Annotated in this window: 58 protein-coding genes (1 of these 58 only partly in view); 25 read left to right on the plus strand and 33 right to left on the minus strand. The window is 59.1% G+C overall.

Going from position 1 to position 54994, the window contains the following annotated elements:
* Positions 1 to 575 precede the first annotated feature (575 nt).
* The 3 genes from HNR03_RS14620 to HNR03_RS14630 all read right to left on the minus strand — a co-directional run bounded on the left by HNR03_RS14620 (position 576) and on the right by HNR03_RS14630 (position 1957).
* Complete coding sequence (locus tag HNR03_RS14620) at positions 576 to 1007, minus strand: nuclear transport factor 2 family protein (protein ID WP_259154294.1); 432 nt, start codon at positions 1005 to 1007, stop codon at positions 576 to 578.
* 149 nt (positions 1008 to 1156) lie between these two features.
* Entirely contained in the window at positions 1157 to 1408 is a 252-nt protein-coding gene (grxC, locus tag HNR03_RS14625; protein WP_259154295.1) for a glutaredoxin 3, read from the minus strand.
* 30 nt (positions 1409 to 1438) lie between these two features.
* Entirely contained in the window at positions 1439 to 1957 is a 519-nt protein-coding gene (locus HNR03_RS14630; RefSeq protein WP_259154296.1) for a carboxymuconolactone decarboxylase family protein, read from the minus strand.
* Positions 1958 to 2091: 134 nt separating this feature from the next.
* Between HNR03_RS14630 and HNR03_RS14635 the strand changes: the two genes are divergently transcribed.
* From HNR03_RS14635 to HNR03_RS14645, 3 genes are all read left to right on the plus strand, one after another.
* The gene (locus HNR03_RS14635) at positions 2092 to 2922 is read left to right on the plus strand and encodes an AraC family transcriptional regulator (RefSeq protein WP_259154298.1); all 831 of its coding nucleotides are present in this window, start codon (positions 2092 to 2094) and stop codon (positions 2920 to 2922) included.
* A 99-nt stretch (positions 2923 to 3021) separates the two neighbouring features.
* Complete coding sequence (locus HNR03_RS14640) at positions 3022 to 4242, plus strand: helix-turn-helix domain-containing protein (protein WP_259154299.1); 1221 nt, start codon at positions 3022 to 3024, stop codon at positions 4240 to 4242.
* 36 nt (positions 4243 to 4278) lie between these two features.
* Positions 4279 to 4917, plus strand: a complete 639-nt coding sequence (locus HNR03_RS14645) for a PQQ-binding-like beta-propeller repeat protein (RefSeq protein WP_222586053.1) — start codon at positions 4279 to 4281, stop codon at positions 4915 to 4917.
* On the opposite strand, the gene HNR03_RS14650 is transcribed toward HNR03_RS14645, so the two are convergent.
* Positions 4914 to 5183 (minus strand): hypothetical protein, encoded by a 270-nt coding sequence (locus tag HNR03_RS14650; RefSeq protein WP_259154300.1) that lies wholly within the window; start codon positions 5181 to 5183, stop codon positions 4914 to 4916. The genes HNR03_RS14645 and HNR03_RS14650 overlap by 4 nt on opposite strands.
* Before the next feature lie 335 nt (positions 5184 to 5518).
* Between HNR03_RS14650 and HNR03_RS14655 the strand changes: the two genes are divergently transcribed.
* Together HNR03_RS14655 and HNR03_RS14660 are read left to right on the plus strand one after the other, a co-directional pair.
* Positions 5519 to 6604 carry a hypothetical protein gene (locus tag HNR03_RS14655; RefSeq protein ID WP_259154301.1) on the plus strand — a complete coding sequence of 362 codons (1086 nt, stop codon included), beginning with the start codon at positions 5519 to 5521 and terminating at the stop codon, positions 6602 to 6604.
* Positions 6605 to 6606: 2 nt separating this feature from the next.
* Positions 6607 to 6960, plus strand: a complete 354-nt coding sequence (locus HNR03_RS14660) for a DUF1428 domain-containing protein (protein ID WP_259154302.1) — start codon at positions 6607 to 6609, stop codon at positions 6958 to 6960.
* Positions 6961 to 6974: 14 nt separating this feature from the next.
* Here the strand turns inward: HNR03_RS14660 and HNR03_RS14665 are convergent, their stop codons facing one another.
* Positions 6975 to 7169, minus strand: coding sequence for a hypothetical protein (locus HNR03_RS14665; RefSeq protein WP_222586056.1), 195 nt, complete (start codon positions 7167 to 7169; stop codon positions 6975 to 6977).
* Positions 7170 to 7228: 59 nt separating this feature from the next.
* Here HNR03_RS14665 and thpR point away from each other — a divergent pair, with 59 nt between their 5' ends.
* Positions 7229 to 7768, plus strand: coding sequence for an RNA 2',3'-cyclic phosphodiesterase (thpR, locus tag HNR03_RS14670; RefSeq protein ID WP_259154304.1), 540 nt, complete (start codon positions 7229 to 7231; stop codon positions 7766 to 7768).
* A gap of 298 nt (positions 7769 to 8066) precedes the next feature.
* On the opposite strand, the gene HNR03_RS14675 is transcribed toward thpR, so the two are convergent.
* The 5 genes from HNR03_RS14675 to HNR03_RS14695 all read right to left on the minus strand — a co-directional run bounded on the left by HNR03_RS14675 (position 8067) and on the right by HNR03_RS14695 (position 13285).
* A complete protein-coding gene (locus HNR03_RS14675; protein WP_259154306.1) occupies positions 8067 to 9164 on the minus strand; it encodes a polyamine ABC transporter substrate-binding protein in 1098 nt (365 codons plus the stop codon).
* Between the two features lie 56 nt (positions 9165 to 9220).
* The gene (locus tag HNR03_RS14680; RefSeq protein WP_222586058.1) at positions 9221 to 10105 is read right to left on the minus strand and encodes an ABC transporter permease subunit; all 885 of its coding nucleotides are present in this window, start codon (positions 10103 to 10105) and stop codon (positions 9221 to 9223) included.
* Positions 10102 to 10983 carry an ABC transporter permease subunit gene (locus HNR03_RS14685; RefSeq protein WP_167360543.1) on the minus strand — a complete coding sequence of 294 codons (882 nt, stop codon included), beginning with the start codon at positions 10981 to 10983 and terminating at the stop codon, positions 10102 to 10104. The genes HNR03_RS14680 and HNR03_RS14685 overlap by 4 nt, the downstream gene beginning before the upstream one ends.
* A gap of 29 nt (positions 10984 to 11012) precedes the next feature.
* Positions 11013 to 12155 carry a polyamine ABC transporter ATP-binding protein gene (gene potA / locus HNR03_RS14690; protein ID WP_259154308.1) on the minus strand — a complete coding sequence of 381 codons (1143 nt, stop codon included), beginning with the start codon at positions 12153 to 12155 and terminating at the stop codon, positions 11013 to 11015.
* 368 nt (positions 12156 to 12523) lie between these two features.
* Entirely contained in the window at positions 12524 to 13285 is a 762-nt protein-coding gene (locus tag HNR03_RS14695) for a gamma-glutamyl-gamma-aminobutyrate hydrolase family protein (protein WP_259154311.1), read from the minus strand.
* A gap of 280 nt (positions 13286 to 13565) precedes the next feature.
* On the opposite strand from HNR03_RS14695, the gene HNR03_RS14700 reads away from it, so the two are divergent.
* From HNR03_RS14700 to HNR03_RS14725, 6 genes are all read left to right on the plus strand, one after another.
* On the plus strand, positions 13566 to 14942 hold the full coding sequence (locus HNR03_RS14700; RefSeq protein WP_259154312.1) for a glutamine synthetase family protein: 1377 nt from the start codon (positions 13566 to 13568) through the stop codon (positions 14940 to 14942).
* A gap of 194 nt (positions 14943 to 15136) precedes the next feature.
* A complete protein-coding gene (locus tag HNR03_RS14705; protein WP_259154313.1) occupies positions 15137 to 16627 on the plus strand; it encodes an aldehyde dehydrogenase in 1491 nt (496 codons plus the stop codon).
* 57 nt (positions 16628 to 16684) lie between these two features.
* Positions 16685 to 17971 carry an FAD-binding oxidoreductase gene (locus HNR03_RS14710; protein WP_222586063.1) on the plus strand — a complete coding sequence of 429 codons (1287 nt, stop codon included), beginning with the start codon at positions 16685 to 16687 and terminating at the stop codon, positions 17969 to 17971.
* Between the two features lie 531 nt (positions 17972 to 18502).
* Positions 18503 to 19051 (plus strand): cupin domain-containing protein, encoded by a 549-nt coding sequence (locus tag HNR03_RS14715; protein ID WP_007946335.1) that lies wholly within the window; start codon positions 18503 to 18505, stop codon positions 19049 to 19051.
* A gap of 115 nt (positions 19052 to 19166) precedes the next feature.
* Entirely contained in the window at positions 19167 to 19613 is a 447-nt protein-coding gene (locus HNR03_RS14720; RefSeq protein WP_259154316.1) for an NUDIX hydrolase, read from the plus strand.
* Positions 19614 to 19750: 137 nt separating this feature from the next.
* Complete coding sequence (locus HNR03_RS14725) at positions 19751 to 20173, plus strand: hypothetical protein (RefSeq protein WP_259154317.1); 423 nt, start codon at positions 19751 to 19753, stop codon at positions 20171 to 20173.
* 97 nt (positions 20174 to 20270) lie between these two features.
* On the opposite strand, the gene HNR03_RS14730 is transcribed toward HNR03_RS14725, so the two are convergent.
* A complete protein-coding gene (locus HNR03_RS14730; protein WP_259154318.1) occupies positions 20271 to 20633 on the minus strand; it encodes a hypothetical protein in 363 nt (120 codons plus the stop codon).
* A gap of 410 nt (positions 20634 to 21043) precedes the next feature.
* Here HNR03_RS14730 and HNR03_RS14735 point away from each other — a divergent pair, with 410 nt between their 5' ends.
* The 5 genes from HNR03_RS14735 (at position 21044) to HNR03_RS14755 (ending at position 23235) form a co-directional block, all read left to right on the plus strand.
* The gene (locus tag HNR03_RS14735) at positions 21044 to 21316 is read left to right on the plus strand and encodes a hypothetical protein (protein ID WP_259154319.1); all 273 of its coding nucleotides are present in this window, start codon (positions 21044 to 21046) and stop codon (positions 21314 to 21316) included.
* Between the two features lie 115 nt (positions 21317 to 21431).
* The gene (locus HNR03_RS14740; RefSeq protein WP_259154320.1) at positions 21432 to 21893 is read left to right on the plus strand and encodes a hypothetical protein; all 462 of its coding nucleotides are present in this window, start codon (positions 21432 to 21434) and stop codon (positions 21891 to 21893) included.
* A gap of 118 nt (positions 21894 to 22011) precedes the next feature.
* Complete coding sequence (locus HNR03_RS14745; protein WP_016984859.1) at positions 22012 to 22311, plus strand: MafI family immunity protein; 300 nt, start codon at positions 22012 to 22014, stop codon at positions 22309 to 22311.
* Positions 22312 to 22481: 170 nt separating this feature from the next.
* Complete coding sequence (locus tag HNR03_RS14750; protein ID WP_258673501.1) at positions 22482 to 22778, plus strand: hypothetical protein; 297 nt, start codon at positions 22482 to 22484, stop codon at positions 22776 to 22778.
* 139 nt (positions 22779 to 22917) lie between these two features.
* The gene (locus tag HNR03_RS14755) at positions 22918 to 23235 is read left to right on the plus strand and encodes a hypothetical protein (RefSeq protein WP_259154323.1); all 318 of its coding nucleotides are present in this window, start codon (positions 22918 to 22920) and stop codon (positions 23233 to 23235) included.
* Between the two features lie 170 nt (positions 23236 to 23405).
* Here the strand turns inward: HNR03_RS14755 and HNR03_RS14760 are convergent, their stop codons facing one another.
* The 8 genes from HNR03_RS14760 to HNR03_RS14795 form a co-directional block, all read right to left on the minus strand.
* A complete protein-coding gene (locus HNR03_RS14760) occupies positions 23406 to 23699 on the minus strand; it encodes a fructose-bisphosphate aldolase (RefSeq protein ID WP_259154325.1) in 294 nt (97 codons plus the stop codon).
* 686 nt (positions 23700 to 24385) lie between these two features.
* Complete coding sequence (locus HNR03_RS14765) at positions 24386 to 24604, minus strand: PLD nuclease N-terminal domain-containing protein (protein ID WP_259154328.1); 219 nt, start codon at positions 24602 to 24604, stop codon at positions 24386 to 24388.
* A gap of 175 nt (positions 24605 to 24779) precedes the next feature.
* Positions 24780 to 26474 carry a phospholipase D-like domain-containing protein gene (locus HNR03_RS14770; RefSeq protein WP_259154329.1) on the minus strand — a complete coding sequence of 565 codons (1695 nt, stop codon included), beginning with the start codon at positions 26472 to 26474 and terminating at the stop codon, positions 24780 to 24782.
* 171 nt (positions 26475 to 26645) lie between these two features.
* Positions 26646 to 28061, minus strand: a complete 1416-nt coding sequence (locus tag HNR03_RS14775) for a cytosine permease (protein WP_259154331.1) — start codon at positions 28059 to 28061, stop codon at positions 26646 to 26648.
* Positions 28062 to 28382: 321 nt separating this feature from the next.
* Positions 28383 to 29531, minus strand: coding sequence for an acetylornithine deacetylase (gene argE, locus HNR03_RS14780; RefSeq protein WP_259154332.1), 1149 nt, complete (start codon positions 29529 to 29531; stop codon positions 28383 to 28385).
* Complete coding sequence (locus HNR03_RS14785; RefSeq protein WP_259154334.1) at positions 29528 to 30205, minus strand: DUF1028 domain-containing protein; 678 nt, start codon at positions 30203 to 30205, stop codon at positions 29528 to 29530. The genes argE and HNR03_RS14785 overlap by 4 nt, the downstream gene beginning before the upstream one ends.
* A 158-nt stretch (positions 30206 to 30363) precedes the next feature.
* Positions 30364 to 30780 (minus strand): RidA family protein, encoded by a 417-nt coding sequence (locus tag HNR03_RS14790; protein ID WP_017338215.1) that lies wholly within the window; start codon positions 30778 to 30780, stop codon positions 30364 to 30366.
* Between the two features lie 24 nt (positions 30781 to 30804).
* Entirely contained in the window at positions 30805 to 32115 is a 1311-nt protein-coding gene (locus HNR03_RS14795) for an NAD(P)/FAD-dependent oxidoreductase (protein ID WP_259154337.1), read from the minus strand.
* 258 nt (positions 32116 to 32373) lie between these two features.
* On the opposite strand from HNR03_RS14795, the gene HNR03_RS14800 reads away from it, so the two are divergent.
* Entirely contained in the window at positions 32374 to 33357 is a 984-nt protein-coding gene (locus tag HNR03_RS14800) for a GlxA family transcriptional regulator (RefSeq protein WP_259154720.1), read from the plus strand.
* Positions 33358 to 33375: 18 nt separating this feature from the next.
* On the opposite strand, the gene HNR03_RS14805 is transcribed toward HNR03_RS14800, so the two are convergent.
* Together HNR03_RS14805 and HNR03_RS14810 are read right to left on the minus strand one after the other, a co-directional pair.
* Positions 33376 to 33864 (minus strand): copper chaperone PCu(A)C, encoded by a 489-nt coding sequence (locus tag HNR03_RS14805; RefSeq protein ID WP_259154338.1) that lies wholly within the window; start codon positions 33862 to 33864, stop codon positions 33376 to 33378.
* Positions 33864 to 34469 carry an SCO family protein gene (locus HNR03_RS14810; protein ID WP_259154340.1) on the minus strand — a complete coding sequence of 202 codons (606 nt, stop codon included), beginning with the start codon at positions 34467 to 34469 and terminating at the stop codon, positions 33864 to 33866. The genes HNR03_RS14805 and HNR03_RS14810 overlap by 1 nt, the downstream gene beginning before the upstream one ends.
* Before the next feature lie 404 nt (positions 34470 to 34873).
* Here HNR03_RS14810 and HNR03_RS14815 point away from each other — a divergent pair, with 404 nt between their 5' ends.
* Positions 34874 to 35680, plus strand: coding sequence for a hypothetical protein (locus HNR03_RS14815; protein WP_259154342.1), 807 nt, complete (start codon positions 34874 to 34876; stop codon positions 35678 to 35680).
* 39 nt (positions 35681 to 35719) lie between these two features.
* Here HNR03_RS14815 and HNR03_RS14820 read toward each other — a convergent pair whose 3' ends face one another.
* From HNR03_RS14820 to HNR03_RS14840, 5 genes are all read right to left on the minus strand, one after another.
* Entirely contained in the window at positions 35720 to 36463 is a 744-nt protein-coding gene (locus HNR03_RS14820; protein WP_259154344.1) for a hypothetical protein, read from the minus strand.
* Positions 36464 to 36711: 248 nt separating this feature from the next.
* Entirely contained in the window at positions 36712 to 36960 is a 249-nt protein-coding gene (locus HNR03_RS14825) for a hypothetical protein (RefSeq protein ID WP_259154345.1), read from the minus strand.
* A gap of 192 nt (positions 36961 to 37152) precedes the next feature.
* Positions 37153 to 37578 (minus strand): hypothetical protein, encoded by a 426-nt coding sequence (locus tag HNR03_RS14830; RefSeq protein WP_259154346.1) that lies wholly within the window; start codon positions 37576 to 37578, stop codon positions 37153 to 37155.
* A 105-nt stretch (positions 37579 to 37683) separates the two neighbouring features.
* The gene (locus tag HNR03_RS14835) at positions 37684 to 38589 is read right to left on the minus strand and encodes an alpha/beta fold hydrolase (RefSeq protein WP_259154347.1); all 906 of its coding nucleotides are present in this window, start codon (positions 38587 to 38589) and stop codon (positions 37684 to 37686) included.
* Positions 38590 to 38699: 110 nt separating this feature from the next.
* Positions 38700 to 40376, minus strand: coding sequence for an MFS transporter (locus HNR03_RS14840; RefSeq protein ID WP_259154348.1), 1677 nt, complete (start codon positions 40374 to 40376; stop codon positions 38700 to 38702).
* Between the two features lie 305 nt (positions 40377 to 40681).
* Between HNR03_RS14840 and HNR03_RS14845 the strand changes: the two genes are divergently transcribed.
* Entirely contained in the window at positions 40682 to 41350 is a 669-nt protein-coding gene (locus HNR03_RS14845) for an ATPase (RefSeq protein ID WP_259154349.1), read from the plus strand.
* A gap of 15 nt (positions 41351 to 41365) precedes the next feature.
* On the opposite strand, the gene HNR03_RS14850 is transcribed toward HNR03_RS14845, so the two are convergent.
* The 3 genes from HNR03_RS14850 to HNR03_RS14860 all read right to left on the minus strand — a co-directional run bounded on the left by HNR03_RS14850 (position 41366) and on the right by HNR03_RS14860 (position 43547).
* Positions 41366 to 42244, minus strand: coding sequence for a DUF1906 domain-containing protein (locus tag HNR03_RS14850; protein ID WP_259154350.1), 879 nt, complete (start codon positions 42242 to 42244; stop codon positions 41366 to 41368).
* A gap of 284 nt (positions 42245 to 42528) precedes the next feature.
* Complete coding sequence (locus tag HNR03_RS14855) at positions 42529 to 42741, minus strand: hypothetical protein (RefSeq protein ID WP_259154351.1); 213 nt, start codon at positions 42739 to 42741, stop codon at positions 42529 to 42531.
* Complete coding sequence (locus HNR03_RS14860) at positions 42738 to 43547, minus strand: DUF2092 domain-containing protein (protein ID WP_259154353.1); 810 nt, start codon at positions 43545 to 43547, stop codon at positions 42738 to 42740. The genes HNR03_RS14855 and HNR03_RS14860 overlap by 4 nt, the downstream gene beginning before the upstream one ends.
* A gap of 189 nt (positions 43548 to 43736) precedes the next feature.
* On the opposite strand from HNR03_RS14860, the gene HNR03_RS14865 reads away from it, so the two are divergent.
* Positions 43737 to 44525, plus strand: a complete 789-nt coding sequence (locus tag HNR03_RS14865) for a DeoR/GlpR family DNA-binding transcription regulator (protein ID WP_259154721.1) — start codon at positions 43737 to 43739, stop codon at positions 44523 to 44525.
* A 279-nt stretch (positions 44526 to 44804) separates the two neighbouring features.
* On the opposite strand, the gene yghX is transcribed toward HNR03_RS14865, so the two are convergent.
* The gene (gene yghX, locus HNR03_RS14870) at positions 44805 to 45692 is read right to left on the minus strand and encodes a YghX family hydrolase (protein WP_259154355.1); all 888 of its coding nucleotides are present in this window, start codon (positions 45690 to 45692) and stop codon (positions 44805 to 44807) included.
* 140 nt (positions 45693 to 45832) lie between these two features.
* Positions 45833 to 47596 carry an L-lactate permease gene (locus HNR03_RS14875; protein WP_222586092.1) on the minus strand — a complete coding sequence of 588 codons (1764 nt, stop codon included), beginning with the start codon at positions 47594 to 47596 and terminating at the stop codon, positions 45833 to 45835.
* Between the two features lie 207 nt (positions 47597 to 47803).
* Between HNR03_RS14875 and HNR03_RS14880 the strand changes: the two genes are divergently transcribed.
* Positions 47804 to 48040 (plus strand): hypothetical protein, encoded by a 237-nt coding sequence (locus tag HNR03_RS14880; protein WP_259154357.1) that lies wholly within the window; start codon positions 47804 to 47806, stop codon positions 48038 to 48040.
* A 31-nt stretch (positions 48041 to 48071) separates the two neighbouring features.
* Here HNR03_RS14880 and HNR03_RS14885 read toward each other — a convergent pair whose 3' ends face one another.
* On the minus strand, positions 48072 to 48923 hold the full coding sequence (locus tag HNR03_RS14885) for a CAP domain-containing protein (protein ID WP_259154359.1): 852 nt from the start codon (positions 48921 to 48923) through the stop codon (positions 48072 to 48074).
* Between the two features lie 139 nt (positions 48924 to 49062).
* Between HNR03_RS14885 and HNR03_RS14890 the strand changes: the two genes are divergently transcribed.
* Entirely contained in the window at positions 49063 to 49683 is a 621-nt protein-coding gene (locus HNR03_RS14890; protein ID WP_259154360.1) for a cell wall hydrolase, read from the plus strand.
* A 24-nt stretch (positions 49684 to 49707) separates the two neighbouring features.
* Here HNR03_RS14890 and HNR03_RS14895 read toward each other — a convergent pair whose 3' ends face one another.
* Positions 49708 to 53193, minus strand: a complete 3486-nt coding sequence (locus HNR03_RS14895) for a hypothetical protein (protein ID WP_259154361.1) — start codon at positions 53191 to 53193, stop codon at positions 49708 to 49710.
* Positions 53194 to 53424: 231 nt separating this feature from the next.
* Between HNR03_RS14895 and HNR03_RS14900 the strand changes: the two genes are divergently transcribed.
* Together HNR03_RS14900 and HNR03_RS14905 are read left to right on the plus strand one after the other, a co-directional pair.
* Entirely contained in the window at positions 53425 to 54357 is a 933-nt protein-coding gene (locus HNR03_RS14900) for a GlxA family transcriptional regulator (RefSeq protein WP_259154362.1), read from the plus strand.
* 104 nt (positions 54358 to 54461) lie between these two features.
* Positions 54462 to 54994, plus strand: the 5' portion of a protein-coding gene (locus tag HNR03_RS14905; RefSeq protein WP_259154363.1) for a nitrilase-related carbon-nitrogen hydrolase. Its footprint extends 442 nt past the window's final position; the window shows 533 of its 975 coding nt (coding positions 1-533); the start codon lies at positions 54462 to 54464; the stop codon falls past the right edge of the window.

Consider the following 54994-nt stretch of genomic DNA (forward strand, 5'->3'; position numbering starts at 1 on the left):
CATCCCGTGACGCTCCGCGTCACCCTTGCGCAAGACTTGAGCCTGGCGTCGACAGCGGAACGCAGAGCGTCCCCGGCGGCATTCCCACGCGGAGCGTGGGAACGATCAATGGCAAGATCAATGGCATCGCGAGCAGGCTCACTCCCACCTAAAGCAGACTGGCTGCAGATCGTTCCCACGCTCTGCGTGGGAATGCATCCCGTGACGCTCCGCGTCACCCTTGCGCAAGACTTGAGCCTGGCGTCGACAGCGGAACGCAGAGCGTCCCCGGCGGCATTCCCACGCGGAGCATGGGAACGATCAAACGGCAAGATCAACGGCATCGCGAGCAGGCTCACTCCCACCTAAAGCAGACCGGCTACTGATCGTTAGCAGACCGGCTGCAGATCGTTCCCACGCTCTGCGTGGGAATGCATCCCGTGACGCTCCGCGTCACCCTAGCGCAAGACTTGAGTCTGGCGTCGACAGCGGAACGCAGAGCGTCCCCGGCGGCATTCCCACGCGGAGCGTGGGAACGATCAACGGCAGCGCTTTCTTAAGTGAACAGCATTAGTTCTGGGGCGGGATTTGTTTATTTAGATACGGAAGGCTTGGCGGCCGACCAGCAACCAATGGCCGTTCTTTTTCTGCCAGATCTGAAAGTTTTCGATTTCGGTCGGGACCAGTTCGGTGCCCTTGATCGCCTGGGCCGAGAAATGGTGGCGCACCAACGCGACGTCGCCAGAGACGGTGATGGTCTGGTTCTGCATTTCGAGGGTTTTGAAGGCACTTTTGCCGGTTTCGATATCGTCGATGAAGGCTTGCTTGTCCTGGACCTTGCCGCTGGAATGGCCGTAAGTCAGGTTCTCGGCGGTCAGCGCTTTCAGTTGGGGAATGTCTTTGTGCAGCATGGCTTGGGTCAGATGGTCCACGGCGTCGGCAACGTCCTTCTCTCCTGGTGCAGGCGCTGCGGCTACGTAACCGCTGAAGAGGCAGAGAAAGCCGATCAGCACTTTGACTTTTGTCATGGGTGTTTCCTTGTTGTTATTGGATGGGATAACTCGTCGGTCATCGTATAACCTAGCAGAATTTTATTGAAGTAGTGGCAAAACGACTCGGCATGCCGTTCATGGAGATGAACGGCATGCCGAGGCGAAAGGGCGTGTGCATTTGGTTTTCAGGCCAGCATCGACATCAAGCTTCCTTGCCGGTCCAGTTTGGCCAGGTCGTCGAAACCGCCGACATGGGTGTCGCCGATGAAAATCTGCGGCACGCTGCGTCGACCGCTGCGGTCGAGCATCTCCTTGAATTTGCCAGGGTCCGATTGAACGTTGATTTCCTCGGTGGCGATGCCTTTGTTCGCCAGCAGCGCCTTGGCATTGCGGCAATACGGGCAAGTGTCAGTGGTGTAAAGCGTCACAGTGTTCATGGTGTGCACTCCTCAATGTGTAAGTGGCGATCAGGCGTCGATAGCCGGGAAATCGATGTCGGTCAGGGCCAGGTTGTTCAAGTAGTTGGTCAGGGTCTGCGAGGCGACGTGGGCGACCACCTCAATAATCTTGGCGTCGTCGATGCCGGCAGCGCGCGCCGCTTCAATCTGCTCGTTGCTCAAGTGGCCACGGCTCTCGGTGATTTGTCGGGCCAGCGCGGCGAAGGCATTGAGTTGACCCTCCCGGGCGCTGAGGATGTCCTGCGCGGACAGCCCGGCCTTGCCGGCGAACAGCGTGTGCGCCGCCAGGCAGTAGTCGCAACCGTTGACCTGCGAGGTGGCGAGAAACACCGCTTCCTTTTCAGTCGTACTCAGGGACGTTTTGCCCAGCGCCACGGACTGTTGCAGATAGGCCGACAGCACGGCGGGTGCGAGGGCCAGTGTCTTGAAGACATTGGGCAAAAAGCCGATTTTCTTCTGCACACCCTCCAGTAGAGGGCGAGTGGCTTCAGTGGCGTTTTCGAGGTTCAGGGCAGTGATGCGGCTCATGGTGATACTCCGTAGATTCAAGCGCGTTGTGCGCTGGGTACGGGGTCCATGCTAAGGGTCGAGACTGGCTTTTAGGGTGCAAATCGTCGAGGATATGCGACAGATCGTCCAAATAAGTCGCCGGGAGTCGTTCCATGGATCGCTTATCAACCTTGCTTACGCATTTCGGCGTCAGTGCCGGAACCTTCCACAGCGGGCATTTCTGCGGGGCCGCGGCGTTTGACGGCGAACAGGTCACCGGCCACCTGCACCTGCTTCAAGCGGGGGAACTGACGCTCAGGTTGGCTGATGACCGCGAGGTTCGGCTCGACCAGCCGACCTTGATTTTTTTCCCGCGCCCGTACCGTCATCGCTTGTTCGCCCATGACGCCTCGGGCACGCAACTGGTGTGCGCTTCGCTGGCCTTCGACGGCGGGTCGGGCAATGCCTTGGCGGCGGCGCTTCCGGATTACCTGGTGCTGGGCCTCGACAGCGTGCCGACGCTGGCCGGGACGCTGGACTGGCTGTTCAACGAAGCCTTCAGCGGCACCTGCGGTCGCGAAGCGATGATGGACCGGTTGTTCGAACTGCTGGTGATTCAGCTGCTGCGACACATTCTGAGTAACCGCGAGCAAAGCCCCGGGATGATGGCTGGCCTGGCCGATCCGCGTCTGGCACGCCCCATGAGCCTGATGCACGACACGCCCGCCAAGGCCTGGACCGTGGCCGAATTGTCGGCGGCGGCGAACATGTCCCGGTCCAGTTTTGCTGAACATTTTCGTCTGGTGGTGGGGCAGACGCCGGTCGATTATCTGGTCAGCTGGCGCATCAGCCTGGCGCAGAAACGTTTGCGAGAAGGCAAGTCCATCGCGCTGATCGCCGATGAAGTCGGCTATGAAAGCCCTTCGGCGCTGGCCCGGGCCTTTCGGCGTAAAACCGGTGTCAGTCCGCGTGAGTGGGTGCAGGAAGGTAAACGTGCGCGCTGATCCTAGCGTTCGCCAGGTTAATCCGGCGGGCTGTTGGTCGTGAGATAGACTCATCAACGGGCATCGAACCGTGGGAGTGGCACCTGTGGCGCAATTCAAATGGACTCGCTGATCACCGCAGCAGCGCACGCACTCGCGGCGGGTGATCCGCTTGGCGCATTGAACCGCATTGCGTTGCGCGAGGACGCCCCGGCGCTGGCGCTGCGCGGTATTGCCATGGCGCAGCTGGGCGAGTTTGTTCGGGCCAAGGAGCTGGTCCGGCGTGCCGCCCGCGCCTTCGGTCCGAAAGAGCCGATGGCCCGCGCGCGGTGTGTGGTGGCCGAGGCCGAAATCGCCCTGGCTTCACGGGACTTGGGCTGGCCGGTGAAAGCGCTCGAAGCGGCGCGGGTGACGCTGCAAGCCCATGGCGATTGGGGCAACGCCGCCCACGCGCGCTATCTGCAGATTCGCCGCTTGTTGTTGATCGGGCAACTGGAGGAAGTCGAAGCGTTGCTCGCCGAGCTTGATCCGGCGCCATTACCGCCTGCATTGCGCGCCGCCCATGAACTGGTGGTGGCAGGGATCGCGATGCGCCGGCTCGAGACGACGAAGGCCCGATCTGCGCTTGAACGGGCCGAACGCGCCGCGCTCCAGGCTGGCATTCCTGCACTCACCGCCGAGGTCGAAAATGCTGCCCATCTGTTGAACAGCCCGGTGGCGCGACTGATTGCTCGAGGCCAGGAACGACCCTTGTTACTCGACGAAGTTGAAGCACTGCTCGGGTCAACGTCACTGGTGGTCGATGCGTGCCGTTACGTTGTGCGGGGCGCCGGGATGTCGGTGTCCCTCGCCACGCGCCCGGTGTTGTTCACCCTCGCACGGGCATTGGCCCAGGCCTGGCCCGGCGAGGTGGCAAGGGAAACACTCATCACCCAGGCCTTTCGCTTGAAGCTCTCGGACGAGTCGCATCGCGCACGGCTGCGGGTGGAAATCGGCCGGCTGCGCGCGGCGCTCAAGCCGCTGGCGGGTGTCACCGCGACCAAGCGTGGATTCGCGCTGCAGCCTCAGGTTGCCGACGACGTTGCGGTGCTGGCCAGACCGGTCGAGGAACCGCAAGCAGCGCTGCTGGCCTTTCTCGCCGACGGCGAGTCGTGGTCCAGCTCGGCGCTCGCCCTGGCGCTGAACACCAGTCAGCGCACCGTGCAGCGCGCACTCGATACGCTGGCGGCGTCTGGCAAGGTGCAGTCGTTTGGTCGCGGGCGAACCCGGCGCTGGTTGACGCCGCCGATGCCGGGATTCGCGACTACTTTGTTACTCACCCCTTGGGCGCCGGGTGATTAGGATCCACCTCACCACCCCTGTGACGAGGAAGCAAACATGAAACACTCAGCAGCCGAAATCATCCGCGAATACGGCCCGTTTCCGGGCGTCGACCACGTGCATGGCGTGTCTTATGACGGCCACAACGTCTGGTTTGCCTCTGGAGAAAAACTCAACGCCTTCGACCCCGCAAGCGGGCAGGCGCTACGCTCGATTGATGTCGCCGCCCATGCTGGCACGGCATTCGACGGCCAACACCTGTATCAGATCGCCGAGGATCGCATCCACAAGATCGACCCGCAGACCGGCCGCGTGCTCGCGACGATTCCGGCGCCGGGCGGCGGAGGCGACTCGGGCCTGACGTGGGCAGAAGGGACGCTTTGGGTCGGCGAATATCGCGATCGCAAGATTCATCAAATCGACCCCGCTACCGGCAAAGTGCTGCGCACGCTCGAATCCAACCGCTTTGTCACCGGCGTGACCTGGGTTGAAGGCGCGCTGTGGCACGGCACATGGGAAGAGGAGGAAAGTGAATTGCGGCGTATCGATCCGAAAACCGGCGAGGTGCTGGAAAGCGTGATGATGCCGCCAGGCGTCGGCGTGTCGGGACTGGAGTCCGATGGCGCGGAGCAGTTTTTCTGTGGCGGCGGCAAGAGCGGCAAGGTGAGGGCCGTGCGCCGGCCCGTCGCCTCTTAGAAGGTGAACTGACGCGAAGACCGAGGCGCATTCCGGGCCAGTTCGATCTCCAGCAGGTGATCAGCCAGCACGTCGCTCAGAAACCGGAACTGATCGTTCAGGCCGATCACTTCGTTGTTGAAGTGGTTGGCGGCTGCCGGTATCAGCAGGGCCTCGAAGCCCTCGTCGAACACCAGTGACAGCGTTTTGCGAGAGACGGATGTTTGCGAATAGTAGTTGTTGCCGAATACCGGGAAACTCACGGAGAGATTGACGGAATGGATCATGAGGTGCGCTCCTCGGCCAGGACAATGTATGAAAAAACAGTCAGCGTAACGGCCGTCAGGGCCAGGCAGGTCAGCAGATGGATCAACATGGTTTCCCCTCCGATGTGGGGTTTCGCCTTTGGATGGGTTGATCCTGCGCCAAGCGGTTTTTTAGCGGAAGGCAATCATCGCGATGGTGAATATCGATGAAGATGATGGTGTCTTTCAGGGCCTCTTCGCGGCCTGGAAGACAACAATCAATCCAAAGCGAACAAACCCCCACACCTATACTCAAAATAAATAGGCATTTGAGCGCCGGACATACCGTTCGGGGATCACTTTAGGAAACCGCGATCTTGAACCTGCGTTCGCTGATCGTCGCCGCGATGGTGGTGTTGGCGGGATGCGCCACGTCTACGCATGCCCCGGTGGTGGCGCCGATTGTGGTGGTGTCCGAGAGCACCTGGCGCCAGGTGGATCGCGAAATTGTCGCTGCCTCCCAGTCCGCCACCGAGCAGACCAAAATCTACTCGCGCGGAGCCATGGAATACTGGCGTACCCGGGTGTACGAAATGACCGAAGAGCGATTCATTCCCTGGTTCAGCAGCTATTGGACCCAGGAATGGCTGTCATTGAAGGTCAGCTGGTACACCCTCAGCGCCAAGGGTGAGCAGGATGCCTCGGCCAAGCGCCTGGCGGACTATCTGCTTGAACAATATCAGGAGCGTGTGTTGGCGCCGGTCGCCGTGGAGATCGATCCCGACGCGATTCTGGCCCAAGCCACGGCGTTCTACGTCGACATCCTTCAGGAAGAGCTGCAGAAGATTTCCAAGCGCCACGGCGTGCCGATGGAACAGCTTAACGCCCGGATCCAGAAAATTCCCGCCATCGCCCTGGGGCCGCCGCCGGCCCGGGATGCCTCGCTGTACCAGGTGGTGCACACGCAACCGCTGAATACGTTGCCGGCCTACGCGGCGCTCATCGACAAGATCCACAAGGCAGGCGGCGACAAAGGCGTCGGGTCGACCGACACCGCGATGGCTCCGGTGGCCAAGCGCGCCAGCCAGCGCATGGAGGCCGAAATGGCCCCGCGCGGCGCGGCCAGTGCCGTGGCCGCAGCCGCCGGGAAATTGGCTGGCGCCCTGATTTCGGTAGGGGTAGCCGGCGTTCGGGCGATTATTCAAGCCAACGACCGGCCGGACAGCGAGGCGCTGATTCGCAGCAGCCTGGGCAACACGTTCGACAAGGCCTGGTTGAAGCTGGTGCAGAACCCGAAGACCGGCGTGATGGCCGGCACGTTGTACATGGCGGGGCAAATTGAGGGCAGTCTGGCAGGCAGTGCCGATGTACCGTCGGTCAGCTCGGGCCCTGGGGCTGTCGAATGGAGTGCGCCGGAATCGACTAACCAGCAGATCGACCCTCAACCCCCCGCAGGAGAATGACCATGTCTTACGTCGATGGTTTTGTCGCGGCCGTACCGACCGCCAATCGTGAAAAATTCAAGAAACACGCCGAAACCGCCGCCGCGATTTTCAAGGAAAGCGGTGCGCTCAGCGTCACCGAGTGCTGGGGCGATGACGTGCCCGATGGCAAGGTGACCTCGTTCCCCATGGCGGTGAAACTCAAGGAGGACGAAACCGTGGTGTTTTCCTGGATCATCTGGCCGGACAAGGCCACCCGCAATGCCGGCATGGACAAACTCATGAACGATCCGCGCATGCAGCCCGACACCAATCCGATGCCGTTCGATGGTCAGCGGTTGATCTTTGGTGGTTTTGAAATAATCGTCAAAGCCTGATGCTCACAGCGGGGTCATTCCGGCGTCGGGGTGATCCTGCAACTCTTGCGATTGCGGATTTCATTGTCCGTCGGTCGTTCCCTGACAAACTCGAAACGCGGCTCGCCTTCGCTGTAATGCACCAGCCAGCCCCATTCCAGCTCGGCTTCATCCTGGCCGGGTTTCGGTGGCACGGCCCACCATGGCTCTTTGCTGATGATCTGTCGCATGGCCCCCTCCAAAGATTCGGTTGCTTGAACTATAACTTGCCTGTCAGGAGGTGCCAGCTATGAGCGACGAATCCCATGAGCCGCTGAAACGGCTGTTTTTCGCCTTGGATTGTGCGCCGGCCCAACGCAAGTCCATCGCCCAGTGGCGCAGCGCGCTGCAGCTTCGCAACGGTCGCCCGGTGCCGGCGGAAAACTTTCACCTGACGTTGATGTTCCTGGGCGCTGTCGAGGTGGCGCACATTGCCGAGATCTGCACGGCCGCTTCCAAGGTTCGTGTGCCCGGTGTGCCCTTGAAGGTGGCGCTGGATCGGCTGGATGTCTGGCGCAGGTCTGGGGTGTTGGTGCTGGCGCCGGAACAGGCATCACCCGAGTTGCTGCGGCTGGTTTACGGCCTGGAGCAGGCAATGTTGCCGTTTGGCTTCGAGGATGCGCCAAAGGAGTTTCGACCGCACCTGACGTTGATGCGTGACTATCGGGTGCCGGTGCCTGAATCCGCGACGCCGCCCGAATTTTTTATGCGGTCCGATCATTTCACGCTGTTCGAATCCCATAAGGGCCGGTATCGGGCACTGGCGCAATGGCCGCTCGCGCCGCCATAAAAAAAGGCGCCCGAGGAGGGCGCCCAAATTCACCTGAACCGAGAGGAAGCCAGGTGAGGCCGTTCTTGACAGGAGTGCAGCGGTGGTAAGGCGCTGCGTGAACGGAAAACGTTGTCACTGACCACTGACCACTGACCACTGACCACTGACCGCTTGATCGTTCCCACGCTCCGCGTGGGAATGCCTCCACGGACGCTCCGCGTTCGGCTTTGGAAGGGACGCGGAGCGTCCCGGGCTGCATTCCCACGCGGAGCGTGGGAACGATCAGATGGTCAGCAATCAGTGGATCAGTGGTGAATCACTTGCCGAGTTTCACCCGCGTCCAGCCTCGGGTCATTACTCGTTGAACACCAATCGGCATGTCCGGAATTGCATACAGCGTCGCCATCACTTCTTGCGACGGATACGACCCCGGATCATCGCGAATCGCTTCATCCACCAATGGCGTCGCCGCCGCGTTGGCATTGCTGTAGCCGATGTTGTTGGTGATTTCGGCGATGATGTCCGGGCGCATCAGGAAATTCATGAACAGGTAAGCATTCTCGACGTTCGCCGCATCCCGAGGGATGGCGACCATGTCGTAGAAACTGCCGGCCCCTTCCTTGGGAATGCTGTAGTCGATCTTCACCTTGTCGCCCGCTTCCTGGGCGCGGGCCTTGGCCTGCAGCACGTCGCCGGAGTAACCGACCGCGACGCAGATGTTGCCGTTGGCCAGGTCGGAGATGTATTTCGACGAATGGAAGTACGCCACCGACGGCCGAATCTTCATGAACAGCGCTTCAGCTTCGGCGATCTGGCCTTTGTCCTGAGAGTTCACCGGATAGCCCAGGTAGTGGAGGGCGGCCGGCAGCATCTCGGTCGGCGAGTCGAGGAAACTGATCCCGCAGGCTTTGAGCTTTTGCGCGTTCTCGGGTTTGAACAGCAAGTCCCAGGAGTTGGTCGGCGCGTTCGTGCCGAGCACTTCCTTTACCTTTTCCGGGTTGAAACCAATGCCGATCGAGCCCCACATGTACGGGAAGGCGTGACCGTTATCCGGGTCGCTGGCGGAGGCGTTCTTCAACAGGACCGGGTTGAGGTTTTTCCAGTTCGTCAGCTTCGACTTGTCCAGCGTCTGATAGACACCGGCCTTGATCTGCTTGGCCAGGAAACTGTTGGACGGCACCACGATGTCGTAGCCGGATTTGCCCGCGAGCAGGCGTGCCTCAAGGGTTTCGTTACTGTCGAACACATCGTAGGTCACGCGGATGCCGGTCTCGTCTTCGAATTTCTTGACGGTGTCCGGGGCGATGTAATCCGACCAGTTGTAGACGCGCAGTACCTTGTCATTGGCCTGGGCGCCCGTAGCCATTGCGCCCAATAAGGACAGTGTCAGCAGAGTCCTGCCAAACATTTTCATCGGTACAACTCCATTCTTTTTATTCACATTACGCAAAGCGTTTGAAACGCGACGGCCTAGGCCGTCGCTTCTACCAATTGCTTCTCAGGTTGCTTCCAGGATTCGCTGGCGGTCTGGTCCATCGCTTCCTGGATCGCGCGTTTACGGGTGGCTTCGGCGCGACGGCTGAAGAACCAGACCATGAACGTTACGATCGAGACGGCGAGCAGAATCAGGCTGGCCACGGCGTTGATCTCAGGCTTCACGCCCAGACGTACCGCCGAGAACACTTCCATCGGCAGGGTCGTCGAACCCGGGCCCGACACGAAGCTCGCCAGCACCAGGTCATCCAGCGACAGGGCAAACGACATCATGCCGCCGGCCGCCAGAGACGGCGCGATCATCGGAATGGTGATCAGGAAAAACACCTTGAACGGCTTTGCCCCCAGGTCCATGGCCGCTTCTTCGATGGACAGGTCCAGCTCACGAAGGCGGGCGGAGACCACCACCGCCACATAGGCGGCGCAGAACGTGGTGTGGGCGATCCAGATGGTGACGATGCCACGTTCCTGCGGCCAGCCGATCAACTGCGCCATGGCCACGAACAGCAGCAACAGCGACAGGCCGGTGATCACTTCAGGCATCACCAACGGCGCGGTCACCAGGCCACCGAACAGCGTGCGGCCCTTGAAACGCGTCACGCGGGTCAGCACAAATGCCGCCAACGTGCCCAGCACTACCGCGGCAATCGCGGTGTAGCAGGCGATCTCCAGCGAGCGCACCACCGAGCCCATCAGTTGGGTGTTGTCGGCCAGACCGACATACCACTTGATCGACCAGCCGCCCCACACCGTCACCAGTTTGGAGGCGTTGAAGGAGTAGATCACCAGAATCAACATCGGCAGGTAGATAAACGACAAGCCGAAAATCAGCATGAACTTTGAAAATCCGAAGCGTTTCATCCCCGTGCCTCCATCTCTTTGGCCTGACTGCGGTTGAACAGCAGAATCGGCACAATCAGGATCAACAGCATCACCACCGCCAGCGCAGACGCCACCGGCCAGTCGCGGTTGTTGAAGAACTCTTGCCACAGCACACGGCCGATCATCAGGGTTTCCGGGCCGCCCAGCAGTTCCGGAATCACGAACTCACCGACCACCGGAATGAACACCAGCATGCAGCCAGCGATGATCCCGTTCTTGGCCAGCGGCACGGTGATTTTCCAGAAGTTGTTGAAGTTGCTCGAACCCAGGTCCGAACCCGCTTCCAGCAAGCTCTGATCGTGCTTGACCAGGTTGGCGTACAGCGGCAACACCATGAACGGCAGGTAGGCGTAAACCACACCGATGTAGACGGCCGTGTTGGTGTTGAGGATCTCGATCGGGTGATCGGTCAGCCCGGTCCACATCAAGAACGCGTTGAGCAAACCGTTGTTGCTGAGAATGCCCATCCACGCATAAACGCGGATCAGGATCGCGGTCCAGGTCGGCATCATGATCAACAGCAGCAAGACGTTTTGCGCTTCCTTGCTCGCTTTGGTGATCGCATAGGCCATCGGGAAACCGATCACCAGGCACATCAGCGTGCTGAAAAACGCCACCTTCAACGAACCCAGGTAGGCCGAGATGTACAGCTCGTCGTCGGTCAGCAACGCGTAGTTGCCGATGTTCAACAGCAGCTGGAATTTCTGCTCGGCGTAGGTGTAGATCTCAGAGTAAGGAGGAATGGCCAGGGCCGCTTCCGAGAAGCTGATCTTCATCACCAGGAAGAACGGCAACAGGAAAAACAGGCACAGCCACAGGAATGGAACCCCGATGACGAGCTTTCGACCACTCGGCATCAGCCGCATGAACTGCTGATTGAGTGTTTTCATGAGCGCAGTACCACGCCGCTGTCGTCTTCCCACCACACGTAGACTTTGTCGTCCCAGGTCGGACGGGCGCCACGGCGTTCGGCGTTGGCCATGAACGACTGCACGACCTTGCCGCCAGGCAATTCCACGTAAAACACCGAGTGACCGCCGAGGTAGGCGATGTCATGCACTTTGCCTTGGGACCAGTTGTAGCGAGTGTCCGGCTTGACGGTGCTGACCAGCATTTTTTCCGGGCGGATGGCGTAGGTGATCGACTTGTCCTGCACCGAGGTGCTGACGCCGTGACCGACGTAGATCTTCTGTTCCAGGTCCGGGCTGTGAATGATCGCGTGACCTTCCAGATCTTCCACCACGGTGCCGTCGAAGGCGTTCACGTTGCCGATGAATTCGCAGACCATGCGGCTGACCGGCGCTTCATAAATGTCGACCGGACTGCCGATCTGCGCGATCCAGCCCAGGTGCATGATCGCAATGCGTTGGGCCATGGTCATGGCCTCTTCCTGATCGTGGGTCACCATCACGCAGGTCACGCCGACGCGTTCGATGATTTCGACCAGTTCCAGTTGCATCTGCGAGCGCAGCTTTTTATCCAGCGCGCCCATCGGTTCGTCGAGCAGCAACAGCTTTGGACGCTTGGCCAGGGAGCGGGCGAGGGCGACACGCTGACGCTGACCGCCGGACAACTGATGGGGTTTACGTTTGGCGTATTGGGTCATGTGCACCAGGCGCAGCATCTCTTCGACGCGGGCGTCGATTTCGCTGGCCGGCAAACGGTCCTGCTTGAGGCCGAAGGCAATGTTCTGCGCGACAGTCATGTGCGGGAACAAGGCGTACGACTGGAACATCATGTTGATCGGCCGCTCGTACGGCGGCATGTCAGTGATGTCCACGCCATCGAGGAAAATCCGCCCATCGGTTGGGCGCTCGAAGCCTGCGAGCATGCGCAGCAGGGTCGATTTGCCGGAACCGGACCCGCCGAGTAGAGCGAAGATTTCGCCTTGATGAATCTCAAGCGAGACATCGTCTACGGCGCAGGTTTCGTCGAATTTCTTGGTGACGCGGTCGACTTTCAGCAACACCTTTTTCGATGTCTGGTGACCTTCAAGAGCCTTCCTGTAAGTGCTGGAGGCGTTTGCCATGTGAAACTCCCAACAGGTTTCAGTCGTCGGGCCAACGCGGCCTGACTTAATAGTTGATTGCAAGCCCAATCCCGGTGATGCCAGTGAATCCAGCAGTGATCCCCTGTGGGAGCGAGCTTGCTCGCGATGGCGGTGTGTCAGTCGACATCAATGTTGACTGGGGCGCCCTCATCGCGAGCAAGCTCGCTCCCACAGGGATTTGCGTTTGACTCTCTGGCCCCTACTGAGCGGGCTAATTCGGCGCCGCCGTCCTGGCTGCCTGGTAGTACTTGTTGTTATCGCAGTGTGTTGTTATCGCGAGTGTCGGGCGCGCAAAGACGCGCCCGCCTGACTCACGGGGGCAGTAAATGGATCAATCGTGTTTGGCGTCAGCGTGATTTACGCAACGCGGCCCGTCGCCGGCACGCATCGCCGAACGCCTGGAAAATACTCAAATAAGGAGTATTGGAAAGCACCTGCCATTCCGGGTGCCATTGCACACCGACGGCGAAGGTGGGGCTGTGTTCCACCGAAATCGCTTCGATCAAACCGTCCGGCGCAATCGCTTCGGCACGCAGGCCGGGGGCGAGTCGGTCGATGCCCTGGCTGTGAATCGAATTGACCATGAACTCGGCGGGCAACTCCAGCGCCTCGAACACGCCGCCCGGTTGCACCGTCACCGCATGGGCCGGGGCGTATTGCACCGCCAGCTCCGGACTGTCCGCTTCCCGGTGATCGAGCATCCCGGGCAGTTCATGCACCTTCTGATGCAGGCTGCCGCCGAACGCCACGTTCATTTCCTGGAAGCCGCGGCAGATGCCCAGCACCGGCACGCCAGCCGCAATGGCCGCACGCAATAAAGGAAGGGTCGTGGCGTCCCGCGCCGGATCGTGATCCGTGCCGGGAGCGCTGGCCGGGCCTTGATAGTGGAAAGGTTCCACGTTCGAAGGGGAGCCGGTCAGCAACAGGCCATCAAGGTGCGCCAGCACATCCTCGATTTCAGTCTGTTCGCCCAGGGAAGGAATGATGACGGGCAGCCCCAGAGCCGCGACGCTGACAGCACGCAAGTACTTGTCGCCGCTGACGTGGTAGGGGTGCAGGCCAATCTGTTTGACGCACGCTGTAACGCCGATCAATGGCTTGAATGCCATTTTTATCACCTCGAAGTTTCACACTTGAACGAGCTTTTCCGGAGCTTAGCCTTGTTGATTTTAATTAACAACTCTCATGTAAAAAATTCTAAACGCCGCACGTCTGATCGTCAGGATTTACGCGGTGCGCAAGACTGATGTGGCACTCTCGTGCCCAAAAAAGGCCCGAAAATAAAGGTTGAAAGGTCAAGTGTTCGCTATTGACTTCACTTTGCCGTTCGGGTTGACTGAGCTCGCAACAAGGTAGTGAACATAATAATTAACAGCTAATAGGTGCATCATGTCGGTCCCTCTGCGTGCCGTTCAACTCAACGAAGCAAACGCATTCCTTAAGAAATATCCTGAGGTTTTGTACGTCGACCTTCTGATTGCGGATATGAACGGTGTGGTGCGCGGCAAGCGCATCGAGCGCACCAGTCTTCATAAGGTTTACGAAAAAGGCATCAACCTCCCGGCGTCACTGTTTGCTCTGGACATCAACGGTTCTACGGTGGAAAGCACCGGCCTGGGTCTGGACATCGGCGACTCAGACCGAATCTGCTTCCCCATCCCCGGTACCCTGAGCATCGAGCCATGGCAGAAGCGCCCGACCGCGCAACTGTTAATGACCATGCACGAACTTGAAGGCCAGCCGTTCTTCGCTGACCCGCGTGAAGTGTTGGCCAATATCGTGCGCAAGTTCGATGACTTGGGCCTGACCATCTGCGCCGCGTTCGAACTCGAGTTCTATCTGATCGACCAGGACAACGTGAACGGTCGTCCGCAATCGCCACGTTCGCCGGTATCGGGCAAGCGTCCGGTGTCGACTCAGGTGTATCTGATCGACGACCTCGACGAATACGTCGATTGCCTGCAAGACATCCTTGAAGGCGCGAAAGAGCAGGGCATTCCTGCCGACGCCATCGTCAAGGAAAGCGCCCCGGCGCAGTTCGAAGTGAACCTGCATCACGTCAACGACCCGATCAAGGCCTGCGACTACGCGGTGTTGCTCAAGCGTCTGGTGAAGAACATCGCCTACGACCACGAGATGGACACCACGTTTATGGCCAAGCCTTACCCGGGTCAGGCGGGCAACGGTTTGCACGTGCACATTTCGATTCTCGACAAAGCAGGCAACAACATCTTTGCCAGCGAGGATCCCGAGCAGAACGCCGCGCTGCGACACGCGATCGGCGGTGTGCTCGAGACCCTGCCGGCGCAGATGGCGTTCCTGTGCCCGAACGTCAACTCGTACCGTCGTTTCGGCGCACAGTTCTATGTACCGAACTCGCCGAGCTGGGGCATCGACAACCGTACCGTGGCGGTGCGTGTGCCGACCGGTTCGCCGGATTCGGTGCGCATCGAACACCGTGTCGCTGGCGCTGACGCCAACCCGTACCTGCTGATGGCCTCGGTTCTTGCCGGTATTCACCACGGCCTGACCAACGAGATCGAACCGGGCGCCCCGGTCGAAGGCAACAGCTACGAGCAGAACGAGCAGAGCCTGCCGAACAACCTGCGCGATGCGTTGCGCGAGCTGGACGACAGCGAAGTCATGGCGCGCTACATCGACCCGCTGTACATCGACGTGTTCGTGGCGTGCAAGGAAAGCGAGCTGGCCGAGTTCGAGAACTCCATCTCCGACCTTGAGTACAACTGGTACCTGCACACCGTTTGATGGGCCAGATGGTGTACGCACTATCCGCGTACACCACCAAACCCCTGTGGGAGCGAGCTTGCTCGCGATAGCGGTGGATCAGCCAACATCAATGTTGAATGTCATGGCCCCATCGCGAGCAAGCTCGCTCCCACAGTGACCGCGGTTTACCGGTCTTCCAACGATCACTCATTCCCCTGCGTCGAGTCACAACCATGACAAACACTCGCAGCGATTGGGAGCAACGCTTCCAGTCCCTCAACATCGAAGGCCGCGCATTCATCGACGGTCAATATTGCCCGGCACTCAGCGGCGACAGCTTTGAATGCATGAGCCCGGTCGACGGTCGTTTCCTGGCCAACGTCGCCAGCACCGACGAAGCCGACGCCAATGCCGCCGTCGCCGTTGCACGCCGCACCTTCGAGTCCGGCATTTGGGCCAACCTCGCCCCGGCCGAGCGCAAGCGAATCCTGATTCGTTTCGCCGATTTGATCCTGGCCAACCAGGAAGAACTGGCCCTGCTCGAAACCCTCGACATGGGCAAACCGATCAACGACTCGATGAACATCGACATCCCGGCGACCGCCAACGCGATCCGCTGGAGCGCCGAAGCCATCGACAAGATCTACGACGAAGTCGCCGCTACCCCGCACGACCAACTCGGCCTCATCACCCGCGAACCTGCGGGCGTCGTCGCTGCCATCGTGCCGTGGAACTTCCCGTTGATCATGGCCAGCTGGAAGTTCGCCCCGGCACTGGCTGCGGGTAACTCGTTCATCCTCAAGCCATCGGAAAAGTCGCCCCTGACTGCCATTCGCATTGCGCAACTGGCGCTGGATGCCGGCATCCCGAAAGGCGTGTTCAACGTCCTCCCGGGCTACGGCCACACCGTCGGCAAGGCGCTGGCGTTGCACATGGACGTCGACGTGCTGGCCTTCACCGGTTCCACCGCGATTGCCAAGCAACTGCTGATCTACGCCGGGCAAAGCAACATGAAACGCGTCTGGCTCGAAGCAGGGGGGAAGAGCCCGAACGTGGTGTTTGCCGACGCGCCGGATTTGCGCGCGGCAGCACAAGCGGCGGCCGGTGCCATCGCCTTCAACCAGGGCGAAGTCTGCACCGCCGGTTCGCGCTTGCTGGTCGAGCGTTCGATTCGCGAGCAGTTCATTCCGCTGCTGGTGGAAGCGCTGCAAGCCTGGAAACCGGGGCATGCGCTGGACCCGGACACCACGGTCGGCGCGGTCGTCGATCAGCGTCAACTGGACAACGTCTTGCGCTATATCCAGGTCGGTAAAGACCAGGGCGCGCAACTGATCGCGGGCGGCAGCCGCACCCTCGAAAGCACCGGTGGCCTGTACGTGGAACCGGCGATTTTCGACGGCGTGACCAACGCCATGACCATCGCCCGGGAAGAAATCTTCGGCCCGGTGCTGTCGTTGATCACCTTCGACACTGCTGAAGAAGCGCTGGCGATTGCCAACGACAGCATCTTCGGCCTGGCCGCCGGTGTCTGGACCAGCAACCTGAGCAAGGCCCACACCTTCGCCCGCGGCTTGCGCGCCGGCAGCGTCTGGGTCAACCAGTACGACGGCGGCGACATGACCGCGCCGTTCGGTGGCTACAAGCAGTCGGGTAACGGTCGGGACAAATCGCTGCATGCGTTCGACAAATACACCGAACTCAAAGCGACCTGGATCAAGCTCTAATACCTATAAAAAAAGCGACGGTCGCCGGCACGCTGCCTGCGGCCATCGGAGAAACGTATGAAACACACCACACATGTAAACAGCTACTACGCCGCCACCCGTAACTTCACTGGCGAATTCCCGGTGCTTGAAGAACTGGTGGAATGCGACGTCTGCGTCATCGGCGCCGGCTACACCGGCTTGTCCTCGGCCCTGTTCCTTGCGGAAGCGGGCTACAGCGTGACCGTGCTTGAGGCCGCCAAAGTCGGCTTCGGCGCCAGCGGTCGCAACGGCGGTCAACTGGTCAACTCCTACAGCCGTGACGTCGATGTCATCGAAGAGCGCTACGGCGACAAGACCGCCGAAGTCCTCGGCAGCATGATCTTCGAAGGCGCCGACATCATCCGTCAGCGCATACAGCACTACGACATTCAGTGCGACTACAAGCCGGGCGGCATCTTCGCCGCGATGAACAAGAAGCAACTCAAAGGCCTGGCCGAGCAGAAGAAGAGCTGGGAGCGCTACGGCAACAAGAACCTGAAAATGCTCGACACCGCCGACATCAAGCGTGAAGTCGGTTCCGACGCCTACGTCGGCGGCCTGCTCGACATGCAGGGCGGCCACATCCACCCGCTGAACCTGGCCCTCGGCGAAGCCTCGGCCATCATCGGCCTGGGCGGCAAGATCTACGAACAATCGGCGGCGGTGGAAATCACCTACGGCGAACCGATCACCGTGCGCACCGCCAAAGGCGTGGTTCGCGCCAAATACCTGCTGATCGCCGGCAACGCCTACCTGCCGCAAGGCCTCGACAATCGCGTGACCAGCAAAAGCATGCCGTGCGGTTCGCAAATCGTCGTCACCGAACCGTTGTCGGAAAAGGTTGCGCGCAGCCTGATCAAAAACAACTACTGCGTCGAAGACTGCAACTACCTGCTCGACTACTACCGCCTCACCGCCGACAACCGCCTGCTGTACGGCGGCGGCGTGGTCTACGGCGCGCGGGAACCGGACGACATTGAACAACTGATCCGCCCGAAAATCCTCAAGACCTTCCCGCAACTCAAGGACGTGAAGATCGACTACCGCTGGACCGGCAACTTCCTGCTGACCATGTCACGCATGCCGCAATTCGGCCGCATCGAGAAAAACGCCTACTACATGCAAGGCTACAGCGGCCACGGCGTCACCTGCTCGCACCTGGCCGGCAAACTGATCTCGGAAATGATCCGCGGCGACGCCGAACGCTTCGATGCTTTCGCCTCGCTCCCGCACATGCCAATGCTCGGCGGCCGCACCTTCCAGGCCCCGCTCACCGCCATGGGCGCCGCGTACTACGCGCTGCGCGATCGCTTCGGCATCTGACCCCGGCACAACCCCTGTAGGAGTGAGCCTGCTCGCGATAAGGCCCAATCAGTCGCCATCAACATCGCCTGACCCACCGCCATCGCGAGCAGGCTCACTCCCACAAGTGGGTTCCGGTCGATCACAGTTTTTGCTATCGCCACAAAACCCCCTGTAGGAGTGAGCCTGCTCGCGATGAGGCCCTAATATTCAACATCAATGTTGAATGACACACCGCCATCGCGAGCAAGCTCACTCCCACAATTTGATCCCGGTCGATCACAAATTTTGCGGTCGCCACAGAACCCTGTGGGAGCGGGCTTGCCCGCGATGAGGCCCTACCAGCCACCATCACCCCCAACCAAACCCCATGATTTCAGCCCCAAACAACCTTTTCACCCACCCATTCATCGAACCTGCTGAGCAACACCACCAAACGTGATTTAATACCCGCCTTTCACATTTCCGGGACAGGGAAGCGGTACTTTCGCGGCCAAAAGTCGCCCGCCATCCACCCCCATAACCCTTAAGTATTCTTCGCATAAGGCTGTCATGGACACGGGCTCAAGACTCAAATTAGTACGCGAAAGCTACAAACTCTCCCAGCGCGAGCTGGCCCGGCGTAGCGGCGTCACCAATGCCACCATCTCCCTGATCGAACAGAATCGCGTCAGTCCCTCCGTCAGCTCCCTGAAAAAACTGCTCGAAGGCATTCCCATGTCTTTGGCGGACTTCTTTACCTTCGACCAACCGCCCCGCGAGCACCAATACGTGTTCCGCGCCAATGAACAGCCGGATCTTGGCCGTCATGGCCTGCGGTTGCTGCTGATTGGTGCTTCGGTGCCGAGCCGGCAGATGCGGCTGTTGCGCGAGCAATACGCGCCTGGGGCGAGTTCGGGGGAAGAGCCGATAGTGCATTCGGAAGGGGAGGAGTGTGGGCTGGTTACACGGGGGACGGTTGAGTTGACGGTTGATGGGCAGATTAGTGTGCTCAACGCGGGCGACGGCTACTATTTCCCGACGACATTGCCGCACAAGTTTCGCAATATTGGCCAGGATGAAGCGGAAATCATCAGCGCCAACACCCCAGCAAACTTCTAACCTATAAACGGACGCAACCCTGTAGCTGCTGCCGAAGGCTGCGTCCGCATCCAAGACCCAAGCTGAATGGAAGCAGCTGTTTCAGCGTTTATCCAAAGTAAATGGACTTCACCTCATGACCTCACCCCGCATCCGCCCCCTCGCACTCTGCATCTTCCATCACGATGGCAAGATACTGGTTAACGAAGCGCACGACCCCATTACCGGAAAGCCATTCTTTCGCCCAATCGGTGGCGGAATCGAATTTGGCGAAACCAGCGCCCAAGCCGTCATACGTGAAGTCGATGAAGAACTCGGTTTGTCCGTCATCGATGTTCGCTTGCTCGGTACGCTTGAAAGCCTCTTTACGTACGCCGGCAAGCCAGGGCATGAAATTGTGCAGGTCTACGATGCGAAATTCGTGGATGTCAGCGTCTATGGATGGCCCCACTTGAAGGCTCAAGAAAGCGATGGAGCTGCCTTTATTGCGAAGTGGCTGCCGCTCGACAGTATTACTGGCGACACGCCGCTGGTTCCTGTCGGGTTATACGAGCTACTGAAGAAGGTTGCACTGCTGGACTGAGGTTCGGTTATTAGAGATGAAAAAAGGCTGCCAATAGGACGGCGCTTGTAGCGACGATAGGGCACTGGTGCAGTGCGCCCCGGACAAAACAGGCATCTGGATTCCAGGGTAGCGACCCAAATTATGGAGAGGCAAAGATGACTGGACAGGTTTTGAAGTCGAAGTTGGTGAATTTTCTGGTGGCCGATGCCGAGGTGAATTACGCCAACGTGGACGATTTATATTACGTGGCTGAAGCTGGCAATGTGGACGCGTTGGGCGATGTGCTAGAGGCCTTCAAGGAGGCATACGGAGGACTTTGGGTTGGCGGAAAAATGGTGCTGACCCAAACAATGGTTCGTCTGAGTGCCAATGCCATGAACCGCCTCGTTCAGGACGGGACGCTGGATATTGAACTCCCACTGGCATTAATCCGGAAGGTCACGGTTGAAGGTGGGTTCATGACGAAGATCATTCGTCTTGATACCGGCGCTGGCAGCGTTAAGTTCCGGTGTTTTGGTGCGAAAGATGTCGCTGCGATGATAGAGAATGCAATTCTCTCGCGAGCTAGACAGGCCTAAAAAAACAAAAAACGGCAACTCGGTGCGGGTTTTTCTACAGAGAAAAGGTGGCAGAATTATTTAGATAAATAGATCTGCCACCTTTTTTATGAAAGTACTACCAAGCAAGCGTTTTGTTTTTCGCCGCAAAATTCTGCTTGTACATCATCCAAATCGTGCCGTAGTTGCACATATCAATTTTTTCGCAGTAGTCATGGATTACAGCATTCATGATCTTACGGTCGGTGGCTTTCGTCGCTTCTTTGAAGGCGTCGAGATTCTGTTTCTCCATCATGCGCAGGGTGCTTTCCTGGCACATGTCGATTTTCTCGCAGTAGTCTTTTTTCACCGTTGCGGTGATGGATTCGATCACTTGCTTTTTCTGAGCTTCGGAACCGTCAAAATCCATTGGGTTGAGGATCGTTGCGGCTGAACACACGGCCGAGTTGAAGATGATGAGCACTAAAAGCCACTTTTTCATGGGGCATCCTTTCCGATGTAATCTGTGTAGGCAGATGTTGAGCAGGGATGAACTGAACACCCATGACTCCACAATCCGCTTTTGAGGTAGCAGAGTGCCAGTAACTTAAAGTCAGTGGAAGAGTTTGAGGCCAAAGTCGAGCGTTGATTGATCGCTGGATCAGGACCCACGCGTTCGCAAACACATTTGAATGACTGCTATTGGCTGTGGATTCAACCGATCGACACAACTGCAGGAATCGGCCATTGCCTTCACTCAACAGGCTCGCCCTCGCTTAAGTATTAGCCGAGTGATATACCGCTGTTCGGTCTAATGCATAGCAAAAAACAGGCAGACTCATGACGCGATTCTCAATTTATAGCGGGTTGGTTTTGGTGGGCTACTCCGCGCTCGAGTGCGGAGATCCCCCTATGGGCGTTGCTTTCGGCCAATTCGAACCTGCCGATGGGTACGCAGCCATCCAGAGCGAATGTTCCACGAACCACCACGATCAAACCGTTCTGGATCTTTCTGTTCAGACCGAAGCGGGTCTGGTTATTCCATGTTCGGGTCTGGCCATCCTGGATTACTCAAAAGAGTTTCCGTTGCCTTGCATCGAAGTGAACATTCTCGGTATCCCACATCCGCTCTATGGTGAGCTGTTTCCTCAGCAGGTCACTCTGTATGAGCGTCAATTCAGCTAGTCGGAATGTCCCGCCTGTGCCTGCTTTGGCTCTTTTTCAGCCCTTGTTGATAGGCAGAAATCGGCCAAGAGCAGACGTTCGAACCTAAGGTAATGCGATGAAGAGAAAAACAAGAATGACTGCACCTCTAACCAGTAACGCAGCAACCCAGCCAGGGTCTGGCTGGACGTTTGACCCTGATTGCATGATCCGAATAGTCAATTGTCATTCGATCATCGAAGTACTTCGCCACATCAAACACAGTGGGCCGGAATGGGCGCATCGTAATGTCCATATTTGCTTTCCCGGCCCATCAAATGCCTGGGCTCTGGTGTACCCGCTTCAGAATGCCAGTGCCCCGTACTTTGACTTCATGTATACCCACAAAGAGCCTCCTCAGGAAGCGCTGTCCGCACTGCTAAGGAAGTATCCACAGTGTTCCGTCATCGACTGGTCGCCCGGACGCTTGGCCTGCATCGAAGCTCAGGGGGTGGATGTTGAGACGCTCGCTGAAATTATCCGGGATCTAGCTGAAGCTGCTTGGGATGAGCACATCACGTTCGTCGATGCTTCGTACGAGGAAATGGGTAAAGCGTGACCCAAGAGCGGACAGTCGACCTTAGCTTCCCAAGCGCGTGCGCAAAGACCAGGTCTTGGGCAACAATCGACCAGACGGGAACGGAACGCAGGTCACCATAATCGAAGGAATGTTTGTTATGAGCCACCTTAACAACGACTTGAGGGCCGATTTCGTTGAGGCACTTGAGGAAATCTCGACGCTGATGTCCATTGCATACGACCAGCTCGGCCCTGTACCGGAAGACCATGCATTAGCTCAGGCAGGTCTAGAGAATGGTGGTGAAATAGTTCTGGATTATGTCGATCACAACGAGGCTGGAGTAGCGTTCGAACACCTGCTTTACATGATTGACGAACCACCGCTCGTTGTTTCTGAAAAATGCATAAAAATTTTAGCTCGGATCGCAAAGTCCTTGAAGATGCCATTCACGAGGTGACAAATATTTACCCACCTGAAGGTCAGCTTTGGGTCGGTTGCCGTCCTTCGCGACATGCAAAAAACGACCCAAAGCGGACGCTGGCAATGGTAGAGGTTGACTGTCCATCTAACTGCATAGCAGCATGCCGGCCAGCACTCTTTCGCTAATCCGCCGATGCAAGGATGCCTATGTCTGTAGATCTTTATGAGTTGTTGGAAAGCGTAAACGATGAGCAATCGTTCATCGGGTTTATCGAGGCGCTTGGTTCTGATTTTTCCAATGAGCGTGTGTTGAAGAAGACGACGCCATCATCCCCCTATGGACCCGGTGCCTTGGGGTGGGAAAATGGGTCTGTAGATACGTTTCTTGATGCAGCGGCTGCTTGGGCGAGCGCCAGTAGCAGGAGCTCTCTATCGAATGCTCCGGTATCAAACGTATGGCTGCGTTGCGCGACCATATTGTTGGCTGGCAAGTTTTATGAGTGAGCGCCAGCCCGCTCTACCTTCAGAGTGAATCGAAAAACTCATTCAGTCCGCTTTTGGTCGTTGGCAGTCGATCTCGATGGGCCGCAATCGACCAGAGGCATGCTGACCGCAAGTTATCTTAATCGAAGGAGCGTTTTTAGTGAGCGGCCATAACCACGACTTGAGAGCCGACTTCATAGAGGCGCTCAAGGAAATCACCGCGCTGATGTCCATTGCATACCAACAAACCGGCCCAGTACCGGATGACCATGCGTTAGCTCAGGCAGGTTTAGAGAATGGTGGTGAAATCGTTCTCGATTATGTCGATCACAACGAGGCTGGAATAGCGTTCGAACACCTGCTTTACATGATTAATGAGCCACCGCTTATTGTTTCTGAAGAATGCACAAAGATATTGGCCCGAATCGCGAAGACCCTGGAGATGCCGTTTACAGGGGACGAAAGCAGCCGCCTATGAAGGGCCGCTATTGGCCGAAAGCAGTCGTAGTTCGAGCGTCAACTGTGGCCGATTGTCGCCTGGCACAATCCTCTGAAACCAGCGCCCAATCAAAAGGCTGAACTACAGCACATGATCAACTAACAAAAAACCCGCATTAACGCGGGTTATTTTTTGGGATTGAAATTCGGTCACTGGCCTTTGGGCGTATCAAACCCACGCTGCTCAATCACCCGAAACACATCGCTCACATCCTGAACCAGAATCCGGGCGATGTTGGTGACGGTGTTGATGTCGTGTTCGGCGTAGTCGGGGAGGCTGGTGCAGGCCATGAGGTTGAGGTATTTGAGGACGGCGTTGAGGCGTTCGCTGACGCAGTTGTGGAGCTCGCGCAGCGGGGCGTCGTAGTCGATGAGCAGGACGGGGTATTCGGTGGCGAGTTGGGACATGGGGGTGAAGCGGCGGGGCGGAGTATTTGTGGACATAAGGATGAGCTCTTCAATGGACTATGAAGCGCCACCTTTCTGCTGCGAAACAAATGGGTGGCAGCTATGTGCGGGTTCGCAGACCGGGAGAAGAACCAAAAGAACCGGCAGACCCGAAGGTCTCCCACACACAGCCGCCATAAAACGTAACGGTGGCGAAGTTTGCCACAGTTGTCATTTAGCGGTGTGTCGTCTTCTTCAGGGCTGCGAAACCCTATCGCTAACTGCGGTCAGCGACGGGTCGAATATAGGCATCGTTTTGGCCGCCTGCAAACGGCCGTGTAGGACACAAAACCGGGTTTCCCGCTTGTGTCCCAGGCAGCATCCAACTGAGTAGCTGTCGTGAAATCAATACGTGTTTAATGTCACCTGAGCCGTCCGCGTCGGGATTACGGCGGCAGCGCAGGCGAACGCAGGCTTCGCTGGTTGTTACGGGATTTGGTGTTGTTTAAGCGCTTCGTAGGGAGTGGGGTGCGGTCTTCGGTTGAGGGGGGTTAGGTCCTTCGGTGTAGAGGGTTGTTTCCTACGCGAAATTCGGACGTCAAGGTCAAGAGATCGCAGCCTCGTTTCACTCGACAGCTCCTACAGTGGGCTTGTGGTGGGGGGGCAACAAAGCTCAGGTTGTCTGGGCTTTGTTGTTTGGAATCACGCGCAGTTTCCAGATCTTTAGCGCAAACGCTCCGATGTCATTGCCCGGCCTGCGGCGCTTGCGGGTTGTGTTCGGTGTGTTTCGGTCCCGCGACTGCCCACGCGATCACCCCAATCAGTGGCACAAACACGATCACCACGATCCATAACAGTTTGTTGCTCGACTTGCCCTGGGCTTTGCGCACCCGGTTGATCGCCCACAACTCGATCAGCAACAGAACGGCTGTCAGTACGATCCAGATTGTTTCGATTTGCATGGGTCACCCTCCAGATAGTCTTTCAGTTAGGCGGGTGGTGGTGGGCAGGGTTCATTAAATTTCGGGAGGCGAGACGTTGCTCGCGGTGGCTGGCTGTCAGCCAGATGGATATTGGCTGTCAGTGCGTCATCGCGAGCAGGCTCGTTCCCACAGGTTTACCGGCTAGCGCTTGTCGTCAGAGAGAGAACAACTGCCGGTCTCGTTCTTTCTGTGACCCCTCGACGTAGTAATCCTCAAACCACGCGGGCTGGCCGGTGATGGCGGTGGGTTTGCGCAGCGTCATGGGCGGCGGGTTTCCGGCAACGCCTCCAGCGGCGGGTTCGAAGGCTTTTTTCATGTCGGTGCGAAAGTGCAGGTGGTCGAACACCAGCAGCGCCTCGATGGCATAGGCCTGCGCAATTCGGCCATCCTCGATCAGGATCAGGTGGTCGCCGTTGTGTTCTTCGCCGGCAACGGACAGGTTCGAGGAGCCGGTGAAGACCTTGGCGCTGGGCAGGTTGAAGTCGGTGACCACGAATTTGTTGTGCACGGAGACGCCGCTGCCGCCGGCCCACTCGCTGCGGAAGGGTTCCGGTGCGTTCTTGGCCAGGTATGCGAAATCGACTTCAGCCGAGGTGCCATCGGGCTTGGTCACGTTCATGCCCGAGGGTTTGTCGCTAACGCCGTAGCTGAAAATCGGCCGTTTATAGAGGCGAGTAATCGAATCGAATGTGGGCCCCGAAACGATTTGGTTGAGGAAGGCGATATTGAACAGCACCGAACTGGTGGCCTGGTCGATTGCGCCTCCTAACGGGCTGAGTGAGAGGTTTGCGCTTTCGTGGGGTGAAAAGCAGAAGTGCAGGCGCGGGCCTTGGGTTTCGATGACGTGCCATTTCTTGGCCAGATCGCTGGCGGCGAATTGGTCCGGGTCTGCGAAAGAGGCGTCGAAGACTTGACCGAATAGCGCGGCCACCGCCGGTTCCGAGAACAGCAGCGCATTGTTGTTCTGCACGTAGCAGCCGCGAAAACTGAAGTTGGTCGAGCCGCACAGGACTTTGTAAGGCACGCCATTGCGCCGGGCGATGAGCACTTTGTGGTGTTGCAGCCCTTTGAAATGAGTGCGGTGGACGTTGGCCGCGCCAGCGGATGCGGCCAGGCGGATGGCGGCTCTTGTCTCGCAGCTGGTAGGTGCGTGGTGATCGCCAGCGTCGTCGATGATGATTCGCAGACGACTGCCGAGTTTCTCGAATGAACCGACAATGTCGGGCTCGTTGAGGTCATAGGCGAGCACATCGAGGGTGGTGTTGGTGTCCTGAATGACTTCGTTGAGCAAGCCGAAGATCATGTCGACGGCTTCAAAACCCAGCCACTCATAGATTGCCGGGTCGGTCTTCTTGTGGTCGAGACTGTCTTCGGTCTTCGATGGAATCAGGCTCTTTCCGTATTCATTGACGTTCATGCCTTTGGGCACTCGATCAACAAACGCCTGGGAAGAGGTGAAGCCGCGGGTAAAGCCTATATCGACGATGCCTTCGTAGCTGATGGGGTCCAGATCAATCGCCAGTTCAATGGACGTGCCGGCAACCAGTTGGCCGTCCGCGGGCATGTGCATCAGGGTGCCCCGGTAGACGAACGTGCCGTGTCCGGTTTCGTGGGGGAAGTGAATCCAGCGAAATTTCTGGAACGGTGCGGTGAGCGACGAAAACTTTCGCGCGCCGCTGACGGCTTCTGCGGTGGGTTTGTCGTACTCGAAGGCAATGCGATTGGGCAGGGGCGTGAAGTCCGCGGCGCCGGGGAATTTGCACTCAATGGCAAACCCGACGAAGGTGGCCGCGGGGGCTTCGACGTCGAAGCCGATCAGGCAGGTGCGCTCGCCGCGCCAAAGTTTCATGGTGAATCCGTCAGTCGTCCTTGCGATGAAATCAGTCATGGTAAGTACTCGAGTGTGTGACGCGAGGTTATCTGGCCTGATTCAGCGTAGAGCACGACGGTGATGGCTTCGTGACATTTGTATGGCAGGGAGGGCAGAGCACGGCGTGGTCTGCCCTCGGCGTCCAGGGTTTTACAGGCTGTTGGCGAGTTTTCCGGTCGAGAGACGACGCTTATACGCGCTGTCACGGTTCGCCAGCCAGTAGTAGAGCGGCGAGGTGATCAGCAGGCCGACCAGCCAGGACAAATCCGCGCCGTTGATGTGTTCCGAAATCGGCCCGACATACAGCGGCGTATTCATGAACGGAATCTGCACCACGATCCCGATCGCATACGCCAGCAACGCTTGCGGGTTGTACCGGCCATAGATGCCGCCGTCGACCTTGAAGATCGAACCAATGTCGTACTGACCTTTGTGAATCGCATAGAAGTCGATCAGGTTGATCGCGGTCCACGGCACCAGCACCACGAGCAGCACCAGCACCATGTCGACGAAGTGGCCGATGAAGTTGGCTGAGGCACCGACGGCGGCGAAGCAGCACGCGGCGAGGACGATGACCGAGAGCACGGCGCGGCTTTGGGCGGTGGGGATCCAGCGATAGGCGAAGGTTTGCACCAGGGTGATCAGCGACAGCACGGCACCGTAGAGGTTGAGGGCGTTGTGGCTGATGACGCTGAGCAGAAACAGCACCAGCATCAAGGGGCCGATGGAACCGGTGGCGAGTTTGACCGCGTCCATGGTGTCCATGCCCACGGGCGTAGCGAGCACGGCGACGGCGCCGAAGATGAACGAGAGGCTGGAGCCGAGCACGGTGCCCAGGTACGTGGTCCAGAACGTGGCGGCCACGGGCACGTTGGCTGGCAGGTAGCGCGAGTAGTCGGACACGTACGGTGCGAAGGCGATTTGCCAGAGCGCGGCGAGGGACACGGTGGCCAGCCAGCCGGAGATGTTGAAGCTGCCGCGAGTGAGGAAGTCGGCGGTCTGCACGTGGGTGAAGATGTAGCCGAAACCGAGCACGATGCCGGCCCCGAGCACCCAGGTGCCGATGCGGTTGAGCACGTGGATGAAGCGGTAGCCGATGATGCCGATGATGCCCGAACCGAGCGCACCGATGACGATGCCAACGGGCACCGGCACGCTGTCGACCACGCCATGCAAGGACTTGCCGGCGAGGACGATGTTGGAGGCGAAGAAACCGATGTACATGATGCCGGCGATCAGCACCACCAGCAGCGCGCCGAGGGGACCGAACTGGGCGCGGCTCTGGATCATTTGCGGGATGCCCATCTGCGGGCCTTGCGCCGAGTGCAGCGCCATCAGCACGCCGCCGACCAGGTGGCCGACGAGGATGGCAACGATGCCCCACACCAGGTTCAGGTGAAACATCTGCACGCCGAGGGCACCGGTGACGATGGGCAGCGGCGCGATGTTGCCGCCGAACCAGAGGGTGAACAGGTCGCGGGTTTTGCCGTGGCGATCTTCGGGCGGCACGTAGCCGATGGTGTGTTTTTCGATGAGCGGGGCGGAGGTTGTTGCAGGGGTAACCATGACGGACTCCAAGGCAATTTGAGTACGTGGACGTACTTCGGTGAGCGCCACGCGAGGGCGACGCTTTTCTTGTTGGAGTGGATGATGTGCGGTGGGGGCGGATAGATAAATTAGTAAGATTGTGGGTATAGACGTTAAAAAATGTATGCTGTTTGGACGCTGGAAATCTGGGGAGAACAGGGGCTCGAAACGGACGCGATACTGTGGGAGCGAGCTTGCTCGCGATGGCGGACTGTCGGTCAAATCAATATTGACTGTCAGGCCCTCATCGCGAGCAAGCTCGCTCCCACAGGGGATCTGTGGTGTGTGTGGAACTGTGGATCAACTGATCGATAGCAGCATCCGTTGCAGCATGGCGTCGCAGGCGTTGAGTTGTTCGAGGCTGACGAATTCGTCCGGTTTATGGCCTTGGTCCATGCTGCCGGGGCCGCAGACGACGGTGGGGATTCCAGCCGCGTCGAACAGGCCGCCCTCGGTGCCGAATGCCACGGTGCCGAACTCTCGGGAGCCGCAGAATGCCGCAATCAATTCAGCGGCCTCACTCCGCGCATCTGTCGCCAAGCCGGGGTAGGCCGCCAACTCGCTGAAGCGAATGTCGCTCTGCTCACTCACGGCGCGCATGCGTGGCAACACGTGCTGCTCGGCATAGGCTTGAAGCGACTGCGCGACTTCGCTCGGATCATGCGCGGGCAGGGCGCGGATTTCGAAGTCGAAGCGGCAATCGGCGGGGACGATGTTTAGTGCCTTACCGCCGGATATCACACCGGTTTGCACGGTGCTGAAGGGCGGATCGAACCGCGCATCGTGGTGCTCGGGCGCTTTTAGCCGGGTGCCGATTCGTCCCAGTTCACCGATCAGTTCGGCGGCGTATTCGATGGCGTTGACCCCAAGCGGCGCATAGGCGGAGTGGCAGGCTTGGCCGTGAATGTCGCAACGCATCGCCAGTTTGCCTTTATGCCCAAGCACCGGTTTCAGTTCGGTCGGTTCGCCAATGATGCAGAGCATCGGTTTGACCGGACGTTGTTGCAATTCTGCCAGCAGCGAGCGCACGCCGAGGCAGCCGATTTCTTCATCGTAGGACAGCGCAATGTGCACGGGCCGCCGCAGCGATGCGTTCACCAGGGAAGGGACGAGGGCCAGCACGCAGGCGATGTAGCCTTTCATGTCTGCCGTGCCGCGACCGTACAGTTTGCCGTCGCGCTTGGTGAGTTCGAATGGCGGCACGGTCCACGGCTGGCCATCGACCGGCACCACGTCGGTGTGTCCCGACAGGACGATGCCCGGCAACTGCGCCGGGCCAATCGTGGCGAACAGATTGGCCTTGCTGCGTTGCTCGTTGTAGATGAGCTCGCACGGCACGTCGAAACGGGCGAGGTAGTCGCGCACGAACTCGATGAGTTGCAGGTTGGATTCGCGGCTCGTGGTGTCGAACGCCACCAGGGTTTGCAGCAAATCGCGGCTGCTGCTCATCGGTCGTCTCCGGCGACGCCGTAGCCTGGGGATTTATCGGGCGCGAGGGCGCGGTCGATGTAGTCCTGAACCTGTGGGCGATAGGCATCCCAGAGTTTTTCCAACGCGCCGATGGGGTTTTCGTCCGCCCAATCGACCCGCAGGTTGATGATCGGCCAGGTCAGCTCGCCGACCACCACCAGCGCTGCCGAATGCACCGGCCCGGCTTCGCCGCCTGCAGCGATAGCGGCTTTCATGGCCGCGAGCAAGCGGTCGGCGAGTTGACCTTCACCGTGTTCGAATGCCTCGACCATGGCCTCGATCACCGAGCGGTCCGCGAGCATATTGCCGGCGGCGACGCATTGCTCGCCGGACACGGCGTTGTGGTTGCCCAGGGTCTGCGCGCCACTGAAATGCGCGGTCTGGCCGAGGTGGTCGATGGCGGTGATCTGACGGTATTGGCTGTAGCCGTTGCGCGTGAGCACCTTGTCCAGCGCTTCGGCGGGGGCTAGGCCTTGTTCCATCAGGGCGAGGACGTCCGGGCCTAACGACGGCAGGGTGATGTTTTGCGTGGAGACCGCACCGACACCCGGCAGCAGCCAGGGGCAACGGGCGCCGACGGCGATGCTGGAGGAACTGATCGCGATGCCGAACTGACCGGTTTCGGGGCAACGGGCGGCGATGGAGAAGGTCATGGTTTTGCTCCTTGGTTTGCCTTGGCAAATAAGTTGTCTGGGCTGGCCTCATCGCGAGCAGGCTCGCTCCCACACTTGGATCGGTGTCGTCCACAAAATCTGTGTTCGCTGAAGATCCCCTGTGGGAGCGAGCCTGCTCGCGATAGCCGCGACGCGGTCTACTCAGGAATCACCGCAATCACATCAATCTCCATCAACCACTGCGGCTGCCCGAGTGCCGACACCACCAGCCCGGTGGAAATCGGGAACACGCCTTTAAGCCACTTCCCGACTTCCTGATACACCGGTTCGCGATACCGCGGATCGATCAGGTAAGTTGTGGTTTTAACGATGTGGCTAAGGTCGCTGCCGGCCTCTTCCAGCAACTGCTTGACGTTGCGCATGGCTTGCTCTGCTTGCGCACGCGGGTCACCCAGGCCCACCAGTCTGCCCTCGAAATCGGTGCCGACCTGGCCACGAACATAAACGGTGTTGCCCGCCCGGACGGCCTGGCACAGATCGTTGTCCAGGCTCTGGTTCGGGTAGGTTTCCTTGGTGTTGAACATGCGAATACGGGTATGGGTTGGCGTGGACATTTTTAGCTCCTGACAGAAAAAGGCTTAAGCACTGACCGTGGTTTTGTGGGCGACCGGGACGGCTTCCGCCGCGCGTTGCGCCGCATCGTGGTAGTCGAGATAAGAGCGCTGGATGGCGATGTGATCCGCCACGTACTTGGCGTCGTGCCAAACGCCCCAGATGAACGAAGACCCGCGACGCGACTGCCACGGCAGCCCGAGGAAATACACTCCCGGCTCGCTCGACACGCCGCGCTGATGCTGTGGCTTGCCTTTGTCATCGAAGGCATTGACCTTGAGCCAGCTGTAGTCGGTGGCAAACCCGGTGGCCCAGATGATCGAGGTCACGCCGGCCTTGGCCAGGTCGAGCTCAAGAATCGGGTGGGTCACACACTCTGGATCGGGGAAGGTGTGGCGCGCTTCCGGTTCTTGCGGCAGGTCCAGGCCATTGCGTTCGATGTAGGCATCGGCGGCATTGAGCAGCGCCAGATAGTTCTCGTCGCCACGGGCCAGGTTCTCGGCCAGGTTGGGCTGGAAGGTCGCCACGGCGCCGTTGAACGATTGGGTCAGACCGACCAGGGTCATGCCGCGATGCGCCAGCCCTCGGAAGTCCACGGTGCGACCGCCATGGGCGCCGCTCACCGCGATGGTGACGTGTTCGCGACCCGGTTTCATCGCCGCCTGGTCCCATTCGCCCAGCACGCCCAGCCACCAGCAGAAATCCCGGTTGCGGTAAGCGCGAGGCGGGCGGTCGTGGGCGCCGACGGAGAGGTAAACCTTCTTGCCGGCCCGCTGCAATTCATCGGCGATCTGCACGCCGGACGAGCCCGCGCCGACCACCAGCACCGCGCCTTCGGGCAGTTGCGCCGGGTTGCGGTAGTCCGCTGAGTGGATCTGCAGGAAAGGCTGATCGTTCGGTGCAATCGGCGGGATGACCGGCCGCTGGAAAGGACCGGTGGCGGCCACCACGCGGCTGGCTTCAATCACACCTTCAGAGGTTTCAATGGTGAAACCCGGGCGACCGACATTGCGCTCGACTTTCAGCACGTCCACGCCAGTGCGGATCGGCGCTTTGAATTTTTTCGCGTAGGCTTCGAAGTAATCGGCGACGCGTTCTTTGGGCGCAAATTCGTCGGGGCTGAGGTCGTCGAAATCGAGGCCTGGAAAGCGGTCATGCCATGCCGGACCGTTCGCGACCAGCGAATCCCAGCGCCCGGTGCGCCAGCGCTCGGCAATACGGTTGCGCTCCAGCACCAGGTGCGGCACACCGAGTTTGCTCAAGTGTTCACTCATGGCCACGCCAGCCTGACCGGCGCCAACAATCAGCGTATCTGTTTTTATTGTTTCAGAGGTCATCTCAATACCCTTCGAAGTTGGAGTTCGGTCGCGAACGACCTGCCATTTCTTGGGCTCAAGACTAGGGATGACCCTAGTATCGGTAAAATATTATTAAGCTGGCATTTGAGTATAAATAACTGAGGCAGAGCGTCCGTTTACGCTCTGGCCAAGGCGAGTGGATACGCCGTGGAGGCGCTGTGGGGTAACATGGCGCTTTGTTCGTAAACGCAACGGAGTGATCGGACATTGATCGAACGACGCCAATTCAGCGGGGGCATGAAGGGAAAAAACCTGCGCTATCTGAATGAGCAACCCGGCGAAATCAGGCAAACGGTTCGGGCAGGCTTCCTGTTGCTCGAACATTTCTCGCTGCCCGCGTTTACCCAGGCGCTGGATACGCTGGTCACGGCGAATCTGCTGCGGCCCGACACGTTTTCTACGCGCACCTTCGGCCTCAACGAAGGGGAGGTCGTCAGCGACCTGGGCCTGGTCATTCGACCCGACGCGCGTATTGATTGTGCGGCGATCAAGGAACTGGATTTGCTGGTCGTGTGTGGCGGCTACCGGACCGAGCTGAAAGCCAGCGAGGGCTTCATCACCCTGTTGCGCACGGCGGCAGACCAGGGCGTCAGCCTGGCCGGGTTGTGGAACGGTGCATGGTTTCTGGGCAAGGCCGGTTTGCTTGACGGTTACCGTTGCGCGATTCACCCCGAGCATCGACCCGCGCTCGCCGATTTCTGCAAGGTCACGCAGGTCAGCAGCGAACCCTACATCATTGATCGAGACCGGTTGACAGCGTCCAGCCCATCCGGGGCCTTCCACATGGCGCTGGACTGGATCAAAAGCCTGCACGGCAAAGCGCTGGTCGAGGGGATCGAAGACATTCTGGCGTTTGAGGAATCGCGCTACCGGCGCATCAAACCGACGGAAAACATCTGCGTGAGCGCGCCCTTGCGCGAGGTGGTGAAGCTGATGGACGCCAACCTCGAAGAGCCTTTGGAGCTGGAACAACTGGCGGTCTATGCCGGGCGTTCACGGCGACAACTGGAACGCTTGTTCAAGGAGCAACTGGGCACGACGCCGCAGCGTTATTACATGGAATTGCGCATCACCGAGGCACGTCGACTGCTCCAGCACACCGAGCTTTCGCAGGTGGACGTGTTGGTCGCGTGTGGCTTTGTATCGCCGAGCCATTTCAGCAAGTGCTACAGCTCGTATTTCGGCTACCGGCCTTCCAAGGAAAAGCGACTCGTCAAATAAGAGTCGCTCGCCCGGTCGTCAATGCATCTTGCTGTGATCAGCCATGCCGAGTGCCCGCGCCTCGGCTTGCACCTCAATCGTTTCTTTCTCGCCCTTGGCGTTTTCCACGATCAGCGTCAGGGGCACTTTGCTGCCTTCCTGAACCTGGGCCGTCAGGTCAATCAGCATGATGTGGTAGCCGTGGGGATCAAAACTCACCGGTTTGCCGGCCGGCAGCGCGACGGACTCGACCTGACGCATGCTCATTACGTCGTCCTTCATGGTGGATTGGTGAATCTGTACGGTTTTTGCGACGGGCGACTGCACGCTGAGCAGTTTGCTGTCGCTGTCGGCTTGCAGGGTCATGAAGGCGCCGGTCGACGGCTGGCCGGCAACCGTTGCGCGGACCCAGGCGTCTTGCACCTGGGTTTGCGCGGCGACCTGCCACGCCAGGCCGATCAGGGAGAAGCCCAGGACCAGTTGTTTGATACGTCGCGAGACAGCGGTTTTTGCGCACATCGAATTCATTAGCAGACTTCCATGACGGTGAGCAGATCGTCTGCACACTCTTGGGCGGTAAGGGACGCGGACAGCCCCAGGCGCAAATTGCCCCGGGAGTCGAAGACGAAGCTGGTGGCGGTGTGGGACAGGGTGTAGCTCGAACCGCTGGGGATCTTCTCAAAGAACACGCCGAACTCCTTGGCGGTTTCAGCGGTTTCTTCGAGCGAGCCATGCAGCGCCTCGAAACTCGGATCGAACGATTTGACGTACGCGTCGAGCATTTGCGGCGTGTCGCGTTCGGGGTCCAGGGTGATGAAGATCACTTGCAGCTTTTCGCCGTCGCGCCCCATCAGCTTTTTCGCCTGCGCCGCGCGGGCCAGCGTCGTCGGGCAGACCGCCGGGCACTGGGTGAAACCGAAGAACACCATCGGCATCAGGCCGCGATAGCTGGTCAGCATCTTCGTTTCGCCCTGGGCGTCCTTGAGCTTGAAGGTACGCCCCATGATCTTGTCGCTGAGGTCCTTGCCGTACTTGAACGACAGCTTGCTGCCGCCATCGCAGCCGGCGAGCAGACCCAGGCTCAACAGGCTCATGCCCCGCAGGACCGTGCGACGGGTATACAACGTACTCATGGAAAAGCATTCCTGTGTTGCGACTTGAGAACGACTGCGTCTGATGAGTCAGACGAAAAAAGCGCGTGAATATTAACAAACTGTGCCCCTGCGTCGCTCATTGTTGGACGAGGGGCCGTTTTGGTACAGAGGCAGGCAGCGCGGAAAAATACGGATCAGTTGGCGTGGGCAATCCCATTGCTACGGCAAGCCATGCACGACGCGCAGCGGCTGGGCGCGGCGACCAGTGTGACGATCATCGCAATATCCTCGACATGGCGTTATGGCTGCTAAGCTTCGACCTTGCAGCGCCCGAGTCACTCAACGGTCGGGCGCCGCACGTAGCCATGGAGTACGACTTCAGTATCCATATCCACTCCATCGGGGTGGCCAGCGATTGTCGGTAACCTGCACGGAGGCAGGCAATGGTGATCAAACACGTTGGCAATTCGAGTGCCGAGGGCGTTCCCGAGCCGCTCGATCGTGAAGAGATGGAGCGCGTGCTGGCAGTGCTTCTGGCCAGCCCGGTGTTCGCCAAGTCCCGGCGAATGGGCAGTCTGCTGCGCTTTCTGGTCGAGCACGACCTTCAATGTTCGAACACACCGCTCACTGAGCACGCCATCGGCCTGGCGGTATTTCGCCGAGATCCGGCGGTTTACTGCACCGGAGACGATCCGGTAGTGCGGGTGCAGGTGGGCCGATTGCGGCGCAAACTCGCGACGCATTACACCACCACGGGTCAACTGGACCCGGTGCACCTGAGCATACCGCCCGGTTGTTATCGCCTGGCGTATCAGCGGCTCAGGCCCAAGGGCGGCGCGACTCGCCATCCGGTGCTGCAAATTCAGCCATTTACCTGCATCACCCGCGACGGCGATGACTTTACCCGTGGCCTGTGCGAGGAGTTGAGCTGCCGGTTATTCGAGACGTTCGAACAGTCGCAAAGCCGCACCAACCCTGTGTTGATGAAGGTGGCGCGCAGCAGTATCAAAGCCTCGGACGTCATGCGGGCCGGTCGCGGCAATTATTCGCTGGAAGGCAGCGTGCGGGTGGAGCCGAGCCGTGTCCGCACCTCGGTGCGCCTGATTGATGTGGCTCAGGGGCGGATCCGCTGGTCGGAGCAATTTGATCGCAATCGGCCTTATGGCATCGCCACTCAGGAAGATCTGGCGGAGTCTATCTGTCGGTCGTTGACCGGGTATTTCTCCCGGGGAGGCGGTGACGTTCCTTGAATGAAAGGGGCAACCGCGAGGTTGCCCCCGGTGCGGCGTTTACACCGTTTTCCATTTACCGTCTTCGTAGAGGCGGGTCGCATCGTTAACCACGGTCAGGTCGATTTCAATGGCCTTGGACCGTGAAGTGCTGAACATGGTGCTGGTCTTCACGTTCTGCTCGAACCACACGAGGATGGTCTCGACAGGGGTCAGAACGGTATTGCCGGTGACCACCTGGTTGGTGGCCACGTAGATCGGAGTGCTGACTTGCTTGCCGTCGATGCCAACGGACAATTGATTGATGCCGGGATGGATCGGACCGTATTCGTTGTCCAGGGTGATGGAAATGTCAGGTCCACCGGTTACCGCCTGGCCCAGCAAACCTTCCGCGCTCAGTGTCGATTGTTGCCCCAGGCCGATCGTGACGATGTTGGTCGAGACCTTCACCGTCACATCAGCCTGAAAAGTATTGGACCCGAACAGCTGGTACTGCGGTGTCCAGCTGAAGCCGTTGTTGCTCAGGTATTTGTCATAGGACTGCCAAACGACGTTGTAGGCTTCGTTGCCGACTTTCTTGGCGAAGCACAGCTTGTAGCCTGACTGCTTGAGCAGGGTCAGGTCATCGGGGGCGATCTCGATCGTGACTGACTTTTGAGTGGCCGCCAGGGTCGACGTCAGCACCTTGCTGTAGTCCGACGTTTTCAGGGCCGTTGGGGCCAGGCTCTGGAACGATTTGAGGGCCTCTTGCACATCATTGTGAAGTTGCAGAGCTTGCTTGCTTACAGCGCTCGACTTACTCATGGCTTTCCTCTTCCTTGGTTGTGTTAGGCAATCAATGCGCAGCGGGCAATGAATCAGCACCCTCTAAACACATTGACGGCTTCACTGTAGGCGGGAGGGGCAGGGCGGCGAAGTATCTTGGCGTTACAGGCGGGAGGGTCATGAACCGTGGGTAAACCTTGGAGGTAACAATCAGCGTAACGGGGTTGTATCAAGTGAGTCCGCGGCATGAAACAGCAGGGCGGCCGTTCGACCGCCCCACCGTGGCCTCAATGCGCCGGTGTGCTCACCTTCTCGTCGGCCCAGACGAAGTTCCAGCTGGTGCGCTTGCCTTTGGCAATCTCGATCAGCTTGTTCTCATACGTGGTGTGATTGACCGTGCCGGTGTAGGTCAGCTTGCGCGCGGCGTTGGTCCCGGAGACCTCGCCCGGTTTGCCGCCAGACTCGACCATGGCCTTTTTCAGGTCGGCTTCCGATGGGGCACTGCTCTGGTTTTTTTCAACGGTTACGAAACTCATGGTGTCACCTCTTCCGTGATGGGGGGATCGGCGCACAGCAGGGCCGATGAGACCTCTCGTCCCCGCCAGCACACCGAAGGCCATACTCTATTGGCCTGCCGAGCGACGCAGAAGTGACAACACGGTCGCTAAGGTAACAACACGCCAACCGGCTGATCGACTGATGTAACAGCGACGTATCAACCTGCGTCGTTACTGCGCTTTCCAGTGACCACCGCCCGACTCGCAATCAATCCTGGCCTGGTCCAAATGTTCCGCATCGTAGTAATACGTGGTGACTTGAGCATTGTCGGGAATGTTGACCGAGGTGCTGTTCTTGTCCTTGCTGGTGGAATGAGGATTGGCCAGCGATTCCTGGGTCAGCGTCGCGATGCAGGTGGCCTGATAGTGGTCGCCGCACTGTTCGACTTTTTTCTTGGTGCTGGTGAGCATGTCCTTGCTTTCATTGCTGCATGACCAATCGATGGCGTTGACCGGCATGCCTTCGTACTCATAACAACTATGGGATTCGATGACCGGAACGGCAGGGCTTTGCGAGTGGGTCAGGACGTCGCAACCTTCAGCCATGACCAGGGTGGGGCAAAGGCAGGCGAGCAGAAACAGCCATTTACTGTTCATCGGGATTTCCTCTGCAATGGCGCTGCTCGTGTCGACGATCAGCGCTTTCAGGATTTCGAAAACACGATGAGGGCCGGGGTTCAATCGGCCTTACGATTTGCCGGGTCACTGGCCCATAAAGTTGCGGATCGCCGCGATGGTCTCGGTCGGCGCTTCTTCCATCAGCCAATGCCCCGCGCCGGGGATCACCACTTCTGTCACGTGGTCCGCGGCGTTGCGCATCACGATGGCTTCGTTATTGCCGAAGGATTTCTCTCCACCGACGGCCAGTACCGGCATGGTCAGTCGCGTTTTCATTGACGCTTCGTTGTCCACCGTGTCCTGACGAATGCTGCGGAACTGCGCGAAGGCCGCATGCATGACGCCGGGACGGGCATAGAGTTTGGCGTAATGCTGACGGGTGGCTTCATCGACCTTGCTGCGGTCACCCGCGAATTCGTTCCAGAAGCGGTCCAGGTAAATGCGTTCACGACCGGCGACCAGGCGCTCGGCATCCGGCCCGCCAAAATCGAAGTGCCACAGCATCGGTGATCGGACAATGTCGTTCCAGGGCGGAATGCCCGGTACAGGCGCATCCATCACCACCAAGCGGTCGGTCAGCTGCGGATAACGCGAGGCGTAGGCGAAGGCGACCATGGTGCCGATGTCGTGACCGATGACCACGGCATGTTCGATACCCAGCGCGGCCAGTACGCCACGAACATCAGCGGCCTGGGTCTTCTTGTCGTAGCCACCCTCGGGGATCGACGACAAACCCAGTCCGCGCAAGTCCGGGACCACGACGGTGTGGTCACGGGCGAGATCCGCTGCCAGCGGCGCCCACATGTCGCCGGTGTCGCCGAAACCATGCAACAGCACGACGGCGGGGCCTTTACCGCCGACGCGGACATGGATTTTGGCGCCTTCAACCGGGATGTCTTGGGTGCGAAAGGCGGCGGGAAATGGCGTCACCCCGGCATGGGCCGGGATGCCTAGCGCCATTATGAAAATGGTCAACAGGACGCGGATCATGGTGCTGCCCCTCTCGGTATACGGGAAGTCCCCAGGCAATGGAGATGAGCGTAGACCGTTTGATCATGTTTGCAGGGCCCTCTCCCGGGGGCGAGAGGGCCCGTTTGCCTTCAGGTGTGATGAATTTCCCGATCCTTGGTTTCCGGCAGGAAGAAGGTGCCGAGTATGGCCGTCATCACCGCGATGACGATCGGGTACCACAGCCCGTAGTAGATATCACCCGTGGCCGCGACCATGGCGAACGCCACCGTCGGCAGGAAGCCGCCGAACCAGCCATTGCCGATGTGGTAGGGCAGCGACATCGAGGTGTAGCGGATGCGCGCCGGGAACAGTTCCACCAGCCAGGCGGCAATCGGGCCGTAGACCATGGTCACGTAGATCACCAGGATGGTCAGGAGCAGCAGCACCATCGGGTAATTGGTCTTGGCCGGGTCAGCCTTCTCGGGGTAGCCGGCCTCCTTGAGCGCTGTGCCGAGGGTCGCGGCGAAGGCGTCGTTTTTGGTCTTGAAGTCGGCGGCCGGCATGCCGGTGCCCTCGAAGCTCTGGATGACCTTGTCGCCGATGCGCACCTGCGCCACAGTGCCCGGTTCAGCCTTGAGGTTCTTGTAGGGGATGGCGCGTTTCGCCAGTACGGTCTTGGCGAGGTCGCAGGAGCTGGTGAATTTGGCCTTGCCCACCGGGTCGAACTGGAACGAGCACAGCCCCGGATCGGCCACCACCGTGACCGGGTTCTTCTCCTGGGCGAGGAACACGTCGGGGTTACCGTATTGGGTCAGCGCATGGAAGATCGGGAAGTAGGTCACTGCCGCCAGGATGCAGCCGGCCATGATGATCCCTTTGCGGCCGATCCGGTCGGACAGGCTGCCGAAGATGACGAAAAATGGCGTGCCGATCAGCAGCGATCCGGCAATCAGCAGGTTGGCGGTCTGCGGGTCGATCTTCAGTGTTTGCAGCAGGAAGAACAGCGCATAGAACTGCCCGGTGTACCAGACGACGGCCTGGCCGGCGGTGCCGCCGAGCAGGGCCATGATCACGATCTTGAGGTTCTCCCAACGCGCGAAGGATTCGGTCAGCGGCGCCTTGGAGGACTTGCCCTCGGCTTTCATTCTCAGGAACACCGGCGACTCGCTGAGTTGCAGGCGGATGTACACCGAGACGATCAGCAGCAGGATCGACAGCAGGAACGGAATCCGCCAGCCCCAGGCCTCGAAGGCTTCGGTGCCCAGCGCGGTGCGGCAAGCGAGGATCACCAGCAGCGAGAGAAACAGCCCAAGGGTGGCCGTGGTTTGAATCCATGACGTGAAGTAGCCGCGCCGGCCCTTAGGTGCATGTTCGGCCACATAGGTCGCTGCGCCGCCGTACTCACCGCCCAGCGCCAGGCCTTGCAACAGGCGCAGGGTGATCAGGATGATCGGTGCCGCCACGCCGATGGTCGCGTAGCCGGGCAGGAAACCCACCACGGCCGTGGACAGACCCATGATGACAATGGTGATGAGGAAGGTGTGCTTGCGCCCGATCATGTCGCCCAGCCGGCCGAATACCACGGCACCGAAAGGGCGAACGGCGAAGCCTGCGGCGAAGGCGAGCAGCGCGAAGATGAACGAGGTTGTCTCGTTGACGCCGGCAAAGAAGTGCTTGGCGATAATCGCTGCGAGGGACCCGTACAGGTAGAAGTCGTACCATTCGAACACGGTGCCCAGGGAGGAGGCGAAAATGACCTTGCGCTCCTCCTTGGTAATCCCGTGGTTGGATGTGTTGCCCGTGGTAGCGCTGTCGATTGCGGCCATGAGTCTTCTCCGTCTTTCTTGTTATAGGCCGGAGTACCTCACTATCGTTTGCCGCACCCAGGCCCTTGGGCTGATGTCGTCGGATTACGCGTTGCGTGAAGCCTGCACACAGACTGACGGCCTCGCATCGCTGCAGGGTTTCTAGAAGCATAATCGGCTTCACGCAGATATCCACTGGCCCTGCCGATCAACCCACGCAACCATTCGTTTAATCAATAATCACCATCAAGGAATGCGAGTTCTGTTTTTCTGTCATGAGAGGAAGATAACGTCATACCGAAATCGCCTCTGAAGGAACCTGCGCGATGAGAATTTCTACCTTGTTGGCGCTTGTCGCCGTATTGACCACCGGCGTTGCCGCCACCGTACCGGCTTACGCGGCCGATCCGGCCTGCCATTTCCTGCCGGTGGGCGACAGCACCGCCAGCTTGCAGCGCACTCAATCGGTGGGCGTGCTGTACAGCGAGAACACCCTCAACACCCTCGAATACCTTGAGCAGTACCATGCTGTGGCACTGAACGGCGCGAAGAACCCTGCGCTGGACTCGCGCATCAGCAGCGCCTTCGTCAAGAGCTCCGATCCGACACTGGCGATCAATTGGCTCAAGGGCTCGCTGCAAAAGGAATTTGCCTCGGTGACTGTCTACGACAGCCTCGACGCAGTGGTGCAAGCCCATCCCGACGTCGTGGTGATGCTGGACACCTACAGCCGCCTGGTGTCCAAGCGCAACAACCAGGTCGAGGCGCGCTTCCTCGCCAAGTTCTACGATTCGAACCTGCAATACATCGGCAAGGCCGAAGGTTCACGGGAACAACAAATGCCTTCGGTCTGGGTGCATGGCAAGGCCGCTCCGGAGATCGCTGCGCAGATAGACCAGCAAAACGTGGTGCAGGTCGATGCGTTGAAGCAGTTCGATGCTTCGCTGAAAGTGTTGGTGACATACGCAAGCAGGGGTCAGGTTGCCGCTAACTGACCCGCGCAGCTTCGTTCAACCCAACTCTTTCAGAAATGCTGAAGCTGCAAATCCATCAATCAAGCCATCACCCTGAAGATCAATACTCGACCACTCGGGATTGACCGGTTTCGCCACGACCAGCTGTCTGGGCTTCAAGCTACCCAGCACGCTGTACTCGGTGCCTGGACCACCACGCAGTCTCAGACTGGTTCGCGATATCACCTCATGGGTGGGCGCAGAAACAGCAGTCGGGACTGACGATGTTTCGACCGGGACAACAAATGCGCCGAAATCACTCTGTTGAGGATTGATGAGGTTGTAGTCGAGGCCCAAACCGCACAATGTGGCTTCTGGTGCCTTTTGCTGAATGTTGTAGGCGCCATTCCTGATCGCGTCTTTCGTCCCCCTGAACCCCGATGACATCGCGAGCCAGACCAGCGAGCACAAGTTGTTCTTCGACAACGCAGCGGCGGTGGCTCCCGAGCCATAGACGCCGACCCGATAGGCCGGCTGACTGCCGGATATCTCTTCGAAGGCCCGTTGGATGCCCTGGAAAAAAGGAATGATGCTGCCGGTGATTTCAGCGGGGTTGGCATCGAAGTCCACGGAAAAATAGATCCCCGACCCCTCAGGTTGCCCGATGTCGTTGCTGGCATAGCGGTAGGCCCTGCGTCCTGCTTCATAACCTTTGGCGTCCGAGAAGTCGTCTGCGCTGTTTTGTCGTTGCTGGAACACCACGGCAATGTTCATTCCCTGGGCACAAATGGATTGCGCTTCCATCAGCGTTAAACACTTGTCGGGAAAACTTACCGAGTTGCTGAAGTTGTAGTAGCGGATGATGGTTCGAACGTTTTCTTTTGCCAGGCAGCTAAGTTTTGCCGTCGTTTTATAGGGCGTGTCGATAATGAGCATGATCAATGTCCTTTGGCGAGTCTTGCGCTTTTCCGATGCGGCCGAGTGATATTTATTCGGCCCTTTGGATTAATGAAAAGCGCGTTTAAGAAACTCGTCAATGCAGGCACGTGTTACTTTTTACGAGAGGTGTAATAAGTTTGGGTCAGTGTTAAGCGAGTGCAACAAAGTTTGATAAAAAAATGAGACTGGCGGGTTTTATATTGCTGAAGTTACTGGTATTCAGGCGCACAAATGTTTTTAAATCTTACCGGGCCGCCTGACCCGGTAAGTGTCAATTATCATCAGCAGTAACGAACTCCCACCGCGCAACGCCGCACCGTACGCCTTGCCACTCCAGCCACGCTGACCGGTGTGAGAGGACGCCCGACGATGGCTTCGGCCGGAGAAATAACACTGTGAATGCCTGGGATCGACAGGGTTTCTCCGAGTTCGAGCGCGGCGCACAGAACGAACGTCACCGCCAGCAAGCCAGCTGTTTTTATCAAGAGCTTCATTTGGCTTTTCCTCGCACAAAGTTTTTCGGCAAGTCATCCCCGTTGGGCAGGTCCTTCAACTCCATTTTCTTGGCGTTTGTCGTGTTATTGAAGGCGAAGTCGTCTGCGGCCACTTCGGTGCCACTTTTCCAGTCCCTGATTTCAATGCTGTATTGCGGACCGCCCGCCACTTGCTTGGAGGTAATGACGTAGCGGCAAGGGTAGGGACGCTCGCCTTGGGCGATCCAGATCTGCCAATCCACGTCCTTGGCCCTGAACGCCAAGTGGTCGCATTCGACGCCGCCAATCACACCGCTGCCCAAATCCTTGATGTCATTGACGCCCTCCATCAGTTGCGCTGCAGGATTGTCGACAAAGAGGTCGGCGCCCGGTAAGGGGCGGTTGTACTTGTCCCTTAATTCGTTAATCAAATGATCAATCGTGCCAGGGGCTTCAACCTGGGTATAAGCGTTTGCGTTTTTGCCAAACAGGGTCAGGGTCTTGCCGTCGAACAGCATCTCGACATCGGCGAATCCGCCCGTGCGCGTGGAACGGATTTTGTCAGGCCGGTTAATGATGACCGTGCCGGACGCCGCCACTGTGAGTTTCTGTTTTTCTCGGGTGACGACTTCAAGGTCCGTGTCGTAGTTAAACGATATGTTTTTTTGCGCTGACATATAGTCGGACATGTTCTTTAGCAGGCTTTTGGCGCTTGCATCATCGGCCTGCGCAATGACCGGATACCCTAATCCAATCATTAACCCAAGTCCTGCGCACGCTATAAGGGGCGCCGATGAGTTGACTAACTTTCGGGCGATCTTTTCCATGTAGTTCACCACTGCAAAAGGGCTGGATTGGCCAGCTTGGACTTATAACGCTAGTTCAACATCGGCCATCCGCCGGGTATTACGCGACCGCTCATCTGCCTTTTTCCTCCTCGCCAGACAATTCGTTGCGATTGTGTTTACAGGGCTGCTTGGTTAATCTTGCACAAACACGCAAAAACAGGCATGAACATGCAAGATCAGCATTCGACAGTCGAGCTTCCTTCGCTGCGTCGACAAAAAATCCTCCTGCTCCTGGAGCGTGACGGCAAGGTCATGGCTTCGGAATTGAGCCAGCATTTTGCCGTTTCCGAAGACACCATTCGCCGCGACCTGGCGGAGTTGCACGCTGCTGGCCTGGTGCAGCGCGTGCACGGTGGGGCGTTGCCGCGTCCAAAGGACACCGGCAAGGACTTCTTTACCCGGGTGAATGAGACCGATGAGGTGAAAACCCGACTGGCGCAACTCGCGGCCAGTCGAGTGCACAACGGCCAGATTGTGATGTTCGATTCGGGCAGCACGACGCTGCAGATCGCCCGGTCGTTGCCCTCGGACATTGTCATCACGGCCATGACGGCATCGCCGATGATCGCCATCACGTTGGCCGAATACCCGAGCATCAAGGTGATCCTGGCCGGTGGCCAACTCAACCCGGCGACGATGTCTGCCAGCGGACATGAGACGCTGCGATTGATCGAGGGCATCAAGGCTGATCTGCTGTTCACCGGGGTCTGTGCGATCCACCCGGAAGTCGGCATCAGCTCGCTGCATTTTGATGAGGTGCCGATAAAGCTGGCGATGCTCGACAGTGCATCCCATGTGGTGGCGGTGACGACTGCGGACAAACTGGGGGCGGTCGAGCCTTTTGTGGTGGCGCCGTGCAATCGTATTCACACGCTGATCACCGAGCGGCATGTCGCCTCGGGTGATGTCGGGGACTATCGAAAGCTCGGCCTTGAAGTGGTGCAGGCGGACGATTGAGCCAGGGACGCGCTGTCAGCCGTGGCCCAGGGCGATGGCAAAGGACACGACGATCAAGCACGCAAACGCAAAATTTATGTTCATGAAGCTATCGCCCGAATTATCAGAAGTGGCGCTATCTTGAACAAGCCGCTGAAAAATAAAAAATTCGGCTTCATGATGTAAAAGATCGAAGGAATTGATAGTTGAGCAGGCCACGCCTACAAGCCCCCCCTGTAGGAGCTGTCGAGTGAAACGAGGCTGCGATCTTTTGACCTCAAAGCGTCGACGCACTCGACGCTACACCAGGTATTTGCGAAACCAGGCCACCGTCCTGTCCCACGCAAGTTTCGCTGCGGCTTCGTCGTAACGAGGCGTGGAGTCGTTATGGAACCCATGATTGCAGCCGGGATAGATATACGCCTCGTAGGTCTTGCCCGCCGCTTTCAAGGCTTTTTCATACGCCGGCCAGCCTTCATTGATGGCCTTGTCCAGTTCGCCGTAATGCAGCAGCAGTGGCGCCTTGATTTTCGGCACATCTTCGGCCTTGGGCTGACGGCCATAGAAGGGTACGGCCGCCGCCAGTTCGGGATACGCAACCGCAGCGGCATTGGCGACACCGCCGCCATAGCAGAAGCCGGTAATCCCGACCTTGCCCGTGGCGCCATCGAGTTTCATCAGCCATTCAATCGCGGCGAAAAAATCATTCATGAGCTTTTCAGGATCGACCGTCGCTTGTAACTCGCGGCCTTTGTCGTCGTTGCCGGGATAACCACCCACAGAACTCAGGCCGTCGGGGGCCAGTGCAATAAATCCCGCTTTGGCGACGCGCCGGGCGACGTCTTCGATATAGGGGTTGAGCCCACGGTTTTCATGCACGACCAGCACCGCCGGCACTTTGCCGGTGGCTTTGGCTGGACGCACCAGATAGCCACGGACATTGCCATGGCCTTTGGGCGAGGGGTAGCTGATGTACTCGGCGAGGATGTCCGGGTCAGTGAACTCCACTTGTTCAGCCAGCGCGTAATTGGGGCTCAGCGCGGCGAGCAGAGCACTGGCCGTCAGGCCGCCCAGGGTGAACAGCGCCGCCCGGTCAAGAAACTCGCGCCGATTGATTTTGCCATGGGCGTAATAGTCGTAGAGTTCAAGCAGTTCCGGGGCGAAGTCTTTGGCGGTCAGTCGTTCCATCGGTGCACTTCCCATGGGTCCAGGCTTTGAATCAGTAAAGCAGTATTTAGCGCATTGGACACCTCATCCACACCGCACTGCATCGTTCGCCACAACCCGGCCAGATCGCCGGGCGTGGATCACTCACTAACCTCGGCTCATCAATGCCCACCCACCACCATATGGCTGAACGGCGCGACATACGCCTGCAACGTAACCAGACCACCGACCAGAATCGCCAGGATGATGGAGTGGAAGAACACGTAGCGCAGGATTTCCCCTTCATGCCCGTACCAGCGAGTCGCCGTGGACGCCACCACGATCGACTGGGCATCGACCATTTTGCCCATGACACCGCCGGAGCTGTTGGCCGCGGCCATCAACACCGGGCTGAGTCCCAGTTGTTCGGACGTCACCCGTTGCAAGCCGCCAAACAATACGTTGGAGGCCGTGTCCGAGCCGGTCAGGGCGACGCCGAGCCAGCCGAGCAGGGTGCCGAACATGGGGTAGAAGATCCCGGTGGCGGCGAAGGCCAGGCCCATGGTCGCGTCCAGTCCCGAGTAGCGGGTGAGGAAGCCCAGGGCCAACATCGCCGCGATGGTGATCAGCGAATAGCGCACCACCCACAGCGTTCGCAGGTATTGGCGGGCCAGTTGCGGGATCGAATAGCCCATCAGCAGCCCGCCGACGATGGCCGCCAGGAGGATGCCGCTGCCGGTGCTGGTGAACCAGGTGAATTTATAGATCGCTTCCTCGGTTTTTGGCGCAGGCACCACCGGTGGAACCTTCTCGACTTGCTGGTGCAAGGTGGTGAAGGTCACGGCCGGAGCGAACAGCGGATTGGCTTCGCGCAGCGGTTTGCCTTGTGGGTCGAGCTTGGCCGATTGGGTGGCCGGATCGATCGCCGGGCGGGTGTCGAACATGTTTTTGAAGCCTTGGGTGCCCCAGGCGAAAACGAAGACCGTGAGGATGATCCACGGCATCCACGCACGCATCACCGCCGGTTTTGCATCGCTGGCAAAGGTGCCGCTGATTTCGGGTTTTTGCTCATGTTCGGCATCGATTTTTGAGGTGTCGACACGCCCCGACAGCGCGGCGGAAGTGTGGATCGTGGCCGGTTTCCAGACTTTCAGGAACAAGGTCAGGCAGGCCATGGAGATCAGCGCGGCGATCACGTCGACCAGCATCGGCCCGTGGTAGTTGGACACCAGGAACTGCGGCACGGCAAAGCTGACACCGGCGACCATAATGGCCGGCCAGATTTCCAGCATCTTGCGCCAACCGGCAAAGGCCCATATCAGCCAGAACGGCACCAGCACCGAGAAGAATGGCAATTGCCGGCCGACCATCATCGACAGTTCCATTTCATCCAGCCCGGTTACCTTGGCCAGGGTGATGATGGGCGTGCCCAAGGCGCCGAACGCAACAGGCGCGGTGTTGGCGATCAACGCCAGGCCGGAGGCCGCCAGGGGCGAGAAACCCAGGCCGATCAGGATTGCGCCGGTCACCGCCACCGGCGTGCCGAATCCGGCAGCGCCTTCGAAGAACGCACCGAAACAGAAAGCAATCAGCAGCAATTGCAGGCGTCGGTCGTCGGTGATGCGCGCGAGGGAATCCTGCAACACTTTGAACGAGCCGTTCTCGGTGGTCAGTCGGTGCAGGAAGATGATGTTGAGCACGATCCAGCCAATCGGCAACAAGCCATTGGCGGCGCCGAACAGCGCCGCCGTGCCGGCCATGTTCGCGGGCATGCCGAAGGCGAAGATGGCGATCAACAACGCAGAACCAAGGGCCAGCAATGCCGCCAGATGGGCCTTGATATGGAAAAACGCAAGGGATGCCAGCATTACCACGACCGGCACTGCGGCCATGATGGTTGAAAGCACCGGGTTACCAAAGGGATCGTAGACTTGCTGCCAGACCATGTTCCACCTCTGCTTTTTATTGTTGGTAGTGCAGGCCCCGGGCGGGGTTGGTGGAATGGAGTATAGGTGGCATTACGCCGCTGTCCTGTGAGGTTCGCGACCGATAAAACCGCCTGCCAGCGGCCAGGGGTAATCCTGGTCGAACTTCTACTACGCTCAGAAAGAATGACGGCAAACCCTGCTATCCACGACGAGAGGGAGACAGCGATGACTGAACGCCATGAGGAGCACAAGGAAACGCTTTCCAACGGATGCAAGATCGCGGTGAAAGCCGAGATATTGAGGGATGGCTCCCTGAAAATGTTCATCGGCGTTTACCGGCCGGACGGCTCGGTGATTGAAGAGGACAAGCATCCGTCCCCGCACTTGCTGGACCTCGAAGGGGCCATGGATTGGGCCATCGAAAAAGCCAAAGACATCGGCAACAAACAACACACGTTGTAAGAGCGGTGCATCACCGCTCTGGCCATCGCCCTTATGGCGCACCGAACATGGCTGTCCAGTAGATCCCGGCATCACTCTTCGGATCGACTGCGTAGGCGGCGCCCAACTCGCGGTATTGCGGGTTCATCAGGTTGGCGCAATGACCGGGGCTGGCCAGCCAGCCGTCGACGACCTTGCGCACGGTGTCTTGCCCGGCGGCAATGTTCTCGCCGACTTGCTGGCCGCTATAACCTTCCAGTTCGGCACGGTCCCCGGGCGTACGGCCGTCGCGGTCCTTGTGGTCGAAGAAATTGTTGTTGGCCATGGACCGGGAATGCTTTTCGGCCGCTGCCGCCAATGTCGCGTTCCAGGCCAGCGGCGAGGTCGCGGCAAACGGTTGACCGCCACACTGACGAGGCTGGCTACGAGCGGCGTTGAGCGTTTCCAGAAGCTTCTGGCCTTCTACCGTGGCATCGCCCAAGCGTGCGGTCAGCAGTGGACGCGCCAACACGATGCGCCAGTCGCGACCCTCATGGCTGACACCGACGTCGATGAATTGCGGGTTCAGCACCACCTGGCAAAAGCTCTCCTTGATCGCTGCCATGGCGGAGGTCGCATCACGCGGTCCGGACATGCTGATCGCCTGCACGTTGACCATCGGGTACGACGCGCGGGCCATCGCCTGCTGCAAATCGACGTTGCCGGTTGGTGACAAGATCAGGCGCGGGTCGCTCGTCAGCGGAGGCAGTTCCGAAGAGGCCTGATTGGCGCAGCGCTGCGCCTGGCTTCGGTAGACGTTGATCGATTCGACCAGTTGCGAATCCTCGGTTGCCATGGCGGTGGTGGCAAATGCCAAGCCCAACGGCAACGCGACAAGACACAAAACGGATGACGGAACGCGCATGGAAATCCCCTTTGACTGAGTGCGCCCATAATGCGCGAACTTACCCCGTTCAAGGCAATGGCTTTTTGCAGATTGTTGTTTAACCTTTGACATGATTTGGCTACTACACTGAATCGACGACTTTCGGAGTGTTTCCACCATGTCCGTTAAATGGATCGCAGCGTTACTCGCCGTGACCCTGCTCGCCGGTCAGGCCATCGCCGACGACCAGGAACAAAAAAAAGAAGTGGCTCAAGACAAGGCTCAGGTGCTTGAGCAGAAAGCGGCAGAGAAGGGCGACAACGTGCCCGTGCCCAAATCCGAGAAGATTACCCAATCCGAGGTCCAGGCAGTCGATCCGTCCGGCAATGCACCGTTGGACGAGGCGATTACCTGCCTGGCCCGCTCCATTTATTGGGAAGCCAAAGGCAAAGACACCACCGAGATGGAAGCGGTCGCCAATGTCGTGATGAACCGCCTCGGTCACGCAGGTTTCCCCGATACGGTGTGTGCGGTGGTCAAGCAAGGCTCGGAAAGCAAGAAATGTCAGTTCTCCTGGTGGTGCGACGGGCGCCCGGACACGGCCCAGGAAGAGACCCAATACGCAATCGCCAAGGAAATCGCGCGCAAGGCCCTGAACAAACAGCTGCCGGACCACACCGGTGGCGCCATGTATTTCCATGACCGCACGGTAAAACCCGACTGGGCCAAGGAGTACATCAAAACGGCTGAAACCGGGATGTTCCAGTTTTACAAGCCGCATGACGGGTCGGCGAAGTAGGCACGCAGCGCCCATGCCAGGCGCCTAGAACTTCGCATAGTTCAACGCATCGACAATCGCCGACCCGCCAATGCCGGTCAGCGACAGCAACAGCGCGCGGATCAGCGGGTCCTCGGAATAACGCGAGAACGAGCCTTTATTGAGCGTTGCGACGCGCTCGCGAATGATCTGGAATTTCTCGTAGGGGCCTGGCGCTTTCGGCGTTTGCAGCAGGTAGGCATCGATCCGTTGCAACGCCACCGTGCGAGCCTTTTCCGCTGCCCGGCGTAAAGACAGCGCGGAGGCAAGCAGGATCAGCGCCGTGATTAAAAACGAAATGACCACGCTGGGCGGGGTCGGCCAGTTATCGAACACGCTGCTGCGCGCCGCCAACAGAATCAACATGACCACCGTTGGCGCATAGATCAGACGGCTGACCGCCGAGGTGCGGGTGGCGATCAACTGCATGTCCACCCACTCGTCGATGCAAGGGTGTTTGAGCATGCCGAAAATCTTCTGGTGTTCCAGCTGCAACGACTTGGGCCAGATCGCATGATGTTCGCTCAGGTGCCGGATGAAACGCGTCAGCAGCAGATTGGCATCCACGACCCAGAACACCAGCATCTGGAACACCAGCGTGGGAATCAGCCAGCTGAGCATCCACACGATTGAATCGCCGCGCACCGGAGAATGCTCCATGGGCCACACCACAAACAGCACGCTGGTGATCACGACGAAAACCCAGGTGGCGAGCAGGGCGCGAAGCAGTCGGGCGCCGAACGATCCGCATACGCAGTGTTCTCCCCAGAAGCGTGCAATGGAGATCATTTTGCGCCCGTCTTCGCAGGTGGCCTCCGCGGACTGACAGGGTTTTGACCAGTCGTCATTGGCGCTCATCAACGGGAAAAATATCAGCAGCAGGCCGTTCCCCAGTTCGTTGCACCCGCGTCGCAGTTTCCAGCGTCTGCAGTGGCGAAGAAAGCGCAGGACCTGCCCGCACACACCGATCCGGTAGCGGCGCATGTACTGGCGCAGATGGTAGGTGCTTTCGATTTCGGCTCTGTTGACGCGCAGGTTGCGCCAGCCCCATGCCAGCGCCGAGAGCGATATCAGTACAGCGGCCACGCGCAGCGCCACGGTCGGCCAGGCACTGATACCTTCAAACAGGAACATCGGTTCACCCAGGCCCTCGCCGGTCAATGTGCTGCGCATTTGATACGCCAGCATCAACGCAAGGATGAACCCCACGAGGGGCACGACGATGTACCACGCCGAGGCGTCGTAAAAGCCGCTGTCTGCGCTGGCCGTCGTGTCTTTGCTGTGGGCGTGTTGCCGGGAACGACGGATCAGGTTCGACGAGATGATGCCCAGCAGGATCAGCACGAACGTGAACCACAGAAACTCGGCATGCCAGAAGCGCGTGGCGATAAAGGCACAGGCCACCGCGACCATGTACAACGTCACGGGCACGCCGCGCACCCAGGCCAGCTTGGTGTCAGGGTCGATCTTCGGCCCCGAGATCCACCTCCAGACAATGAACCCGGCCATCAGCAGCAGCGTGAACGTCAGCGGCCCGGCCCAGAAGAACGACTGAATGGCTTTGAACTGCTCGCGCACGGCCTGGGAGGCTTGCGGGTAGGGCGGGGGCGAGGGATCTTGAAGGCAACGCAACGCCATCAAGTCGTGTGGACGCAAGTCGCTGTCCGAGCGAGAAAGCAATGTCGGGGCTTCACAACTCACCGGGCGTATGCCGGTGACCGGGCTCGCCAAGGGAATGAAACCGCTGATGCCGACCTCGTAGATCCCGGGCGAGAGCAGCTCCGATTTTGAATAGTCGAATTTCGCCCGCTTGGCGTCGAACGACTGTGGCGCCAGCGCCGCGAGCACGGAGACGAACACCGAGCTTTGCAAGCTGTCGCGAAACGGCGGAACGTCTTGTTGCAGGGCTCGCGTCAGCGTCAGCCCGTAAGGCGCTGCGAGTATCAGGTTGCGGGTGGTTTGAGCCTGGCCCCGTTGCAGCATGCGGGCGTCGAGGTCGGTGGAAAAATACAGCTTGTACGGCATCCGGCTCTTGAGCGCCTGCAACACCAGTAGTTTGTCGTAGGCATCGACCCCTAGAATACCGATGGCGCCGATGCCGCTTTCACCGTTGCGTCGATAAGTCGCGTCTTCGCTGGCGATGTGATCGGCGAGGCGGCGCAGATAATCCAGCTGGGAGTTGCCGTCGGCTTTTTCCAGCGGACTCAGGTCAATGGCCGTGGCGTCCTTGCTTTTTCCGGCATCGGGGCTGGCCGTCTTGTCAGTGCTGGCGGCTTCTTCCGGGAGGCGTCCGTCCAGGCCACGCAAATAGCTGAAACGCAGAATCCAGCGATCGACCGCAGCCTTTTCCTTTTTCTCGCGCAGACCGGCATCCGCCGCAACCTGAGCCTTGAAGCTTTCGATCAACGCGCGGCTGTAGAAACTGTCCCACTCGGAAATCAATGCGATGCGGTCGGCGCGCGGCCAACGGGTCCGGGCGCAATCGGAACCCACTCGCCGCAAGCTGCCTTTATTGCACTTCAACCCGGTTGCCGGATCGACATGACGCAGTTTCAGCTCCTCCAGCATCAGTTGGGTCATGGTGCCGTCGTCGCTGACGGTGCGAAGCAGTTTCATCGGCTGTTTGCCTGGCGACTCTTTCGCCGGGGGCTGGATACTTTTGGCGAGTGTTTCGTTGTCGGCAGTGGCCAGTGGAGAATAGATCTCGATGTTCGGCGTGGCGTGGGCGTTGGCTTCATCCTGGTACATGCCGCGCAAGACCGTTGAAGTGGCCGGGCCGATGACTTTCAAATTGGCGTCGTCGGGCCGTTGCGGACACGCTTGAGCGGTACACCCCGACTGAAGTGTGGCGCTCAGGGTCTTGTTCAATTTATCCAGCATTTGCAGCGGAGTGGTGCCGAGCGCGTCCTGTTTCAGCCAGAACACGATCGTGCGTTTGGGCGGCAGTGGTTTGTCTTGCGGATCGGTCGGTGGATCGAAGGGGTTATCGACAAACATTTCGTAGGGAATGTCGGCGAAGTTGGTCTCGCTGGGTGAGTCGGTTGAAAGATCAGCGGGAAGTTTCAGGCACTGGATGTATTGCTCTTGATCCGGCACCCGGTGCGAGTTCTTGAACCCTGCCAGCAACGCGTAACGAATGCGCCGCCGCCGTTCGACTTCATCGGCATAAGGGCCGCCCTCGACCAGCGCCACCATCATGTCTGGAACCGCTGATTCCTCGGGCGGCAGAGCGATCGAGGGTTTGCATAAGTGGCCGGCGTCGGGACTTTTGGCGTCGTTGAGTTTTTTGCGATAACGCTCCAGCGCATCAAACGGGTCTTGCCACAATCGCGCTTCGATTGGCAGTTGCGCCTGAAATTGTGCGCCGATGGGACGCGGTTCAAGGAAGGGTTCGCGGGTCAGGGCGAACGTCGAGACCACCAGACTCAGGATGACCGCACTGCCAGGCAGCCAGAAGGCCAGGTTAGTACCTGAATCCTTAGAGGTGTCCATGGCCTTTCCCTCGAATGGCCGACGGTTACAACGTTAGTTATAGACCCGATTAGCATGTTGGTTTCTGGCCCGATGTCAGTTCTTCCAGTTGAACCTGAAAGTTGTAACGCGGCTAATACACATGGGCGATAGTCATCCGCTGATCGTGGATCTGTTCACCTGAAGGCGCAGAAGCGTAGAGTTCGATGCAATGGCTTGAATCCCTTCATGCCGCGTTTACGGACATGCACCGTGCACAACGTCGGACTCATCGTTTACCCCGGCTTCCAGGTATTGGGCCTCGCCATGTGCGCCGCCTTTGAGTTGGCCAACACCGCCGCTGACGAGCCTGTGTACAGCCTTGCGTTGCTGTCTGAGCAGGGTGGGTCGGTGCCGACATCGGCCGGTTTTGACGTGGCAACCCACGCCTTCGACGAGAGAGCGTTCGATACGCTGCTGGTGATGGGCGACAACCTGATCCGGCCAACATCGCCGGGCATGGTGCAATTCCTGCGTAAGGCCAGCCAGACCACCCGACGCCTGGGGTCGATCTGCACCGGTGCGATTGCGCTGGCCGAAGCCGGTCTGCTGGATGGCAAGCGGGCGACCACGCACTGGTGCCATGCCCCGGCGCTGCAACGGGCGTACCCGAAGGTAAAAGTGGAAGAGGACCGGATCTTCATCAACGACGGCAATATCTGGACCGCCGCCGGCATGAGCGCTTGCGTCGACCTGGCGCTGGCCTTGTTGGAGAAGGACCTGGGCGCCGAAGTCGCGCGCCAGGTTGCGCGGCAACTGGTGGTGTATCACCGGCGCGCGGGTGGCCAGTCGCAGTTTTCCGTGATGCTCGAACTTGAGCCGAAGACCGATCGCATCCAGGCCGCGTTGACCTACGCCAAACACCACCTCAAATCAGCGCTCTCAGTGGAGGAACTGGCCAGCGCGGCCAATCTCAGCCCTCGGCAGTTCAGCCGGGTGTTCCATGCCGAAACCGGCCAGACCCCGGCCAAAGCCATTGAAAACCTGCGGGTAGAGGCGGCCCGGCTGATGATCGAAACCGGTCGGCATTCCATCGATGTGGTGGCGACCGACACCGGGTTTGGCGATCGCGAACGTATGCGCCGTGCCTTTATCCGCGCGTTCGGGCAGCCGCCGCAGGTGATTCAGCGCGCCCATCGGGCTTGATTTTTCCTGTGTCCTAAAAGGTGGTGTATTCGACATTTAAGACAAAATATGATTGCCGTAATCTAGATCTCGTTGAAGCCCATTCCCTCAGTGAGATCACCGCCATGACCATTGTCAAAGCCGCTGCCGTCCAGATCGCCCCCGTTCTCTACAGCCGTGAAGGCACTGTAGAAAAGGTCGTTAACAAGATTCGCGAACTCGGCGAGAAGGGTGTGCAGTTCGCCGTTTTCCCTGAAACCGTCGTGCCGTACTACCCGTACTTTTCTTTCGTGCAGAGCCCTTTCAAAATGGGTTCCGAACACTACAAATTGCTCGACCAGGCCGTTGTCGTGCCGTCGGCAACCACCGATGCCATCGGCAAAGCGGCTAAGGAAGCCAACATGGTGGTGTCCATCGGCGTCAACGAACGCGATGGCAGCACTCTCTACAACACGCAGTTGCTGTTTGATGCCGACGGCACGCTGATTCAGGCCCGTCGCAAGATTTCACCGACCTACCATGAACGCATGATCTGGGGTATGGGCGACGGTTCCGGCCTGCGCGCCACCGACAGTGCGGTCGGGCGAATCGGTCAATTGGCCTGCTGGGAACATTACAATCCGCTGGCACGTTACGCCTTGATCGAAGACGGCGAACA

The organism is Pseudomonas sp. JAI111 (genome assembly GCF_024809425.1).
Taxonomy (GTDB): Bacteria; Pseudomonadota; Gammaproteobacteria; order Pseudomonadales; family Pseudomonadaceae; genus Aquipseudomonas.

What these genes read in the sequence shown, in the direction of transcription:
- HNR03_RS14835 (WP_259154347.1), bottom strand. Translation starts at nt 38,589, where the DNA reads ATGATCCGCGTCCTGTTGACCATTTTCATAATGGCGCTAGGCATCCCG.
- HNR03_RS14865 (WP_259154721.1), top strand. Translation starts at nt 43,737, where the DNA reads ATGCAAGATCAGCATTCGACAGTCGAGCTTCCTTCGCTGCGTCGACAA.
- HNR03_RS14725 (WP_259154317.1), top strand. Translation starts at nt 19,751, where the DNA reads ATGACTGGACAGGTTTTGAAGTCGAAGTTGGTGAATTTTCTGGTGGCC.
- HNR03_RS14885 (WP_259154359.1), bottom strand. Translation starts at nt 48,923, where the DNA reads ATGCGCGTTCCGTCATCCGTTTTGTGTCTTGTCGCGTTGCCGTTGGGC.
- HNR03_RS14860 (WP_259154353.1), bottom strand. Translation starts at nt 43,547, where the DNA reads ATGGAAAAGATCGCCCGAAAGTTAGTCAACTCATCGGCGCCCCTTATA.
- HNR03_RS14640 (WP_259154299.1), top strand. Translation starts at nt 3,022, where the DNA reads ATGGACTCGCTGATCACCGCAGCAGCGCACGCACTCGCGGCGGGTGAT.
- HNR03_RS14700 (WP_259154312.1), top strand. Translation starts at nt 13,566, where the DNA reads ATGTCGGTCCCTCTGCGTGCCGTTCAACTCAACGAAGCAAACGCATTC.
- HNR03_RS14845 (WP_259154349.1), top strand. Translation starts at nt 40,682, where the DNA reads ATGAGAATTTCTACCTTGTTGGCGCTTGTCGCCGTATTGACCACCGGC.
- HNR03_RS14745 (WP_016984859.1), top strand. Translation starts at nt 22,012, where the DNA reads ATGAGCCACCTTAACAACGACTTGAGGGCCGATTTCGTTGAGGCACTT.
- HNR03_RS14890 (WP_259154360.1), top strand. Translation starts at nt 49,063, where the DNA reads ATGTCCGTTAAATGGATCGCAGCGTTACTCGCCGTGACCCTGCTCGCC.
- HNR03_RS14740 (WP_259154320.1), top strand. Translation starts at nt 21,432, where the DNA reads ATGACTGCACCTCTAACCAGTAACGCAGCAACCCAGCCAGGGTCTGGC.
- potA (WP_259154308.1), bottom strand. Translation starts at nt 12,155, where the DNA reads ATGGCAAACGCCTCCAGCACTTACAGGAAGGCTCTTGAAGGTCACCAG.
- HNR03_RS14705 (WP_259154313.1), top strand. Translation starts at nt 15,137, where the DNA reads ATGACAAACACTCGCAGCGATTGGGAGCAACGCTTCCAGTCCCTCAAC.
- HNR03_RS14730 (WP_259154318.1), bottom strand. Translation starts at nt 20,633, where the DNA reads ATGAAAAAGTGGCTTTTAGTGCTCATCATCTTCAACTCGGCCGTGTGT.
- grxC (WP_259154295.1), bottom strand. Translation starts at nt 1,408, where the DNA reads ATGAACACTGTGACGCTTTACACCACTGACACTTGCCCGTATTGCCGC.
- HNR03_RS14685 (WP_167360543.1), bottom strand. Translation starts at nt 10,983, where the DNA reads ATGCCGAGTGGTCGAAAGCTCGTCATCGGGGTTCCATTCCTGTGGCTG.
- HNR03_RS14790 (WP_017338215.1), bottom strand. Translation starts at nt 30,780, where the DNA reads ATGTCCACGCCAACCCATACCCGTATTCGCATGTTCAACACCAAGGAA.
- HNR03_RS14720 (WP_259154316.1), top strand. Translation starts at nt 19,167, where the DNA reads ATGACCTCACCCCGCATCCGCCCCCTCGCACTCTGCATCTTCCATCAC.
- HNR03_RS14775 (WP_259154331.1), bottom strand. Translation starts at nt 28,061, where the DNA reads ATGGTTACCCCTGCAACAACCTCCGCCCCGCTCATCGAAAAACACACC.
- HNR03_RS14645 (WP_222586053.1), top strand. Translation starts at nt 4,279, where the DNA reads ATGAAACACTCAGCAGCCGAAATCATCCGCGAATACGGCCCGTTTCCG.
- HNR03_RS14650 (WP_259154300.1), bottom strand. Translation starts at nt 5,183, where the DNA reads ATGATCCATTCCGTCAATCTCTCCGTGAGTTTCCCGGTATTCGGCAAC.
- HNR03_RS14800 (WP_259154720.1), top strand. Translation starts at nt 32,374, where the DNA reads ATGAAGGGAAAAAACCTGCGCTATCTGAATGAGCAACCCGGCGAAATC.
- thpR (WP_259154304.1), top strand. Translation starts at nt 7,229, where the DNA reads ATGAGCGACGAATCCCATGAGCCGCTGAAACGGCTGTTTTTCGCCTTG.
- HNR03_RS14735 (WP_259154319.1), top strand. Translation starts at nt 21,044, where the DNA reads ATGGGCGTTGCTTTCGGCCAATTCGAACCTGCCGATGGGTACGCAGCC.
- HNR03_RS14795 (WP_259154337.1), bottom strand. Translation starts at nt 32,115, where the DNA reads ATGACCTCTGAAACAATAAAAACAGATACGCTGATTGTTGGCGCCGGT.
- HNR03_RS14635 (WP_259154298.1), top strand. Translation starts at nt 2,092, where the DNA reads ATGGATCGCTTATCAACCTTGCTTACGCATTTCGGCGTCAGTGCCGGA.
- HNR03_RS14810 (WP_259154340.1), bottom strand. Translation starts at nt 34,469, where the DNA reads ATGAGTACGTTGTATACCCGTCGCACGGTCCTGCGGGGCATGAGCCTG.
- HNR03_RS14805 (WP_259154338.1), bottom strand. Translation starts at nt 33,864, where the DNA reads ATGAATTCGATGTGCGCAAAAACCGCTGTCTCGCGACGTATCAAACAA.
- HNR03_RS14880 (WP_259154357.1), top strand. Translation starts at nt 47,804, where the DNA reads ATGACTGAACGCCATGAGGAGCACAAGGAAACGCTTTCCAACGGATGC.
- HNR03_RS14680 (WP_222586058.1), bottom strand. Translation starts at nt 10,105, where the DNA reads ATGAAACGCTTCGGATTTTCAAAGTTCATGCTGATTTTCGGCTTGTCG.
- HNR03_RS14840 (WP_259154348.1), bottom strand. Translation starts at nt 40,376, where the DNA reads ATGGCCGCAATCGACAGCGCTACCACGGGCAACACATCCAACCACGGG.
- HNR03_RS14785 (WP_259154334.1), bottom strand. Translation starts at nt 30,205, where the DNA reads ATGACCTTCTCCATCGCCGCCCGTTGCCCCGAAACCGGTCAGTTCGGC.
- HNR03_RS14850 (WP_259154350.1), bottom strand. Translation starts at nt 42,244, where the DNA reads ATGCTCATTATCGACACGCCCTATAAAACGACGGCAAAACTTAGCTGC.
- HNR03_RS14875 (WP_222586092.1), bottom strand. Translation starts at nt 47,596, where the DNA reads ATGGTCTGGCAGCAAGTCTACGATCCCTTTGGTAACCCGGTGCTTTCA.
- HNR03_RS14715 (WP_007946335.1), top strand. Translation starts at nt 18,503, where the DNA reads ATGGACACGGGCTCAAGACTCAAATTAGTACGCGAAAGCTACAAACTC.
- HNR03_RS14825 (WP_259154345.1), bottom strand. Translation starts at nt 36,960, where the DNA reads ATGAGTTTCGTAACCGTTGAAAAAAACCAGAGCAGTGCCCCATCGGAA.
- HNR03_RS14895 (WP_259154361.1), bottom strand. Translation starts at nt 53,193, where the DNA reads ATGGACACCTCTAAGGATTCAGGTACTAACCTGGCCTTCTGGCTGCCT.
- HNR03_RS14760 (WP_259154325.1), bottom strand. Translation starts at nt 23,699, where the DNA reads ATGTCCACAAATACTCCGCCCCGCCGCTTCACCCCCATGTCCCAACTC.
- HNR03_RS14820 (WP_259154344.1), bottom strand. Translation starts at nt 36,463, where the DNA reads ATGAGTAAGTCGAGCGCTGTAAGCAAGCAAGCTCTGCAACTTCACAAT.
- HNR03_RS14710 (WP_222586063.1), top strand. Translation starts at nt 16,685, where the DNA reads ATGAAACACACCACACATGTAAACAGCTACTACGCCGCCACCCGTAAC.
- argE (WP_259154332.1), bottom strand. Translation starts at nt 29,531, where the DNA reads ATGAGCAGCAGCCGCGATTTGCTGCAAACCCTGGTGGCGTTCGACACC.
- HNR03_RS14695 (WP_259154311.1), bottom strand. Translation starts at nt 13,285, where the DNA reads ATGGCATTCAAGCCATTGATCGGCGTTACAGCGTGCGTCAAACAGATT.
- HNR03_RS14665 (WP_222586056.1), bottom strand. Translation starts at nt 7,169, where the DNA reads ATGCGACAGATCATCAGCAAAGAGCCATGGTGGGCCGTGCCACCGAAA.
- HNR03_RS14675 (WP_259154306.1), bottom strand. Translation starts at nt 9,164, where the DNA reads ATGAAAATGTTTGGCAGGACTCTGCTGACACTGTCCTTATTGGGCGCA.
- HNR03_RS14750 (WP_258673501.1), top strand. Translation starts at nt 22,482, where the DNA reads ATGTCTGTAGATCTTTATGAGTTGTTGGAAAGCGTAAACGATGAGCAA.
- yghX (WP_259154355.1), bottom strand. Translation starts at nt 45,692, where the DNA reads ATGGAACGACTGACCGCCAAAGACTTCGCCCCGGAACTGCTTGAACTC.
- HNR03_RS14815 (WP_259154342.1), top strand. Translation starts at nt 34,874, where the DNA reads ATGGTGATCAAACACGTTGGCAATTCGAGTGCCGAGGGCGTTCCCGAG.
- HNR03_RS14660 (WP_259154302.1), top strand. Translation starts at nt 6,607, where the DNA reads ATGTCTTACGTCGATGGTTTTGTCGCGGCCGTACCGACCGCCAATCGT.
- HNR03_RS14765 (WP_259154328.1), bottom strand. Translation starts at nt 24,604, where the DNA reads ATGCAAATCGAAACAATCTGGATCGTACTGACAGCCGTTCTGTTGCTG.
- HNR03_RS14830 (WP_259154346.1), bottom strand. Translation starts at nt 37,578, where the DNA reads ATGAACAGTAAATGGCTGTTTCTGCTCGCCTGCCTTTGCCCCACCCTG.
- HNR03_RS14630 (WP_259154296.1), bottom strand. Translation starts at nt 1,957, where the DNA reads ATGAGCCGCATCACTGCCCTGAACCTCGAAAACGCCACTGAAGCCACT.
- HNR03_RS14855 (WP_259154351.1), bottom strand. Translation starts at nt 42,741, where the DNA reads ATGAAGCTCTTGATAAAAACAGCTGGCTTGCTGGCGGTGACGTTCGTT.
- HNR03_RS14770 (WP_259154329.1), bottom strand. Translation starts at nt 26,474, where the DNA reads ATGAAACTTTGGCGCGGCGAGCGCACCTGCCTGATCGGCTTCGACGTC.
- HNR03_RS14620 (WP_259154294.1), bottom strand. Translation starts at nt 1,007, where the DNA reads ATGACAAAAGTCAAAGTGCTGATCGGCTTTCTCTGCCTCTTCAGCGGT.